Annotated in this window: 37 protein-coding genes and 5 pseudogenes (1 of these 42 cut by a window edge); 17 read left to right on the top strand and 25 right to left on the bottom strand. The window is 55.0% G+C overall.

The genetic code is table 11. The features are described 5' to 3' along the window. Window positions 1-601: 601 nt before the first annotated feature. The 11 genes and pseudogenes from rpmH to AAHB66_RS23625 all read left to right on the top strand — a co-directional run bounded on the left by rpmH (window position 602) and on the right by AAHB66_RS23625 (window position 11,409). Window positions 602-742, top strand: a complete 141-nt coding sequence (rpmH, locus tag AAHB66_RS23675) for a 50S ribosomal protein L34 (RefSeq protein WP_003849659.1) — start codon at window positions 602-604, stop codon at window positions 740-742. A gap of 16 nt (window positions 743-758) precedes the next feature. After that, complete coding sequence (gene rnpA / locus AAHB66_RS23670; protein WP_014072458.1) at window positions 759-1,118, top strand: ribonuclease P protein component; 360 nt, start codon at window positions 759-761, stop codon at window positions 1,116-1,118. Next, the gene (gene yidD / locus AAHB66_RS23665) at window positions 1,082-1,339 is read left to right on the top strand and encodes a membrane protein insertion efficiency factor YidD (RefSeq protein WP_015585463.1); all 258 of its coding nucleotides are present in this window, start codon (window positions 1,082-1,084) and stop codon (window positions 1,337-1,339) included. The genes rnpA and yidD overlap by 37 nt, the downstream gene beginning before the upstream one ends. Before the next feature lie 2 nt (window positions 1,340-1,341). Further along, on the top strand, window positions 1,342-2,982 hold the full coding sequence (gene yidC, locus AAHB66_RS23660) for a membrane protein insertase YidC (RefSeq protein WP_347114774.1): 1,641 nt from the start codon (window positions 1,342-1,344) through the stop codon (window positions 2,980-2,982). Between the two features lie 103 nt (window positions 2,983-3,085). Further along, entirely contained in the window at window positions 3,086-4,450 is a 1,365-nt protein-coding gene (gene mnmE / locus AAHB66_RS23655; RefSeq protein WP_347114773.1) for a tRNA uridine-5-carboxymethylaminomethyl(34) synthesis GTPase MnmE, read from the top strand. Window positions 4,451-4,949: 499 nt separating this feature from the next. Then, on the top strand, window positions 4,950-6,365 hold the full coding sequence (gene tnaA / locus AAHB66_RS23650; protein ID WP_347114772.1) for a tryptophanase: 1,416 nt from the start codon (window positions 4,950-4,952) through the stop codon (window positions 6,363-6,365). Window positions 6,366-6,454: 89 nt separating this feature from the next. Further along, window positions 6,455-7,712: pseudogene (tnaB, locus tag AAHB66_RS23645) on the top strand (low affinity tryptophan permease TnaB). 112 nt (window positions 7,713-7,824) lie between these two features. Further along, the gene (locus tag AAHB66_RS23640) at window positions 7,825-9,000 is read left to right on the top strand and encodes an MFS transporter (RefSeq protein WP_347114771.1); all 1,176 of its coding nucleotides are present in this window, start codon (window positions 7,825-7,827) and stop codon (window positions 8,998-9,000) included. After that, window positions 8,969-9,932: pseudogene (yidZ, locus tag AAHB66_RS23635) on the top strand (HTH-type transcriptional regulator YidZ). Before AAHB66_RS23640 ends, yidZ begins: the two are co-directional and overlap by 32 nt. A 143-nt stretch (window positions 9,933-10,075) precedes the next feature. After that, a complete protein-coding gene (locus AAHB66_RS23630) occupies window positions 10,076-10,822 on the top strand; it encodes a phosphopantetheinyl transferase (RefSeq protein ID WP_347114770.1) in 747 nt (248 codons plus the stop codon). A 20-nt stretch (window positions 10,823-10,842) separates the two neighbouring features. After that, on the top strand, window positions 10,843-11,409 hold the full coding sequence (locus tag AAHB66_RS23625; RefSeq protein ID WP_347114769.1) for an NADPH-dependent FMN reductase: 567 nt from the start codon (window positions 10,843-10,845) through the stop codon (window positions 11,407-11,409). Between the two features lie 107 nt (window positions 11,410-11,516). Here AAHB66_RS23625 and AAHB66_RS23620 read toward each other — a convergent pair whose 3' ends face one another. Further along, the gene (locus AAHB66_RS23620) at window positions 11,517-12,851 is read right to left on the bottom strand and encodes an NCS2 family permease (protein ID WP_141242333.1); all 1,335 of its coding nucleotides are present in this window, start codon (window positions 12,849-12,851) and stop codon (window positions 11,517-11,519) included. 169 nt (window positions 12,852-13,020) lie between these two features. Here AAHB66_RS23620 and yieH point away from each other — a divergent pair, with 169 nt between their 5' ends. Further along, window positions 13,021-13,686: a 6-phosphogluconate phosphatase gene (yieH, locus tag AAHB66_RS23615; protein WP_032615520.1), complete on the top strand. Its 666-nt coding sequence runs from the start codon at window positions 13,021-13,023 to the stop codon at window positions 13,684-13,686. Window positions 13,687-13,726: 40 nt separating this feature from the next. Here the strand turns inward: yieH and AAHB66_RS23610 are convergent, their stop codons facing one another. The 9 genes and pseudogenes from AAHB66_RS23610 to glmU all read right to left on the bottom strand — a co-directional run bounded on the left by AAHB66_RS23610 (window position 13,727) and on the right by glmU (window position 25,011). After that, window positions 13,727-14,887: an esterase family protein gene (locus AAHB66_RS23610; protein WP_347116552.1), complete on the bottom strand. Its 1,161-nt coding sequence runs from the start codon at window positions 14,885-14,887 to the stop codon at window positions 13,727-13,729. A gap of 34 nt (window positions 14,888-14,921) precedes the next feature. Beyond that, a complete protein-coding gene (locus AAHB66_RS23605) occupies window positions 14,922-16,460 on the bottom strand; it encodes a carbohydrate porin (RefSeq protein WP_347114768.1) in 1,539 nt (512 codons plus the stop codon). Between the two features lie 329 nt (window positions 16,461-16,789). After that, window positions 16,790-17,515 (bottom strand): phosphate signaling complex protein PhoU, encoded by a 726-nt coding sequence (gene phoU / locus AAHB66_RS23600; protein WP_103177617.1) that lies wholly within the window; start codon window positions 17,513-17,515, stop codon window positions 16,790-16,792. 14 nt (window positions 17,516-17,529) lie between these two features. Further along, complete coding sequence (gene pstB, locus AAHB66_RS23595; protein WP_337017960.1) at window positions 17,530-18,303, bottom strand: phosphate ABC transporter ATP-binding protein PstB; 774 nt, start codon at window positions 18,301-18,303, stop codon at window positions 17,530-17,532. 47 nt (window positions 18,304-18,350) lie between these two features. Then, the gene (pstA, locus tag AAHB66_RS23590; RefSeq protein WP_142487648.1) at window positions 18,351-19,241 is read right to left on the bottom strand and encodes a phosphate ABC transporter permease PstA; all 891 of its coding nucleotides are present in this window, start codon (window positions 19,239-19,241) and stop codon (window positions 18,351-18,353) included. A gap of 9 nt (window positions 19,242-19,250) precedes the next feature. Beyond that, a pseudogene (gene pstC, locus AAHB66_RS23585) lies at window positions 19,251-20,201 on the bottom strand (phosphate ABC transporter permease PstC); the annotation flags it as partial. Between the two features lie 126 nt (window positions 20,202-20,327). Then, window positions 20,328-21,368 carry a phosphate ABC transporter substrate-binding protein PstS gene (gene pstS, locus AAHB66_RS23580; protein WP_333852465.1) on the bottom strand — a complete coding sequence of 347 codons (1,041 nt, stop codon included), beginning with the start codon at window positions 21,366-21,368 and terminating at the stop codon, window positions 20,328-20,330. A 290-nt stretch (window positions 21,369-21,658) separates the two neighbouring features. Next, the gene (gene glmS / locus AAHB66_RS23575; RefSeq protein WP_347114767.1) at window positions 21,659-23,488 is read right to left on the bottom strand and encodes a glutamine--fructose-6-phosphate transaminase (isomerizing); all 1,830 of its coding nucleotides are present in this window, start codon (window positions 23,486-23,488) and stop codon (window positions 21,659-21,661) included. A 155-nt stretch (window positions 23,489-23,643) separates the two neighbouring features. Further along, window positions 23,644-25,011 (bottom strand): bifunctional UDP-N-acetylglucosamine diphosphorylase/glucosamine-1-phosphate N-acetyltransferase GlmU, encoded by a 1,368-nt coding sequence (glmU, locus tag AAHB66_RS23570; RefSeq protein WP_347114766.1) that lies wholly within the window; start codon window positions 25,009-25,011, stop codon window positions 23,644-23,646. Between the two features lie 344 nt (window positions 25,012-25,355). Between glmU and AAHB66_RS23565 the strand changes: the two are divergent. Beyond that, window positions 25,356-27,450, top strand: a pseudogene (locus tag AAHB66_RS23565) (right-handed parallel beta-helix repeat-containing protein). Between the two features lie 326 nt (window positions 27,451-27,776). Here the strand turns inward: AAHB66_RS23565 and AAHB66_RS23560 are convergent. The 13 genes from AAHB66_RS23560 to asnC form a co-directional block, all read right to left on the bottom strand. Beyond that, entirely contained in the window at window positions 27,777-28,208 is a 432-nt protein-coding gene (locus tag AAHB66_RS23560) for a F0F1 ATP synthase subunit epsilon (protein ID WP_347114765.1), read from the bottom strand. Between the two features lie 20 nt (window positions 28,209-28,228). Further along, window positions 28,229-29,611 carry a F0F1 ATP synthase subunit beta gene (atpD, locus tag AAHB66_RS23555; RefSeq protein ID WP_032615506.1) on the bottom strand — a complete coding sequence of 461 codons (1,383 nt, stop codon included), beginning with the start codon at window positions 29,609-29,611 and terminating at the stop codon, window positions 28,229-28,231. Window positions 29,612-29,637: 26 nt separating this feature from the next. Then, window positions 29,638-30,501 (bottom strand): F0F1 ATP synthase subunit gamma, encoded by an 864-nt coding sequence (gene atpG, locus AAHB66_RS23550; RefSeq protein WP_307763944.1) that lies wholly within the window; start codon window positions 30,499-30,501, stop codon window positions 29,638-29,640. A gap of 50 nt (window positions 30,502-30,551) precedes the next feature. Continuing rightward, window positions 30,552-32,093: a F0F1 ATP synthase subunit alpha gene (gene atpA / locus AAHB66_RS23545; protein WP_032615502.1), complete on the bottom strand. Its 1,542-nt coding sequence runs from the start codon at window positions 32,091-32,093 to the stop codon at window positions 30,552-30,554. Between the two features lie 12 nt (window positions 32,094-32,105). After that, window positions 32,106-32,639: a F0F1 ATP synthase subunit delta gene (gene atpH / locus AAHB66_RS23540; RefSeq protein ID WP_032615500.1), complete on the bottom strand. Its 534-nt coding sequence runs from the start codon at window positions 32,637-32,639 to the stop codon at window positions 32,106-32,108. Window positions 32,640-32,653: 14 nt separating this feature from the next. Beyond that, entirely contained in the window at window positions 32,654-33,124 is a 471-nt protein-coding gene (atpF, locus tag AAHB66_RS23535) for a F0F1 ATP synthase subunit B (RefSeq protein WP_032615498.1), read from the bottom strand. 53 nt (window positions 33,125-33,177) lie between these two features. Beyond that, entirely contained in the window at window positions 33,178-33,417 is a 240-nt protein-coding gene (gene atpE / locus AAHB66_RS23530; RefSeq protein WP_000429386.1) for a F0F1 ATP synthase subunit C, read from the bottom strand. Window positions 33,418-33,466: 49 nt separating this feature from the next. Then, entirely contained in the window at window positions 33,467-34,282 is an 816-nt protein-coding gene (gene atpB, locus AAHB66_RS23525) for a F0F1 ATP synthase subunit A (protein WP_347114764.1), read from the bottom strand. An 8-nt stretch (window positions 34,283-34,290) separates the two neighbouring features. Further along, window positions 34,291-34,671, bottom strand: coding sequence for a F0F1 ATP synthase subunit I (gene atpI, locus AAHB66_RS23520; protein ID WP_333852448.1), 381 nt, complete (start codon window positions 34,669-34,671; stop codon window positions 34,291-34,293). Window positions 34,672-35,286: 615 nt separating this feature from the next. After that, entirely contained in the window at window positions 35,287-35,910 is a 624-nt protein-coding gene (rsmG, locus tag AAHB66_RS23515; RefSeq protein ID WP_142487637.1) for a 16S rRNA (guanine(527)-N(7))-methyltransferase RsmG, read from the bottom strand. Window positions 35,911-36,015: 105 nt separating this feature from the next. Further along, on the bottom strand, window positions 36,016-37,905 hold the full coding sequence (mnmG, locus tag AAHB66_RS23510) for a tRNA uridine-5-carboxymethylaminomethyl(34) synthesis enzyme MnmG (protein WP_347114763.1): 1,890 nt from the start codon (window positions 37,903-37,905) through the stop codon (window positions 36,016-36,018). 373 nt (window positions 37,906-38,278) lie between these two features. Continuing rightward, a complete protein-coding gene (gene mioC / locus AAHB66_RS23505) occupies window positions 38,279-38,728 on the bottom strand; it encodes an FMN-binding protein MioC (RefSeq protein ID WP_347114762.1) in 450 nt (149 codons plus the stop codon). An 89-nt stretch (window positions 38,729-38,817) separates the two neighbouring features. Continuing rightward, window positions 38,818-39,276 (bottom strand): transcriptional regulator AsnC, encoded by a 459-nt coding sequence (gene asnC / locus AAHB66_RS23500; protein ID WP_023331653.1) that lies wholly within the window; start codon window positions 39,274-39,276, stop codon window positions 38,818-38,820. A gap of 151 nt (window positions 39,277-39,427) precedes the next feature. Here asnC and asnA point away from each other — a divergent pair, with 151 nt between their 5' ends. Continuing rightward, window positions 39,428-40,420: an aspartate--ammonia ligase gene (gene asnA / locus AAHB66_RS23495; protein WP_347114761.1), complete on the top strand. Its 993-nt coding sequence runs from the start codon at window positions 39,428-39,430 to the stop codon at window positions 40,418-40,420. Here the strand turns inward: asnA and viaA are convergent, their stop codons facing one another. Together viaA and ravA are read right to left on the bottom strand one after the other, a co-directional pair. Continuing rightward, window positions 40,421-41,872 carry an ATPase RavA stimulator ViaA gene (viaA, locus tag AAHB66_RS23490; protein ID WP_347114760.1) on the bottom strand — a complete coding sequence of 484 codons (1,452 nt, stop codon included), beginning with the start codon at window positions 41,870-41,872 and terminating at the stop codon, window positions 40,421-40,423. Continuing rightward, window positions 41,866-43,362, bottom strand: coding sequence for an ATPase RavA (gene ravA / locus AAHB66_RS23485; RefSeq protein WP_347114759.1), 1,497 nt, complete (start codon window positions 43,360-43,362; stop codon window positions 41,866-41,868). The genes viaA and ravA overlap by 7 nt, the downstream gene beginning before the upstream one ends. A gap of 222 nt (window positions 43,363-43,584) precedes the next feature. Here ravA and kup point away from each other — a divergent pair, with 222 nt between their 5' ends. The 3 genes and pseudogenes from kup to rbsA all read left to right on the top strand — a co-directional run. Continuing rightward, on the top strand, window positions 43,585-45,453 hold the full coding sequence (gene kup / locus AAHB66_RS23480; RefSeq protein ID WP_347114758.1) for a low affinity potassium transporter Kup: 1,869 nt from the start codon (window positions 43,585-43,587) through the stop codon (window positions 45,451-45,453). Window positions 45,454-45,665: 212 nt separating this feature from the next. Continuing rightward, complete coding sequence (gene rbsD / locus AAHB66_RS23475; protein ID WP_347114757.1) at window positions 45,666-46,085, top strand: D-ribose pyranase; 420 nt, start codon at window positions 45,666-45,668, stop codon at window positions 46,083-46,085. Window positions 46,086-46,092: 7 nt separating this feature from the next. Further along, window positions 46,093-46,580 (top strand): annotated as a pseudogene (rbsA, locus tag AAHB66_RS23470) (ribose ABC transporter ATP-binding protein RbsA) (it continues 1,020 nt past the right edge of the window).

The raw sequence follows: 46,580 nt of genomic DNA, 5'->3' as shown, positions 1-46,580 counted from the left end.
GGCGGACTCCACTCGAACATAAAAAGAAAGCTATTGAATAGTCATGATTGTAGACACACGTCGAAAAGACCCGGCGTTTAAGGGGGACGTGCGAACCGCTCTTTGCGGTTTTTGTCCGACCAGGATCCTGGGATCCGATCAGGACCGCGGATCATAGCCTAAACTGAGCCAGAGATCTTCTGTTTCTCACAGTTTCTTCCCGATTTATCCACAGGAGGATCGAAACGGGGTAAGTGTAAACGATCCTGACGGAGCACCCCCACGATTTAGGCCGCATATTGGAAAAATTAATGAGTAAAGACGATTTTTTGCTGAAATGATCTAACGAAGATCCTGGACGATCCTTGCGATTTGCCCTGGAGCCCGTATAATTCCCCACCCGTCGCGTGGGACTCGAACACCTGCGTCTGACGCTGCTCAATTTGCACGCTAAAAACGTGCGGAAAGACGCGGGAAATAAGGAAAGAGAATTGACTCTGGAGTGTACAATTATTACAATCCGGCCTCTTTAATCACCCATGGCTTCGGCGTCCATTGTTCGTTATTCGTTCGGACACCATAAAAAGTCATTGAATTTATTCAAGTTTAGGTAGAAATCGCCATGAAACGCACTTTTCAACCGTCTGTACTGAAGCGCAACCGTTCTCACGGCTTCCGTGCTCGTATGGCTACTAAAAATGGTCGTCAGGTTCTGGCACGTCGTCGTGCTAAAGGCCGTTCACGTCTGACCGTTTCCAAGTAATTAAGCTAACCCCTGCGTGGTTAAGCTAGCATTTCCCAGGGAGTTACGTTTGTTAACTCCCACTCATTTCACTTTCGTCTTCCAGCAGCCACAACGGGCTGGCACGCCGCAAATCACCATCCTCGGCCGCCAAAATTCGCTGGGGCATCCCCGTATCGGTCTCACTGTCGCCAAGAAAAACGTAAAGCGTGCGCACGAACGCAATCGGATTAAACGTCTGACGCGTGAAAGCTTCCGTTTACGTCAACATGAACTGCCTTCAATGGATTTCGTGGTGGTGGCTAAAAAAGGGGTTGCCGACCTCGATAACCGTGCTCTCTCGGAAGCGTTGGAAAAATTATGGCGCCGCCACTGTCGCCTGGCTCACGGGTCCTGATCGGCCTTATCCGGGTCTATCAACGCCTGATTAGTCCGCTACTCGGGCCACACTGCCGTTTCACACCGACATGCTCAAGCTACGGAATTGAGGCATTGCGCAGGTTTGGTGTGATAAAAGGCAGTTGGTTGACGGTGAAACGCGTATTAAAATGCCACCCTTTACACCCAGGTGGAGACGATCCCGTCCCTCCAGGACCTTTTGATACCAGAGAACACTAACGATGGATTCGCAACGCAATCTTCTTATCATCGCTTTGTTGTTCGTGTCTTTCATGATCTTCCAGGCTTGGGAGCAGGATAAAAATCCTCAACCTCAGCAGCAGGTCACGCAGACAACGACCACCGCAGCGGGTAGCGCCGCCGACCAGGGCGTACCGGCCAGTGGCCAGGGTAAACTGATTACGGTTAAGACCGATGTGCTTGAGCTGACTATCAACACCCGTGGTGGTGATGTTGAGCAAGCGCTGCTGGTAACTTACCCGAAAGAGCTCGGTTCTAACGAGCCGTTCCAGTTACTGGAAACCACGCCGCAGTTTATCTATCAGGCACAGAGCGGCCTGACCGGTCGTGATGGCCCGGATAACCCGGCTAATGGCGCACGTCCACTGTATAACGTCGATAAAGATGCGTTTGTGCTGGCTGATGGCCAGAACGAAATCGCGATCCCGATGACTTACACCGATGCAGCGGGCAACACCTTCACCAAAACCTTCACCCTGAAACGCGGTGAATTTGCGGTGAACGTGGGCTATAGCGTGCAGAACACCGGCGAGAAACCGCTGGAGCTCTCCACCTTTGGTCAGCTGAAGCAAACCATCAATCTGCCGACGCACCGTGACACCGGAAGCAACAACTTCGCGTTGCATACCTTCCGTGGCGCAGCGTACTCCACGCCGGATACCAAGTACGAGAAATACAAATTCGACACCATCGCCGATAACGAAAACCTGAACGTCAGCTCGAAAGGCGGTTGGGTGGCGATGCTGCAACAGTATTTCGCGACCGCATGGGTGCCGAATAACGCGGGTTCCAATAATTTCTATACCGCTAACCTGAACGGCGTTGCCGCTATCGGCTATAAGTCTGAGCCGGTTCTGGTTCAGCCGGGTCAAACCGGTACGCTGGGCAGCACCCTGTGGGTCGGTCCGGAAATCCAGGACAAAATGGCTGCCGTCGCACCGCACCTGGATCTGACCGTAGACTACGGTTGGTTGTGGTTCATCTCTCAGCCGCTGTTCAAACTGCTGAAGTTCATCCACAGCTTCCTGGGCAACTGGGGCTTCTCCATCATTGTTATCACCTTCATCGTTCGTGGCATCATGTACCCGCTGACCAAAGCGCAGTACACCTCCATGGCGAAGATGCGTATGCTGCAGCCGAAAATTGCGGCAATGCGTGAGCGTCTGGGCGATGACAAACAGCGTCAGAGCCAGGAGATGATGGCCCTGTATAAAGCCGAGAAAGTGAACCCACTGGGTGGCTGCTTCCCGCTGCTGATCCAGATGCCAATCTTCCTTGCGCTGTACTACATGCTGATGGGCTCCGTTGAGCTGCGCCATGCGCCGTTCGCACTGTGGATCCATGACCTGTCCGCACAGGACCCGTACTACATCCTGCCGATCCTGATGGGCGTGACGATGTTCTTCATCCAGAAGATGTCGCCAACCACCGTGACCGACCCGATGCAGCAGAAGATCATGACCTTTATGCCGGTCATCTTCACCGTGTTCTTCCTGTGGTTCCCGTCAGGTCTGGTGCTGTACTATATCGTCAGCAACCTGGTAACCATCCTTCAGCAGCAGCTGATCTACCGTGGTCTGGAAAAACGTGGCCTGCATAGCCGCGAGAAGAAAAATTCCTGACATTGAGTAGGCCGGGTAAGCGAAGCGCCACCCGGCAAACGGAACATAAATTAAAGGGCGGTCTGTTGACCGCCTTTTTTATTGCATTAAGAAGAGACAAACCATGAGCCATAACGACACTATCGTCGCCCAGGCAACCCCACCGGGACGCGGTGGTGTGGGCATTCTGCGTATCTCTGGCCTGAAGGCGCGCGAGGTGGCAGAAGCGGTGCTGGGTAAACTACCCAAGCCGCGCTACGCCGACTATCTGCCGTTTAAAGATAACGACGGCACGGCGCTGGACCAGGGCATCGCGCTGTGGTTCCCGGGCCCGAACTCCTTTACCGGTGAAGACGTGCTCGAACTGCAGGGCCACGGCGGGCCGGTGATCCTCGACCTGCTGCTGAAACGCATTCTGACCCTGCCCGGCCTGCGCATTGCGAAGCCGGGCGAGTTCTCCGAACGCGCCTTCCTCAACGATAAGCTGGATCTGGCCCAGGCCGAGGCGATTGCCGACCTGATCGACGCCAGCTCCGAGCAGGCCGCCCGCTCGGCCCTCAACTCGCTGCAGGGCGCTTTTTCCAACCGCGTTAACCACCTTGTGGAAGCACTTACTCACCTGCGGATCTACGTGGAAGCGGCCATTGATTTCCCGGATGAGGAGATCGACTTCCTCTCCGATGGCAAAATCGAAGCCCAGCTTAACGACGTGATGGCCGATCTCGACGCGGTGCGCGCCGAAGCGCGTCAGGGCAGCCTGCTGCGCGAAGGGATGAAGGTGGTGATTGCCGGGCGTCCGAACGCCGGGAAATCGAGCCTGCTGAACGCGCTGGCGGGCCGTGAAGCGGCGATTGTCACCGACATTGCCGGCACCACCCGCGACGTGCTGCGCGAGCATATTCATATCGACGGTATGCCGCTGCATATCATCGACACCGCCGGCCTGCGCGATGCCAGCGACGAAGTGGAGCGTATCGGTATCGAGCGCGCCTGGCAGGAGATTGAGCAGGCTGACCGGGTGCTGTTTATGGTCGATGGCACGACCACTGCAGCGATCGACCCGGCGGAGATCTGGCCGGACTTTATCGCCCGTCTGCCGGCGAAACTGCCGATCACCGTGGTGCGTAACAAAGCCGACGTCACCGGCGAAACCCTGGGTCTGAGTGATGTGAATGGTCACTCACTGATCCGCCTGTCGGCGCGCACCGGCGAGGGGGTGGATGCGCTGCGCAACCATCTGAAGCAGAGCATGGGCTTTGATACCAGCATGGAGGGCGGTTTCCTCGCCCGTCGTCGCCATCTGCAGGCGCTGGAACAGGCGGCGATGCATCTGGATCAGGGCAAAGCGCAGCTGCTGGGTGCCTGGGCCGGGGAATTGCTGGCGGAAGAGCTGCGTCTGGCGCAGCAGGCGTTAAGCGAGATCACCGGGGAGTTTACCTCGGATGACCTGCTGGGGCGCATCTTCTCCAGTTTCTGCATCGGGAAATAAACCCGTTTCAGCCCTCCGCTAAAAGCCGCATAACACCCCTGTTATTGCGGCTTTTTCCTTTTCTATATTACCTGAATAAATACCAAATATATCTGTTATGTTCTCTGTGATTACAATCACAATTAATATACCTGCACATAGACAAATATTCTCATTCGAATAGTGTAGTAGCGTGTCTAATGAGGATAAATCAATGACGATTATCTTAAATACATATCTCACTTCTAAGTGGTTCAATATTGACAATAAAATTGTCAATCACCATCCGTAATCTCCCTTCGTCTCTCTTTCTCTATGCAACCTGAATAGATTAACACTCTATTTATTTGGTATGCCTGAAATCATTGCGCCCGTAAGGCTGCAATTATGCTGCTGCACGCCTCTGTCGGTGGAATATACTCTCCCGATTGCGTAGCGGTATCGCTGATCAGGTATGCCTGAATTAATGGTTATTAAAAATAGCCACCCGCACCGCTGCGATAAAAACAGGAATTATATAATGGAAAACTTCAAACATTTACCAGAGCCATTTCGCATCAGAGTTATTGAGCCGGTTAAGCGCACCACAAGGGAGCATCGCGACAACGCGATTATTAAATCGGGTATGAACCCTTTCCTGCTGGATAGCGAAGACGTATTTATTGATTTACTGACCGACAGCGGCACCGGTGCGGTTACACAGAATATGCAGGCCGCCATGCTGCGCGGAGACGAAGCCTATAGCGGAAGCCGCAGTTACTATGCGCTGTCCGACGCCGTGAAAAGTATTTTCGGTTATCAGTACACTATTCCGACCCATCAGGGGCGCGGCGCTGAGCAGATCTATATTCCGGTGCTCATTAAAAAGCGCGAGCAGGAGAAAGGCTTAGATCGCACGAAAATGGTCGCCTTCTCTAACTACTTTTTTGATACCACCCAGGGTCACAGCCAGATAAACGGCTGTACCGTGCGCAACGTGTATATCAAGGAGGCCTTTGATACCGGCATTCGTTACGATTTTAAAGGCAACTTTGACCTGCAGGGTCTGGAAAACGGCATCGAAGAAGTGGGTCCAGCCAACGTCCCGTATATCGTCGCCACCATTACCAGCAACTCCGCCGGTGGACAGCCGGTGTCGCTGGCGAACCTGAAGGCGATGTACGCGATTGCCAGAAAATACGACATCCCGGTGGTGATGGACTCCGCACGCTTCGCCGAGAATGCGTACTTTATTCAAAAACGTGAAGCGGAATATAAAGACTGGACGATCGCGGAAATTACTCGCGAAACGTACAAATACGCAGATATGCTGGCCATGTCGGCTAAAAAAGATGCCATGGTGCCGATGGGCGGCCTGCTGTGCATTAAGAATGACGACTATTTCGACGTCTATACCGAGTGCAGAACCTTGTGCGTCGTCCAGGAAGGCTTCCCGACCTACGGCGGCCTGGAAGGGGGTGCCATGGAGCGTCTGGCTGTCGGCCTGCACGACGGCATGGGCCAGGACTGGCTGGCATACCGTATTAATCAGGTCCAGTACCTGGTCGACGGCCTGGAAGCCATCGGCGTGGTTTGCCAGCAGGCCGGCGGCCATGCTGCCTTTGTGGATGCCGGTAAGCTCTTGCCGCATATTCCTGCCGAACAGTTCCCGGCGCAGGCGCTGGCCTGTGAGCTCTATAAAGTGGCCGGTATTCGGGCTGTGGAAATTGGTTCGTTCTTACTGGGCCGCGATCCGAAGACCGGTAAGCAGTTACCCTGCCCGGCAGAGCTGCTGCGTTTGACTATTCCGCGTGCCACCTATACGCAATCGCATATGGATTTCATCGTCGAAGCCTTTAAACACGTTAAAGAAAATGCGATGAACATTAAAGGATTAACCTTCACCTACGAACCTAAAGTATTACGTCACTTCACCGCCAAACTGAAAGAAGTTTAACCTTCTGTCCCCGGGTGGCTAAATAATTTTAGCCACCCGCAAAATAAATAGTTCAACAACGTCAGGCTTGCCACATTGATGGGGGCACCATGGATAACGCATTAGAATTAGAGACTAAACACTCGTCGGTATGGGGTGTCATGGTTATAGCGGGTACAGTTATTGGCGGGGGGGATGTTTGCTTTACCCGTGGATCTGGCAGGGGCATGGTTTTTTTGGGGCGCGTTTATTTTAATTATCGCCTGGTTTTCAATGCTTCACTCCGGGCTATTATTGTTAGAAGCAAATTTAAATTATCCCGTCGGTTCAAGCTTTAATACGATTACCAAAGATCTGATCGGCAATAAATGGAATATCGTCAGCGGCTTCACGGTCGCCTTTGTGCTTTATATTCTGACGTATGCCTATATCTCCGCAAACGGCGCTATCATCAGTGAAACCATCGCCATGAACCAGGGGACGCATGTGAATCCCCGGATAGTGGGTGTCTGTACGGCAATCTTCGTTGCGGGCGTATTGTGGTTTAGTTCACTGGCGGCCAGCCGCATTACCTCGCTGTTTTTAGGCATTAAGATCATCGCCTTTATCGTGGTGTTTGGCTCCTTCTTCTTCCAGGTCGATTATTCAATTTTAAGAGACATTAAGGTTACATCGGCCAGCAATACCACCTACTTCCCCTACATCTTTATGGCCCTGCCCGTCTGTCTGGCATCGTTTGGGTTTCATGGCAACATTCCCAGCCTGATCATCTGCTACGGCAAACGCAAAGATAAACTGATTAAAAGCATTGTCTATGGCTCGCTGCTGGCCCTGTTTATCTATCTGTTCTGGCTCTACTGCACGATGGGTAACATTACCCGCGACAGCTTCAGCGAGATCATCTCGTCCGGGGGCAATGTCGATTCGCTGGTGAAATCATTCCTCGGCACCCGGCAGCATGGAGTGATCGAATTTTGCTTACTGGTTTTCTCAAACTTAGCAGTGGCCAGCTCGTTCTTCGGCGTCACCTTAGGGCTGTTCGACTATCTTGCCGACCTCTTTAAACTCGACAATTCACCGTCAGGTCGCCTGAAAACGATCATGCTGACCTTCCTGCCGCCGACCCTGCTCTACCTGATTTTCCCGAACGGCTTTATCTACGGCATTGGCGGGGCGGGTTTGTGCGCAACCATCTGGGCGGTGATTGTCCCGGCAGTCCTCGCGCTGAAAGCGAGACAGAAATTCCCGAATAAGACCTTCACCGTCTGGGGCGGTAGGGTGGTTCCCTCGCTGGTGATCCTGTTCGGGGTGGTGGTCATCGTTTGCTGGTTCGGGAATACCTTCCATTTCTTACCGCGCTTTGGCTAAATCCGCTCCCCAAAAGGTGATTTCCTCGCAGGAAATCACCTTTGTCCAAATGGCAACTCGCCACTTCCCCTTTATCCCCCTATGCTTCTTGCCTGACTTTATGGGGGGTGTTATGGCTCGTTTTCTGTTTTGTAGTTTTGCGCTGGTGCTGCTTTATCCATCGGGCATTGATATGTATCTGGTGGGGCTGCCGCACATCGCCCGCGATCTGGGTGCCAGCGAAGCGCAGCTGCATATCGCGTTTTCGGCCTACCTCGCGGGGATGGCGTCGTCGATGGTGTTTGCCGGGAAGATTGCCGACAAAGCCGGGCGACAGCCGGTCGCCATTACCGGGGCGGTGATTTTTGCTCTGGCCTCCGTGCTGTGTTCACTGGCAGAGGAGAGTTCCCTGTTCCTTACCGGACGCTTTATCCAGGGCGTCGGGGCAGGCGGCTGCTACGTGGTGGCCTTTGCCATTCTGCGCGATACCTTAAGCGCCCAGCGTCGCGCCAAAGTGCTCTCCATGATGAACGGCATCACCTGCATTATCCCGGTGCTGGCGCCGGTGGTGGGCTACCTGATCATGCTGCAGTTCCCGTGGCAGAGCCTGTTCTGGACGATGGCGGCAATGGGGATGCTGGTCTTCATCCTGTCGATCGCGGTTCTGAAAGAGACTCACCCCGGGGCGCAAAACCGGAGCCATAGCGCGTCGATCCCGCCGGACGAGAAGCTGCTCAACCGCTTCTTCATCAGCCGCTTGCTGGTCACCACCCTGAGCGTGGCGGTGATCCTTACCTATGTAAACGTTTCCCCGGTGTTGCTGATGGAAGTGATGGGCTTCGATCGCGGAGAATATTCCATGGTGATGGCCTCAACCGCACTGGTCAGTATGGCGGTCTCGTTCTCGACGCCGTTTGCGCTGAACCTCTTCCGCCAGCGCACCTTGATGCTGACCTCGCAGGTGCTGTTTCTGGCGGCAGGGGTGATTCTGGCGACCGCCAGTTCCCATGCCCTGATGCTGGCGGGCATTACGCTGATTTGCGCCGGGTTCTCGGTGGGCTTTGGCGTGGCGATGAGCCAGGCACTCGGCCCGTTCGCGCTGCGCGCAGGCGTAGCCAGCTCGGTGCTGGGTATCGCTCAGGTTTGCGGCTCTTCGCTGTGGATTTGGCTGGCAGCCATAATGGGGCTGAATGCATTGAATATGCTGATCGGGGTGCTGATTGGCTGTAGCATGCTCTGCATTCTCCTCCTTTTGCTTATCCGGCCCGCAGCGCATCATGAAGAAGCCCCTCAGCAGTCTCGATCTTAACCTGTTGCTGTGCCTGCAGCTTTTGCTGCAGGAACGCAGCGTTACCAAAGCCGCGAAACGGATGAACGTCACCCCGTCCGCGGTGAGTAAATCGCTGGCGAAGCTGCGCGACTGGTTTGACGATCCTCTGTTTGTGAAGACCCCGCTGGGGCTGCTGCCGACGCCGCTGACGGTGAGCCTGGAGCAGGATCTGGCCGACTGGATGCAGATTGGCAACCAGATCCTCGATAAATTCCACCATGACTCCCCCCGGTGGCCTGACGTTTGAGCTGGCGGCGGAAACACCGCTGATGCTAATCCACTTCAACGCCCTGCTGGAGCAGGTGAACCAGCGTTACCCGCAGGCCACGGTGAAGATGCGCCACTGGGATTACGATTCGCTGGACGCCATCACCCGTGGGGAGGTTGAGCTTGGCTTTACCGGGCGCGAAACGCATCCCCGTTCCCGGGAGCTGTTAAAGCTGATGCCGTGGTTTATTGACTACGAAATCCTGTTCAGCGACCGCCCGTGCGTCTATCTGCGGGAAGATCATCCCGCGCTGCAGGAGGAGTGGAACCTCGAAACCTTCCTGCGCTATCCGCATATCAGTATCTTCTGGGAGCGCAGCGACACCTGGGCGCTGGATGAAGTGCTCACAGAGATGGGACGTACGCGCAATATCGCCATGAGCCTGCCCGGCTTTGAACAGTCGATGTTTATGGCGGCGCAGCCGGGCCATAACTACATTGCCACCGCCCCGCACTACTGCCATCACTATAATCGGCTCCACCAGCGGAAGCTGATCGCCCTGCCGATCCCCATTGATGAGGCGCAGGCGCAGAAGCTCACCGTGCCCTTCACCCTGATCTGGCATAAGCGTAACAGCCACAACCCTAAAATCCTCTGGCTTAGAGAGACTATCAAGGCGTTGTACGGCCCGCCGCTGCGCTAGCCGCCCTGTTTTCGCCTAAGAAAATGTAAAGTTCCGCCGCAAAACTTCCCTTACCCCCATTTAGCCATTAAAACAGTAAGCGAGTTAAGTGATAATCATGTAACCGTTTAACCTGACGACTAACCATTATCATGGAGTGAAAAATGGCTACGCATTTTGCAAGAGGGACGCTGACCGAGGGGCAGCTGGATTCAACCAGACTCTCTTCATCCTGTTATAACGAAGCGTGGAAGCACCCTGAACATCGCCGTACACGTTTTCTGGCTTCCCGGGCGCTGCTCGCTGAACTGTTGTTTATGCTTTATGGCACCAGCGAACTGCCGGAAGTGATAACCGAACCCGAGGGTCGCCCTGTGTTTGCCGATCCGGAGCTTCCCCGTTTTTCCATTGCCTACGCCGGCAATATCGTGGGCCTGGCGCTGACCACAGAAGGCGATTGCGGTCTGGATATGGAGCTGCAGCGGGCCCCCCGCAGCCTGGACGGTACTCACGCCCACGACGCCTACCCGCTCTCCAGCAACGAGAACCTGTGGGTGCGTAACCAGAACGATCCCCAGGAAGCCAGAGCGCAGCTGATTACCCTGCGCCAGAGCATCCGTAAGCTTTCGGGCGACGCCAGCGACTGCGCCAGCCTTGTGCAACTGTTACCGGGTTCCGGCCGCCTGCGGGCCACGAGAGCCGCACAGGTAGAAGCCTTAAGCGACGCCGAAGATGTCCTGATCTGGTCTATCGCCGTCACCCCGGCCATTGAACGGCTAAAAATTTGGGAGTTCGACAGCCGCCTCGGATGGCACAGCCTGCCGGACGTCCCCGCCCGCGCGAACGAGCCGGCCGCACGCCTGATGCGCCTGACCAGTTTACCGGCAGAAAAAGCGATTATTCTCACCTGACCTTTCAAGAAGGAGTTGTGATGTCTGATACGTTAAAGGTTGTTACGTTACTGGGAAGCCTGCGCAAGGGTTCATTCAACGGGATGGTTGCCCGCACGCTGCCGAAGCTGGCGCCAGAGGGCATGGAGATTAGCGCCCTGCCGTCGATTGGCGATATTCCGCTGTACGACGCGGATATGCAGCAGGAAGAGGGATTCCCGGCGGCCGTAGAAGCGCTGGCAGCGCAGATCCGCGAAGCGGACGGCGTGGTGATTGTCACCCCGGAATATAACTACTCCGTGCCGGGTGGCCTGAAGAACGCCATTGACTGGCTCTCCCGCCTGCCGGAACAGCCGCTGGCGGGTAAACCCGTGCTGATCCAGACCAGCTCCATGGGGGCGATCGGCGGCGCACGCTGCCAGTATCATCTGCGCCAGATCCTGGTGTTCTTGGATGCGATGGTATTGAACAAGCCGGAGTTTATGGGCGGTATCATTCAGAACAAGGTCGACCCGCAGGCGGGTGAAGTGATTGACCAGAGTACGCTGGATCATCTGACCGGTCAGCTGAGCGCGTTTGGCAAGTATATTCAGCGGGTTAAAGCGTAAGACGAGTGCGGGGGGAGTGCGGCCTGATGCCCTCACCCCGGCCCTCTCCCACAGGGAGAGGGAGAAAACATTAAAAACGGCAACCCAGGGTTGCCGTTTTGCTTTTATCAGGCATCAATAAACGCAATCTTCAGCACGAACAGCAGGGCAACAACCATCACGCACGGGCTGATTTCACGCCAGCGTCCGGTGCCTGCCTTCATCACGCAGTAAGAGATAAAGCCCAGCGCAATCCCTTCGGTGATGGAGAAGCTGAACGGCATCATCACGGCGGTAATAAACGCCGGAACTGCTTCAGTCAGGTCGTCCCACTTCACGCGCGACAGGCTGGAGGTCATCAGCACGCCCACGTAGATCAGCGCGCCAGCGGCCGCGTACGGCGGCACCATGCCCGCCAGCGGTGAAAGGAAGATCACCAGCAGGAACAGCAGGCCAACCACGACCGCAGTCAGACCGGTACGGCCACCGACGGAGACCCCGGAAGAGGATTCGATGTAGGCGGTCACGGACGAGGTGCCGATAAAGGAGCCGGTCACGGACGAGATACTGTCCACGAACAGCGCCTGCTTCATGCGCGGGAATTTGCCCTTCTCATCCGCCAGACCGGCTTTATCGGTGACGCCAATCAGCGTTCCGGAGGAGTCAAACAGGTTCACCAGCATGAAGGAGAAGATCACCCCGGCCAGGCCCAGGTTCAGCGAGCCCGCCAGATCGACATGGCCAATCACGGTGGTCACGCTCGGCGGCGCGGAGACGATGCCGTTGTAGTGCACATCGCCCAGCATCCAGCCCAGCAGGGTGGTGACGATAATGGAGACCAGCACCGCCGCGTGGATATTGCGTGAGGCCAGGATCGCGATGATGAAGAAGCCCAGCACGCCCAGCAGCACGCTGTGGGAGGTCAGCTTACCGATGCTGACCAGGGTTTCCGGGTTTGCCACGATCACACCGGCGTTTTTCAGCCCCATCATGCCGATGAACAGACCGATACCGCTGGTGATGCCCACGCGCAGGCTGACCGGGATATTGGCAATCATCCAGTAACGCACGCGGAAAATGGTCAGGATCAGCAGACCAACGGCACCCCAGAAGATAGCGCCCATCCCCACCTGCCACGGCAGGCCCATCGCCTGAACCACGACGAAGGCGAAGAAGGCGTTCAGACCCATCGCGGGTGCCAGAGCAACCGGCAGGTTAGCAAACAGCCCCATCAGGATGCTGCCGAAGGCGGCGATCAGACAGGTCGTCACGAAGACGGCGCTGGTATCCATGCCAGCAACGCCCAGAATTTGTGGGTTCACGAAAACGATATAGACCATCGTCAGGAAGGTGGTGAAACCGGCGATCACTTCGGTGCGTGCCGTCGTGCCGTGCTCGCGCAGTTTAAACACGCGCTCAAGCAAACCCGCGCCAGACGACTGGGTAGTGTGTTGTTGACTCATCATCTATTTCCGAACAAGGAGGGAAAATTCGTCGCTATCCTATACCAAAATGCGACAATAGGGGCGGTTGAGAGGCACTTTTTTTTCATTGAATTTGCTTATACGGCAACGATTGCGTCTCAATGTTATGCGCTACGTAAACGTTAAACTTGTTAAGAAAGGGAAATGCATGTCTCAGATTGATGCAGTATTTTTCGACTGCGACGGTACGCTGGTCGACAGTGAGGTCATCTGTTCCCGGGCGTATGTCACCATGTTCCAGGAATTTGGTATCACGCTCGATCTCGAAGAGACGTTCAAACGCTTTAAGGGCGTGAAGCTCTACGAAATCATCGACATCATTAACGCCGAACACGGCGTCAGCCTCGCGAAAGCGGATCTGGAGCCTGTTTACCGCGCCGAGGTCGCACGCCTCTTCGACTCCGAACTGGAAGCCATCGCGGGTGCCAGCGCCCTGCTGGATGCGATGGCGGTGCCGATGTGCGTGGTCTCTAACGGCCCGGTGAGCAAAATGCAGCACTCTCTTGGCAAGCTGCAGATGCTGCACCATTTCCCGGAAAAACTGTTCAGCGGCTACGATATCCAGCGCTGGAAACCCGATCCGGCCATGATGTTCCACGCGGCGAAAGCGATGAACGTCAACGTGGAGAACTGCATCCTGGTGGATGACTCCAGCGCAGGCGCGCAGGCGGGGATTGCCGCGGGCATGGAGGTGTTCTACTTCTGCGCCGATCCGCACAACCCGCCGCTTGACCATCCGAAGGTAACGACCTTTACCGATCTGGCCCAGCTGCCGGAACTGTGGAAGGCGCGCGGCTGGCACCTTACCCGCTAAAACAGTTAAGCCGTAAAGCGAGTCGCTTTACGGCTTTTTGCTATTTAAACAGTTTCTGGACGAATTCCGCATAGGCCGGTCGCCAGACATCCATCTCATGGTTCAGGCCCGGGTATTCGTGGTAATCGAATTTGATCTGGCGTTTCTCAAGCTCCTGCTTCAACCCGGCGATATCCTTGCCCGTCACCGCATCTTTCTCGCCCACCACGACGGTGAAATTGCGTAGCTGCTTATTGATGGCCTGCGGGTCGTTGAGACGGGCACTGACGCCCTCATCCGGCACCGTCGTGGTGGTCACGCCGCTAAAGGTGGCCAGCCAGCCAAAGCGTTCGAGATGATTCATCCCGGAGACCAGCGCCTGATAGCCGCCCTGGGACAGCCCCGCCAGCGCGCGCCCTTCGGCATCGTCTCGCACGTTAAACCGCTGGCTTATCAGCGGAATGATGTCGTTCATCAGCTCCCGATCGGCAGCCTGGGCATTCAACGGGTAAAAGGCTTTACGGCGCTCGTTCGGCACGAAGATTTCAGGAACTATGCCTGCGGCATCGGTTTCGGTATCCGGCACCACCACCAGCATCGGGGCGATCTTTCCGGCCGCGAGCAGGTTATCCATAATCTGCGCGATACGTCCCTGATCGATAGCCGAACGGCCCGTATCACCGAAGCCGTGATAGAAGTAAAGCACCGGCAGCGGTTTTCCCTGCCCGTTGTAGCCCGGCGGCGTCCAGACGAACAGCTGACGCTCCGACTTCAGCGCCGCCGAATGATAGGTCAGGGTAATCAGATCGCCGTGCGGGACCGGATTAACGTCCAGAATACTGCCCGGCACCAGCACCATGCTGGTATTCACCTGGCGCTGCGGCTTGGTCATCGCCGTGCCGGTATCAATGCTGCGCACACCGTCGACGTTGAAGAAGTATTCATACAGATTGGGCTGCATCACCGGCCCTCGCCAGCTCCAGAGCCCCGAGGCGTCTTTGGTCATCGGATGGATATTTTCCGGGGTCGGAACACCCACCACCACCGATACGCTTTTCGCCGCCGGTGCGAAGTAGCGATATGTCACCGTATTGTCGGCATTCACCTGAGTGACATACTGGCTCAACGGGTGAGCGGGATCCGGGGCGGCGGGGAGATCGGCCGCAAACGCCGATGGCCCGAGAGATAAACAGAGCGTAATAACGGATAAAGCTGTTTTCATTCGTTTCATTAATAAGGTCCTTTATGCGATCCGGTTACCACCAGATTTCAGCCTGCGCACCAATGGCAAACTGATCCTTCTTTTGGTCTTCGAAAGTGAAATTATCTAATTCCGTCTCGTCCGCTTTAATATAGGTTCCATAAAAACGTAATTCCGGGCGGGAGGTCAACATACTGGTATTGACCTTGAAGGTATGGAACAGCGTGGTTTTATAGCCTGACTCATAATATTTGTTGCCGGTCAGATCGGTATTTTGCTGTCTGAAATAACCCAGCTCAACGCCGGTCTGATTATATTGATCCCAGATATAAGCCGGGCGTACAACGGCGCGAATGGACTCGAAATCAGAATGGGCGCCGGTTTCATAGCTGTAAACGTCATTCCCGAAGGAGTAGACCAGCGCATTGGCCATGATCACGTTATCCCGCAGATACACCTCCCCCTGCGAAGTCACACGCACCGCCGTCCCGTTGGTATGATCGCCATAATATCTGCCGTTGAAGGTGGTGTAGGGGCTGGAGCCGGCATAGCGCGAGAAGCTGCTGGCAATGGAGTTATTCGCCAGCAGGACGGAAAACTCGTTGAAACCGCCGGTATCCAGTTTTTGCGTTAAGGTGGTACCGACCATCCAGGTGTCTTTCCACGGGTAATAGCCGTTATTGTCCTGATTATACTTCTCGCTGGAGCTTTGATTGGCCGCGACGTAGCGCCCGCTGACCATCAGAGAGGCTTTATCCCACAGCGGCAGCGCCTTATAACGCAGGTCGATGGTATTGGTGTTCAGCTGCTGCTTGTTTTTGAGCTGACGGTCATAGTCGTCCACGTCTTCACGCACCAGCGCAATATCGACTTTGCCAGGGCCCACTTTCCAGTTCTCCAGCCCGACGCCCGCAGCGGCATCCGTTCGTTGGGTTTTCCAGTCCAGCATCTGGATTTCGATCTTCGGCGCACCGTGCTTCCCGACCCAGAAATCCGCCTCCGGGGCAAACGGCAGGAAGCCCTGGGTGGTCACGTACATATCGGAGAACTGCAGATAGTTTTCCCCGCCCGCGTTATCGCCAAACCAGCCGGTGGAGTACTGCTGGCCCACGTTGCCGTCCAGCATCACAATGGCATCGACGCGTTTATTGCCTTCGTTGTAAACCCGCTGCTTGAGCTGCAAATCGAACCAGCCAGAGTACTCATTGCCGAATCGCCCCAGGGAGCCAATCGCCCAGGATTTTGGCGAACCGTGGGATGCGGTGCCCCAGCCGGAGCGGAAATAGCCGTTATAGCTAAAGCCAATTTCATCCTTCACGAATTTACTGAAATCTTTCATGGTGATGGAAGAATAAGCAGCATCGGTATTCGTCTCTCCGGTTTTGACCAGTACGGCAGCGGGTTTTTGCGCCGGGCTGGTGGTCTGCGTTTTGACGATCTCCTTATCTTTATACTGCTGAAGCTCTGCCTGGGTCTCTTTTAATGCCTTTTCCAGTAATTCGAGGCGCTGCTCCACGGTTAACGACGCCGCCCCGGCCTGAGTGAGGGGAGTCATCATTAAAATGGCCGAGGTAATAAGGGTTCTCCTGAACATAATATTAGTCCCTGTTAATTTATCTTTTAAAATAAAAAAAACCTGAAAGCGACTTACCTCCGCAAGGAGATAATCACTTTCAGGTTTTGCCCGCCTGATAGCGGTAACAATCCAGTTTTGCTTAATAACGTTATTAGCGCATTAACGTATTTCTGTGGCTCGCGTTAATATCGGCATGTTTTAGGTGAGAAGAGAAAAGAAAACAACCGGGAAAAGAGTGAAATGTGACTGAAGGCAATGTTATTGCGCTGGAAATAAAAGAGTTATTCGCAGAAGAAATATATTGATATTTAAATATAACGCCAGCAAAGCTGGCGTTACGGGAGAAATTACTCTTTCGGATCTTTTCCGGCGAGCATTTTGTCCAGCTCATCCCCACCGACGTGACGGAAATCCTGACCCTTCACGAAGTAGAAGATGTATTCGCAGATGTTCTGGCAACGGTCACCGATACGCTCAATGGAGCGGGCGCAGAACAGGGCGGTCAGAACGCTTGGAATGGTGCGCGTGTCTTCCATCATGTAGGTCATCAGCTGACGCACAATGCCTTCGTACTCCTGGTCGACCTTCTTGTCTTCACGGTAGATACGCACCGCTTCATCCAGATCCATACGCGCAAAGGCATCCAGCACGTCGTGCAGCATCTGCACGGTGTGACGACCCAGCGACTCCAGGCTGACCAGCAGCGGCTGGTGCTGCTGGGAGAACTTCTCCAGCGCGGTGCGGCAGATTTTATCCGCCACGTCGCCAATACGTTCCAGCTCAGCGATGGTTTTGATGATCGCCATCACCAGACGCAGGTCGCTCGCCGTCGGCTGACGCTTGGCGATGATGCGCACGCAGGCTTCGTCGATCGCCACTTCCATCATGTTGACGTGTTTGTCGCCTTCCACCACGCGCTTCGCCAGCTCGCTGTCCTGGTTGTGCATGGCGGTGATGGCGTCAGAAAGCTGCTGCTCGACCATTCCGCCCATGGTCATCACCTGGGTGCGGATGCTTTCCAGCTCGGCGTTAAACTGGCCGGAAATGTGTTTGTTAAGATTGAGATTATCCATTGCGCACTCCTGAATCAGCCGTAGCGTCCGGTGATGTAGTCTTCTGTTTGCTTCTTCGCGGGCCTGGTGAACAGCGCATCCGTATCGCTGAACTCAATCAACTCGCCCAGATACATAAACGCCGTGTGATCGGAACAACGCGCAGCCTGCTGCATGTTGTGGGTCACGATCACCACGGTGTAATCCTGTTTTAACTCGGTGATCAGCTCTTCGATACGGCCAGTAGAGATCGGATCCAGCGCTGAGCACGGCTCATCCAGCAATAACACTTCCGGGCGAATGGCGATACCACGCGCAATGCACAGACGCTGCTGCTGACCACCGGAGAGAGAGTATCCGCTCTGGTGAAGTTTATCTTTGGTTTCGTTCCATAATGCGGCCTTGGTCAAGGCCCACTGCACGCGCTCGTCCATATCGGCGCGGGAGAGCTTCTCAAACAGGCGCACGCCAAAAGCGATGTTGTCATAGATGGACATCGGGAACGGCGTTGGTTTCTGGAACACCATGCCCACTTTTGCACGCAGCAGGGCGATGTCCTGGGTATTGGTCAGAATGTTGTCGCCGTCCAGCAGGATCTCGCCTTCGGCGCGCTGCTCCGGATAGAGCGAATACATTTTGTTAAAGGTACGCAGCAGCGTGGATTTCCCGCAGCCAGACGGACCGATGAATGCCGTGACCTGGTTTTTGGCGATATCCAGGTTGATGTTTTTCAGGGCATGGAACTTGCCGTAGTAGAAGTTCAGATCACGAACCGCAAGTTTACCCGGGGCAGTATCGACCATACTCATTGACTCATTTCCTCATCCGGCGCCGCAGTGTGCCACGCCGTCAATAATTAACCGTGTTTCTTCTTCGCGAAAATAACGCGCGCCAGAATGTTCAGTAACAGTACGCACAGGGTAATAATCAGTACCCCGGCCCAGGCCAGTGACTGCCATTCGGCAAACGGGCTCATCGCAAATTTAAAGATGGTGACCGGCAGGTTGGCGATCGGCTGCATCATGTCCGTGCTCCAGAACTGGTTGGAGAGCGCGGTAAAGAGCAGCGGTGCGGTTTCACCGGCAATACGGGCCACGGCCAGCAGGACGCCGGTCAGGATCCCGGAGATGGACGCTTTCAGGGTGATGGCAGAGATCATCTTCCACTTCGGCGTGCCCAGCGCGTAGGCCGCTTCACGCAGGCTGTCCGGCACCAGTTTCAGCATGTTCTCGGTGGTACGGATGACGATAGGCACCTGCAGCAGCGCCAGCGCAATCACCCCAGCCCAGCCGGAGAAGTGCTCCATCTGCGCCACCACGATGGTGTAGACGAACAGACCGACCACAATCGACGGGGCGGAGAGCAGAATATCGTTAATGAAGCGGATCACTTCCGCAATCCAGGATTTACGGCCGTACTCCGCCAGATAGATCCCCGCCATGATGCCGAGCGGCGTACCGAACACGGTCGCCCACAGGATCAGCAGGCCGCTGCCCGCCAGGGCGTTTGCCAGACCGCCGCCTGCGGTATTTGGCGGTGGAGTCATCTCGGTGAACAGCGCCAGCGACATGCCGTCGATACCGCGGGTTACCGTGGAGAACAGGATCCAGACCAGCCAGAACAAACCGAATGCCATCGTCGCCATTGAGAGCGTCAACGCGAGGCGGTTCTTCATGCGGCGCTTCGCCTGCATTTTGCGGCGTGATTCCGCCAGCTCCACGGTGTTTTGCATTTCGAGCGTTGCCATTAGCGTGCCCCCCTCATTTTTCGCCAGGCGCATGATCATCACTTTGGAGATCGCCAGAACGATGAAGGTGATAACAAACAGAATTAAGCCCAGCTCCATCAGCGCGGCAACGTGCAGGCCCGATTCCGCTTCGGCGAATTCGTTAGCCAGCGCCGAGGTGATGCTGTTGCCCGGCATGTAGAGCGAGGCGCTGTCGAGCTGGTAGGTGTTACCGATGATAAAAGTCACGGCCATGGTTTCACCCAGCGCGCGGCCCAGACCCAGCATGACGCCGCCAATCACCCCATTTTTGGTGAACGGCAGGACGATACGCCAGATAACTTCCCAGGTGGTGCAGCCGATGCCGTAGGCCGACTCTTTCATCATCACCGGGGTCTGTTCGAAGACATCGCGCATTACCGCTGCGATGTACGGAATAATCATGATGGCGAGGATAACGCCCGCGGCCAGGATCCCGATACCGAATGCCGGACCGGAGAAGAGAGCGCCCACAAACGGGATAGCGGAGAGGACGTTGCCTACCGGCTCCTGGAAGTACGTCGCGAACAGCGGCGCAAAGATAAACAGGCCCCACATGCCGTAAACGATACTGGGAATTGCCGCCAGCAGCTCAATGGCGATACCCAGCGGACGCTTCAGCCAGTTCGGTGCCAGTTCCGTCAGAAACAGGGCGATACCGAAGCTCACCGGCACGGCAATCAGCAGGGCGATAAACGAGGTCACCAGCGTGCCGTAGATCGGCACCAGCGCACCGTAGATATCGTTCGGGGCATCCCACTCTTTGGTCCACAGGAAGGAGAAACCAAATTTCTGGATGCTCGGCCAGGAGGAGAAAATCAGAGACACGATGATGCCGCCCAGCAGCAATAGCACAATCAGCGCAGCCAGTTTTACCAGCGCGCTGAAAATCATGTCACCTTTTTTACCCGGAGGGTTAAATGCAGGCTTGGTTGCAGCCATAAATTACTCTTCTGTTGAACGCGTTTACGAAATCGCCGGATGGCGCTGGCGCTTATCCGGCCTACAGTCGGAACCGTAGGGCGGGTAAGCGCCAGCGCCACCCGCCATTTTCGTCAGAATGCTAAATTAATACAATGCCTTACCGCTGCTGTCTTTCACGTTGGTTTTCCATGCAGCACGAATCTGCTCAACCACGCTGTCCGGCAGGCTGGCGTAATCCAGGTCGTTAGCCTGTTTGTTGCCGTTTTTGTATGCCCAGTCGAAGAACTTCAGCACTTCAGTACCCTGCTCAGGTTTCTTCTGCTCTTTGTGCACCAGGATGAAGGTGGTGGAGGTAATTGGCCACGCGCCTTCGCCTTTCTGGTTAGTCAGATCCTGAGCGAAAGATTTGCTCCAGTCAGCGCCTTTGGCGGCGTTGGCAAAGTTCTCTTCGGTCGGGCTTACTGGTTTGCCATCAGCAGAAACCAGCTTGGTGTACGCCAGGTTGTTCTGTTTAGCGTAAGCGTATTCTACGTAGCCGATTGAGCCAGGCAGACGCTGTACGAACGCGGCGATACCGTCGTTACCTTTACCGCCCAGACCGGTTGGCCAGTTCACGGTAGAGCCGGAACCCACTTTGGATTTCCACTCTTCGTTCACTTTCGCCAGGTAGCTGGTGAAGACGAAGGAGGTACCGGAACCGTCAGCACGACGAACCACAGCGATGTTCTGCGCAGGCAGCTTAACGCCCGGGTTCAGTTTGGTGATGGCTTCGTCATCCCATTTTTTGATTTTGCCGAGGTAGATATCGCCCAGGGTTTTGCCGTCAAGTACCAGCTCGCCGGACTTCAGGCCAGGGATATTCACCGCCAGCACAACACCACCGATAACGGTCGGGAACTGGAACAGGCCTTCCTGCGTCAGTTTCTCATCCGACAGCGGAGCGTCAGATGCACCGAAATCAACGGTATTCGCGGTAATTTGTTTAACGCCACCGGAGGAGCCGATACCCTGGTAGTTCACCTTGTTACCAGTTTCTTTCTGGTAGGTATCAGCCCATTTGGCATACACCGGCGCAGGGAAGGTTGCACCAGCGCCAGTCAGGCTTGCCTCTGCAAATACAGAGAACGCGCTCATCGATAAGGTCGCGGCGACAACAGTTGCGACAGTGGTACGCATAACTTTCATAATGTCTCCTGCAAGATTTTCGTAAATCGTTGTTTAGTGGCTACGATGAGCAAAATAGGACAAAGAAGTGACAGATAAATGTACGAATTATGACAGTTTTATGACAGCGAGAATTTCGCTTTAGGAAAGTTAAAATAGATATTAAATATCAGCAGGTTAAATATGATTATGACGCTAAGATTTCAGAAAAATTTTCTTTCTGTGACACTGAAAAAGTTAGCTGAAGATGACAGTTTGTCATTAAAAAACGCGGATAAAAAAGCTCCACCCGAAGGTGGAGCCTGAAGGGATTACTCTACGGTAACGGACTTCGCCAGGTTACGCGGCTGGTCAACGTCGGTGCCTTTGATCAGCGCGACGTGATACGCCAGCAGCTGCAGCGGTACGGTATAGAAGATCGGCGCAATCACCTCTTCCACATGCGGCATCTCGATGATGTGCATGTTGTCGCTGCTGACGAAACCGGCATCTTTATCGGCGAAGACAAACAGAACGCCGCCACGGGCGCGGACTTCTTCGATGTTGGATTTCAGTTTTTCCAGCAGTTCGTTGTTAGGTGCCACCACGATAACCGGCATATCCGCGTCAATCAGCGCCAGCGGGCCGTGTTTCAGCTCGCCTGCGGCGTAGGCTTCCGCGTGGATGTAGGAGATCTCTTTCAGCTTCAGGGCACCTTCCAGCGCGATCGGGTACTGATCGCCACGACCGAGGAACAGGGCGTGATGCTTGTCGGAGAAGGATTCCGCCAGCGCTTCAATGCGTTTGTCCTGAGAGAGCATCTGCTCAATACGGCTCGGCAGCGCCTGCAGGCCGTGTACGATGTCACGCTCAACAGAGGCATCCTGGCCTTTCAGACGGGCCAGTTTCGCCACCAGCATCAGCAGAACCGTCAGCTGGGTGGTGAACGCTTTGGTGGAGGCCACACCGATTTCAGTGCCGGCTTTGGTCATCAGCGCCAGATCGGATTCACGTACCAGAGAGGAGCCCGGCACGTTACAGATCGCCAGCGAACCAAGGTAACCCAGCTCTTTGGACAGACGCAGCGCCGCCAGGGTGTCGGCGGTTTCACCGGACTGCGACAGGGTGATCATCAGGCTGTTACGGCGTACGGCCGATTTGCGATAGCGGAATTCAGAGGCGATTTCCACGTCGCACGGCACGCCAGCCAGGGCTTCAAACCAGTAGCGGGAGACCATACCGGAGTTGTAAGAGGTACCGCAGGCCACGATCTGAATATGCTCGACGTTAGCCAGCATCTCGTTGGCGTTAGCACCCAGCTCGCTCAGATCCACCTCACCGTGGCTGATACGCCCGGTCAGGGTGTTTTTGATGGCGTTTGGCTGCTCGTAGATCTCTTTCTGCATGTAGTGACGGTAAGCACCTTTGTCACCCGCGTCGTACTGCAGGTTGGATTCGATATCCTGACGTTTAACCGGCGCACCCGATTTATCAAAGATCTTCACGTCACGACGGGTCACTTCCGCAATGTCGCCCTCTTCCATGAAGATAAAGCGGCGGGTCACCGGCAGCAGCGCCAGCTGATCGGAGGCGATAAAGTTCTCGCCCATCCCCAGACCAATCACCATCGGGCTGCCCGAGCGGGCGGCCAGCAGGGTGGACGGGTCACGGCTGTCCATGATCACGGTGCCGTAGGCGCCGCGCAGCTGGGGGATTGCACGCAGTACGGCTTCACGCAGCGTACCGCCCTGCTCCAGCTCCCAGTGAACCAGGTGAGCGATCACTTCGGTGTCGGTTTCTGACACGAAGGTATAGCCGCGCTCAGTGAGTATTTCGCGCAGCGGCTCGTGGTTTTCGATGATGCCGTTATGCACCACCACAATGTGTTCAGAGACATGCGGGTGGGCGTTGCCTTCAGAAGGTTCACCGTGGGTCGCCCAACGAGTATGGGCAATGCCTGTGCCACCGTGCAGCGGGGTTTCTTCCGCGGCCTGGGACAGCATGTTTACTTTACCGAGGCGACGCAGGCGGGTCATGTGCCCTTCTGCATCGACCACTGCCAGACCGGCAGAGTCGTAACCACGGTATTCCAGACGACGTAACCCTTCGAGAAGGATTTCAGCAATATCACGCTGCGCGACTGCGCCAACAATTCCACACATAGTTTTAGATTCCGAATAGAGGCTTTCGCCTGCGTTGTCGCTGACCTGTATGTGCCCTTTTCGGGCGCCCCGAGCCTTGTAGAGAGTGGGGTTATATTTATGGGTACTGCTTATGGGAGGGGGGATTATGTTATCCCCTCATCCCGAAAATGCTTTTACTTCTTCACCGGGCGTTTCCAGCCCTGCTTGTGAACCTGTGGCACGCGGCTGATGACCAGCTCATTTTCCGCCACATCGCGCGTCACGGTCGTGCCCGCGGCAATGGTCACGCCTTTACCGATAGTCACGGGCGCCACCAGCTGCGAATCGGATCCGACAAACACGTCGTCGCCAATGATGGTTTTAAACTTGTTCGCGCCGTCGTAGTTGCAGGTGATAGTTCCGGCGCCGATGTTAACGTTATCGCCAATCTCCGCATCGCCCAGATAGGTCAGATGACCGGCTTTAGAGCCCTTGCCCAGACGCGCTTTTTTCATTTCAACGAAGTTGCCAACGTGAGCGCCTTCCAGCAGCTCAGCACCCGGACGCAGACGGGCGAACGGCCCGATAGTACAGGCGGCTTCCAGGTGGGCATCTTCCACCACACTGTAAGGGCTGATTTCGCAGTCGTCGCCAATCACGCTGTTTTTTATTACGCAACCGGTGCCAATTTTGACGCGGTTACCCAGCGTTACGTTGCCTTCCAGAATAACGTTAGTATCAATCTCGACGTCGCGCCCGTGATTAAGCACGCCACGCAGATCGAAACGCGACGGATCGCGCAACATTACGCCCGCCAGCAGCAGTTTTTCTGCCTGCTCAGACTGATAAATACGCTCAAGACGGGAGAGCTGCAGGCGGTTATTCACGCCGTCCGTTTCGCTGATACGCGCCGGATGAACGGCGGCAATCTCACGCCCTTCCTGATGCGCCATCGCGATGATATCGGTGATATAGAATTCGCCCTGCGCGTTGTTATTGTTCAACTGCGACAGCCAGCGTTTCATGTCTGCGCCATTGGCGATCAGAATACCGGTGTTAATTTCCTGGATTTCACGCTGCGCGTCGGTGGCATCTTTGTGCTCGACAATGCCCGTCACCTTGCCGTTTTCACGGGTGATACGGCCATAACCGGAGGGATCGTCCAGCTTAACGGTCAGCAGACCAATACCGCCCTGCGGCTTCGCGGCACGCAGGCGAACCAGCGTCTCGACGGAGATCAGCGGCACGTCGCCGTAAAGCATCAGAATATCTTCGTCGTCGGAGAAGAACGGCGCGGCCTGCTGCATGGCGTGACCGGTACCCAACTGTTCTGCCTGTAACACCCAGTTGAGCTTGTCATCACGCAGCGTCTGCTTCAGCAGATCGCCACCGTGACCGTAGACAAGATGAACCTGGTTTGCGCCCATTTCATTAGCGGCATCAATGACATGCTGCACCATCGCTTTCCCTGCCAGGGTGTGCAGCACTTTTGGAAGATCGGAATACATGCGGGTGCCTTTGCCTGCGGCAAGAATGACCACGCTCATTGCATTATTCAACATACACGTCCTGACTGTAATTTGAGTGAAAAGTAAAACCCTTTGGCGTTGAAAATTCTACATATTTTGCGCCATAAAATGGAGAGGTGGTAAAACGCGCAACCTCGCCAGTTTCGGGCTGTTTAAAGGTTCTTTTTACAGCAGAGTAAAGGACTTTGCCTATGGAATATAGCGTCCTTTGGAGAAGTCTCCAGCCCGCACAACAAGTTAGCTATTGTTTCGCTTCATGAATAAAGCATTCCATAAGCAAAACACTGTTTTAATTATTGAAATATGTGACCCACAAAAAAAGAAACGCCGTTTTATTCTGATAATAATAGCGCTCAATTATTACTCAGGAGAATAAGATGAAGTCTACAATACCTCTGGCCCTGATGATGTGTAGCGCTTTTTCCGCGACAGCCACCGAACAGCCCCCTGTCTGGAAAGCCATTGCGTTTGGGCAATCCACGGACGTGAATTTTTCATCCAACGTATTACCCGAAAAAATTGGCGTTAATGATGTCACCATCGACGGGAAAAAGCTTACGCCGCAGGAGAGTGCCGACCTGAAAAAAGCGATCACGCTGGAGAGCCGCGGCGGCAAAATAGGCAACTCCCACGACGGGTTAACCTTTTTTTATACCGAGCTACCGGCGAGCAAGAATTTCGTTCTGCAGGCCAACATCCGGGTGGATCAGTTTGGACCGGAGAATGGCGCGAAACCCGCTGCGCAGGAAGGGGCCGGGCTGCTGGTGCGCGATGTCCTTGGCAATCCGCGTCAGCAGCCGCTAAAAACCGGTTATGAGGAGTTCCCCGCAGCGTCGAACCAGGTGATGAACGCCATCATGACCCAGGATAAAAAAGATCATCAGCGGGTGAAAATGCAGGCCATCACGCGGGAGGGGGGTCACCCGGCCATGGGGCAATGCCGGGGCAGCCATTAAAAAACAGAGTTATAAGGAGGAGGTGGACCTGAGCCAGACCCCGGAATTTCGTCTCAAGCTGCAGCGCACGGACGATGGCTTTATTACCGCGTGGGCCCCGGTGGACAGCGATAGCTGGGTGAGCAAGAGCGTGCCGCGCGCGGATCTGGTTTCGGTGCAAAACAAGGATAGCTACTACGTCGGCTTCTTCGCATCGCGGAATGCCAGAATCACGGTGACCAACGCCTCGCTGACCACCAGCCCCGCCCATACCCTCTCTTCGACGCCGTGGCAGGCTGAGCCGCTGCCGCTGGTAGTACAGCTGGCTTCCGGGAACATCAGCGCTTCAGGGGATTACCTGTTGCAGGCGCGCGCCAATGAAGACGGGGTATTCAGCGTCCGGCAAAACGAAGTGGTGATCGGTAATGAGAAAACGGTAAAAGCGGGAGAGATGTACACCCTGCCCACTCGTCTTGAGCAGACCAGCACCTTTACGGTGGCCTTTACCCCATCTCAGGGCGAGCCGGTGAATCAGCAACTGACCGTGGAACGCGTCGCGGACAGGGACACGACGCTGCTGTATGCCGCCCCGGACGGTAAAGCGGAGGCGAAAGGCACAGCCGATGCGCCGCTGGATCTCGCCACCGCCATCGCGCTGCTGGCCCCCGGCGGTAAGCTGGTGCTGAAAAGCGGCGATTATCCACGCAGCGAGATCCCACTCACGGCCAGCGGTAGCAGCGACAAGGTCAAAACGTTGCAGGCTGAAGGTAAAGTAGCGATCCGTGGCCTGCTGCTGGACGCCAGCTACTGGCATATCCAGGGTGTCGACGTGACGGAGAAAAGCCTGCGTGTGCAGGGCAGCCATAATCTGATCGAGCGCGTCACCGCGTACCGCAATGACGACACCGGGATCCAGATCTCCTCCCCGGAGAAAATTGGCCGGCCGTTATGGGCGAGCTATAACCGGGTGGTGGATTCCGAATCTTATGCCAATGAGGATCCCGGCAAGATTAACGCCGATGGCTTCGCGGTGAAGATGCGGGTAGGTGAAGGCAACCGGCTGGAGAAGTGCTATGCCCACGACAATATCGACGACGGTTTTGATCTGTTCAACAAGATTGAAGATGGTGCAAACGGCGTGGTGGTGATCGAGAACTCGGTTGCCAGCAACAATACCAGTAACGGCTTTAAGCTCGGCGGGGAAGGGCAGCCAGTGGCGCACCAGATCCGCAACAGCAAAGCGACCGGAAATCATCTGGACGGCTTCACCGATAACTTTAACCCGGGCAAGCTGGTGGTGGAGAACAACATCGCGGTCGATAACCAGCGCTTTAACTATATCTTCCGCCCAAGCCCGTACGGCGACGTAACAACCCAGGGGATCTTTACCGGCAATCTGTCGATCCGTAATCAGCCCGGTGAGTATGACGATGCAGTGGTGGGGACCATTGATAACACGAACTATTTTATTGTGAAGGGTAAAAGCGTAAATGCGGACGGGAAGGAGTTAGACAAAACGCAGGTGCAGACCCAATAACCAGAGCGGCGCTTCGCTTATCACACTACGGTAAGCGTGGCGCCACCCGGCACATCAGCACTTAGTGGTTGAACGTACCGAAAGAAACGCTCATGTTGCTGAAGAGGGCGATGATTTTGTTAATGAGTTTCATGATGGCATCCTGATATTGTTTGAGTTCAGTTTTGTGACATTCATCACAAAACGAAGTCTACTCCTGACCATTTCGCCGATCAATCTTTTTGTGATCTAAATCAAAAAATAATAAAACTCCGTTTTAGTTTCAATTTTACTGAAACGGAACCATAAAAAAAGCCAGTCTGGAGACCAGACTGGCTTTCGTACTTTCAAGCCGGTGTTACATCGCTTTTTTTGGTCAACTCGATAACGCGCAGTTTCGCGATCGCTTTGGCCAGCTCTGCAGACGCCTGAGCGTAATCCACGTCGCCATGAGAGCTCTTAATGTGCTCTTCTGCTTTACGCTTCGCTTCCAGAGCTCGCGCTTCGTCGAGATCCTGGCCACGAATTGCGGTATCAGCCAGTACGGTCACGCTGCCAGGTTGCACTTCAATCATGCCCCCGGACAGATAGATAAACTCTTCATGACCGAACTGTTTAACGATGCGGATCATACCAGGCTTAATGGCGGTGAGCAGCGGGGCGTGTCCCGGGAAGATACCCAGTTCACCTTCACTACCCGTTACCTGGATTTTCTCGACCAGACCAGAGAACATTTGTTGCTCTGCGCTGACGACGTCCAGGTGGTAAGTCATTGCCATATCACCCTCCGATTAAGGCGTTAAAGTTTTTTGGCTTTTTCCACGGCTTCGTCGATGGAACCGACCATGTAGAACGCCTGCTCCGGCAGGTGATCGTATTCGCCTTCCATGATGCCTTTAAAGCCACGGATGGTGTCTTTCAGCGCAACGTATTTGCCCGGGGAACCGGTAAATACTTCTGCAACGAAGAACGGCTGGGACAGGAAGCGCTGGATCTTACGTGCGCGTGCTACCACCAGTTTGTCTTCTTCAGACAGTTCATCCATACCCAGGATGGCGATGATGTCTTTCAGTTCCTGATAACGCTGCAGCAGGGACTGTACGCCACGCGCGGTGTCGTAGTGTTCCTGACCAACGACCAGTGGATCCAGCTGACGGCTGGTGGAGTCCAGCGGGTCAACGGCCGGGTAGATACCCAGAGACGCGATCTGACGGCTCAGTACCACGGTTGCATCTAAGTGAGCAAAGGTGGTGGCTGGTGATGGGTCAGTCAAGTCATCCGCAGGTACGTATACCGCCTGAACGGAGGTAATAGAACCGGTTTTGGTAGAGGTGATACGTTCCTGCAGAACACCCATCTCTTCCGCCAGGGTCGGCTGGTAGCCTACTGCTGATGGCATACGACCCAGCAGTGCGGATACTTCCGTACCGGCCAGGGTGTAACGGTAGATGTTGTCAACGAACAGCAGGACGTCACGACCTTCGTCACGGAACTTCTCAGCCATGGTCAGGCCGGTCAGCGCAACGCGCAGACGGTTTCCTGGTGGCTCGTTCATCTGGCCGTAAACCAGGGATACTTTATCCAGAACGTTGGAGTCGGTCATCTCGTGGTAGAAGTCGTTACCCTCACGAGTACGCTCACCCACGCCTGCAAACACGGAGTAACCGGAGTGCTCGATCGCGATGTTACGGATCAGCTCCATCATGTTTACGGTTTTACCTACACCCGCACCGCCGAACAGACCAACTTTACCGCCCTTCGCGAACGGACACATCAGGTCGATTACTTTGATGCCGGTTTCCAGCAGTTCCTGAGAGCTGGACAGCTCTTCATAGGAAGGTGCTGAACGGTGGATAGCCCAACGCTCTTCTTCGCCGATGTCGCCTTTCATATCGATCGGCTGACCCAGGACGTTCATGATACGGCCCAGGGTTGCTTTACCTACTGGTACTTCGATTGGGTGTTCGAGGTCTTTAACTTCCAGACCACGACGCAGACCGTCGGAAGAACCCATGGCGATGGTACGCACGATACCGCCGCCGAGCTGCTGCTGAACTTCCAGCACCAGGCTCTCATTACCATTCTGAACCTCAAGAGCATCGTACACGCGCGGTACGGCATCCTGAGGGAACTCGACGTCAACCACGGCGCCGATTACCTGGACAATTTTTCCAGTAGCCATCTTGAATCCTCTACGAATTAACCTGGTTATACCGCGGATGCACCACCGACGATCTCGGTGAGTTCCTGAGTAATGCTGGCCTGACGAGCTTTGTTGTATACCAACTGCAGCTCTTTAATCAGGCTGCCGCCATTGTCGGTCGCGGCTTTCATCGCCACCATACGTGCGGCCTGCTCGCTGGCCAGGTTTTCTACCACGCCCTGATAAACCTGAGATTCAACATAACGACGCAGCAGGGTATCCAGCAGCGGTTTTGGATCCGGTTCATACAGGTAATCCCAGGATTTATGCTTCAACTCTGGCTCGTCTGATGCCGGTAATGGCAGCAGCTGAGTGAGGGTCGGAACCTGAGACATGGTGTTAATAAATTTGTTGCTGACAACGTACAGCCTGTCCAGACGGCCTTCATCATAGGCCTGCAACATCACTTTTACCGGGCCGATCAGTTCGGACAGGGACGGGTTATCACCCATACCGGTCACCTGGGCGACAATATTGCCACCGACGGAATTGAAGAAAGAGACGCCCTTGGAGCCGATCATCGCGATATCGCTCTGAACGCCTTTATCGGACCATGCTTTCATATCCGCCAGCAGTTTTTTGAACAGGTTAATGTTCAAGCCACCGCACAGACCACGGTCGGTCGACACCACCAGGTAGCCCACGCGCTTAACGTCGCGTTCTTCCAGGTAAGGGTGCTTATATTCCAGATTACCGCTCGCAAGGTGACCAATCACTTTGCGCATGGTATCTGCATAAGGACGGCTGGCCGCCATACGCTCCTGCGATTTACGCATTTTGGAAGCGGCGACCATCTCCATCGCTTTAGTGATCTTTTGCGTGTTCTGGACGCTTGCGATCTTACTACGTATCTCTTTTGCGCCGGCCATGAGCTTCTCCTCAATGCCTTGCGGTCTGTCCTAAGACAGACCGCCAGACTTTACCAGGACTGGGTTGCTTTGAAGGAATCGAGCAGGCTCTTCAGCTTGCCTTCGATTTCGTCGTTATAGCCACCGGACTGGTTGATCTCTTGCATCAGCGGAGCATGGTCACGGTCAGCGTAAGCCAACAGAGCGGCTTCGAAGCTACCGATTTTCGCCAGTTCTACATCCCCCAGATAACCACGTTCTGCTGCGAACAGTACCAGGCCCTGCTGTGCAACTGACATAGGGGCATACTGTTTCTGTTTCAGCAGCTCGGTCACTTTCTGACCGTGGTCCAGCTGTTTACGGGTTGCATCGTCAAGGTCGGATGCAAACTGGGAGAACGCTGCCAGTTCACGATACTGTGCCAGCGCGGTACGGATACCACCGGACAGTTTCTTGATGATCTTGGTCTGCGCTGCGCCACCAACACGGGATACGGAGATACCCGGGTTAACTGCCGGACGAATACCGGAGTTAAACAGGTTGGTTTCCAGGAAGATCTGACCATCGGTAATGGAGATTACGTTGGTCGGAACGAACGCAGAAACGTCACCCGCCTGGGTTTCGATGATCGGCAGTGCGGTCAGAGAACCGGTCTGGCCTTTCACTTCACCTTTAGTGAAGTTCTCAACGTATTCCGCGTTAACGCGGGATGCACGCTCCAGCAGACGGGAGTGCAGATAGAATACGTCGCCCGGGAATGCTTCACGTCCTGGTGGACGACGGAGCAGCAGGGAAACCTGACGGTATGCAACGGCCTGTTTGGACAGGTCATCATAAACGATCAGTGCATCTTCACCGCGGTCACGGAAGTATTCGCCCATTGCGCAACCGGCATACGGTGCCAGATATTGCAGTGCAGCAGATTCAGAAGCGGTAGCCACAACAACGATGGTGTTAGCCAGCGCGCCGTGCTCTTCCAGTTTACGAACCACGTTGGAAATGGTGGACGCTTTCTGGCCGATAGCCACGTACACACATTTGATGCCGGAGTCACGCTGGTTGATGATCGCATCGATTGCCATCGCGGTTTTACCGGTCTGACGGTCACCGATGATCAGCTCACGCTGGCCACGGCCGATTGGGATCATGGCGTCAACGGATTTATAACCGGTCTGCACCGGCTGGTCGACGGACTGACGGTCGATTACGCCCGGTGCGATAACTTCGATTGGCGAGAAGCCATCGTTATCAACCGGACCTTTACCGTCGATTGGTGCACCCAGGGTGTTCACCACGCGACCCAGCAGGCCGCGGCCAACTGGAACTTCAAGAATACGGCCAGTACACTTGACCTTCATGCCTTCGGCGAGGTCAGCGTAAGGACCCATCACAACTGCACCTACGGAGTCGCGCTCCAGGTTCAGTGCGATAGCGTAACGGTTACCCGGCAGGGAAATCATCTCACCCTGCATACAATCGGCCAGGCCGTGGATGCGGATAACACCGTCGCTTACAGAAACAATAGTACCTTCGTTGTGAGCTTCACTCACAACACTGAACTGAGCAATGCGCTGCTTGATCAGTTCGCTGATTTCGGTGGAATTCAGTTGCATGCTCCAGTCCCCTTAAGACTGCAAGACGTCTGCAAGGCGCTCAAGACGGCCGCGTACGCTGCCATCAATGACCATATCACCCGCACGGATGATTACGCCCGCCATTACAGACTTATCGATATTGCAATTCAGCTTCACTTTGCGTGACAGACGTTTTTCCATCGCGGCGGTGATTTTCGCAAGCTGTTCGTTACTCAGCTCAGTCGCAGAAGTTACGTGAACTTCAACGGTGGCTTCACTGAGGGCACGCAGGTGCTCGAACTGCTCAAGAACATCCGGGAGCGCTTTCAGACGACCATTTTCTGCCATTACCCGAATCAGGTTCTGACCGTTGGTGTCCAGCTGCTCACCGCAAATGGCGATGAACGAACTGGCGAGGGTTTCCGGTGCCAGTGCACCCGAAAGCATCTCAGCCATGTGTTCGTTTTTCGTTACCTCAGCGGCAAACGCCAGCATGTTCTGCCAGCGATCGACATTTTGGTGTTCGATAGCAAAGTCAAAAGCTGCTTTGGCGTAGGGGCGAGCTACCGTAACAAATTCAGACATCAGCCCCTCCCTCCTTACAGTTCAGCGACAAGTTTGTCCACGATGTCGCTGTTAGCAGCTTCATCCACGGAACGTTCGATGATCTTCTCGGCGCCAGCAACAGCCAGAATCGCGACCTGCTTACGCAGCTCTTCGCGAGCACGTTTACGCTCGGCATCAATTTCTGCCTGCGCTTGCGTCACGATTTTAGTACGTTCCTGTTCTGCTTCAGCTTTCGCTTCGTCCAGGATCTGAGAACGACGTTTGTTCGCCTGCTCGATGATTACCTGGGCTTCCGCTTTCGCTTTTTTCAGCTGGTCGGTCGCGTTGGCCTGTGCAAGGTCCAAATCTTTCTTAGCGCGTTCTGCAGAAGCCAGACCGTCAGAGATTTCTTTCTGACGTTTTTCGATGGCTGCCATTAATGGCGGCCATACATACTTCATGCAGAACCAGACAAAGATAACAAACGCGATGGCCTGGCCGAGGATTGTTGCGTTCATGTTCACAGCACAATACCTCTTTAAATTTACAACTGTGGCTTAGGGTTTAAATCTACTTACTACGCGACAGCAAACATCACGTACAGACCCAGACCTACAGCGATCATCGGGATAGCATCCACCAGACCCATAACGATAAAGAACTGAGTACGCAGCAGAGGAATCAGATCCGGTTGACGCGCTGCGCCTTCCAGGAATTTGCCCCCGAGGATGCCGATACCGATCGCAGCACCGATAGCCGCCAGACCCATCATCACAGCGGCAGCCATGTACAGCAGATCCATATTCAGGTTTTCCATGACAGTCTCCAGTTTGTTTCAGTTAAAACGTAGTAGTGTTGGTAAAGAATCAGTGCTCTTCAGACGCCATCGACAGATAGACGATCGTCAGAACCATGAAGATAAAGGCTTGCAGCGTAATGATCAGGATGTGGAAAATGGCCCATGGCACATTCAGAACCCACTGTGACCACCACGGCAGAAGACCCGCGATCAGAATGAAAATCAGCTCACCCGCATACATGTTGCCGAACAGTCGCAGACCGAGAGAAATCGGTTTGGACAGCAGGCTAACGCCTTCCAGGATCAGGTTGACCGGAATAAACGCCCAGTGGTTGAACGGCTGCAAGGTAAGCTCTTTCACGAAGCCGCCTACACCTTTCATTTTGATGCTGTAGAAAAGAATCAGGATGAATACGCCCAGCGCCATAGACAGGGTGATGTTCACGTCAGCAGACGGCACCACACGCAGGGCAGGCAGACCGAGGACGTTTTCACCAATCCACGGCAACAGGTCAATCGGCAGCAGGTCCATCAGGTTCATCAGGAAGACCCACACAAAGACGGTCAGCGCCAGCGGTGCAATCACCTTGCTCTTACCGTGGTACATGTCTTTGACGCTGCCATGGACGAAGCCAATGATCATTTCGATGAAGGTCTGGAATTTCCCTGGAACGCCGCTGGTTGCACGTTTCGCAACGCCGCGGAAAATGGCCAGGAACAACAGACCCAGTGCCACCGAGAAGAACATGGAGTCGATATTGATCGTCCAGAAGGTGGCTGGGGGGTTATGCGGATCCACCAGCGAGAATGTACGCAGGTCCAACTGAAGGTTGTTCAGATGGTGACCTATGTAATCCTGCGGCGTCATATTTTCTGAAGCCATGATGCCTTTTACCCTTTGTTATTGATTACAGCTGGCGCCAGAACTTGTACCACCAGCACCAAAACCCACGTCACTATCAGCGGCAAAAATACCACTTTAAAAACCGCCAGCGCCATCACCAGAAGGGCAAAGGTCAGCAACACCTTACACACTTCGCCCAGAGCGAAGGACCAGGCCATGCGGCCTTTGGCAGGTGTATGCGCCTGATGACGCCAGGCAAAAATCATAAACAACATATTCGGCACAACGACTGCCAAACCTCCGCTTACCGCAGAGATGCCCCAGAAGGGGTCTTTGAGGCAGAACAGCAATCCGCTTGCTATCACCGCCAGAAACTGAATGAACAGAAGCTTACGAGCAACGTTTCGACTCAAGAGCGACACAGACATCACGTTTTTACTCCTGCTCCCTTCGAGGTATGCCGCGTGTCGTATAAAACGTCCTTTAGGGCTCAGAGTCAAGCAGCAAAAAGCGGTCAAATTATACGGTGCGTCCCCGTGATTTCAAACAATAAGTAGCGAAAAGGTGAATAAATGTTTAAATATTTTTCCCCGGCGCTATTTCTTAACTTTTCATCAAACTGTGAATGAGGCGTCAAAACTGCAAACCACGCGGAAACGTTGGCTACAAAGCGTGCACGAGATCACAAAATACACATTTACGATAAGGTCGAATAAATTAAAGCAGTAAATCGTTATATTTCATGTCGATGATATTAAAGCGTAATTTCAGCAACTATTTTCAAAACAGCCCTGTATACAACAAAAACCTTTTATTGACATTTATAATAAATATTTAACATTACGATCTGGTTACTCTTCCCTACTTTTAGCACGCTGATATTTTCAATGTTTATTATTTTTTGGGTTAACTACACACTTACGTTAACCCAAAGAAAATCCATAGTAAAAAAGCGGTTAAATAAGCACTGTATAATTCTTAACCTGACGCCTGGTTTTTAACATACTAAGAACAGCACAAATTCCACATTTTTTATTATTTTTTTAAAAATTGTTTGGCTTAACGATCACCAGATGGCGTTCACCTTCCAGCTGAGGAACGCGCAATTTAATGGCTGACTCCAGCTCAAACCCGGCAGGCAACTGAGCGATTTCGTCTTCCGGCAGGATCCCTTTCAGGGCATAAAAGCGCCCGTTCTGTGCCGGCAGATGCTTACACCAGTCAATCATGTCGTTGAGCGAGGCAAATGCCCGGCTGATCACGCCATCAAACGGCGGCTCGGCGGGAAACTCCTCTACCCTACTCTGCACCGGATGAATATTTTCCAGCTTCAACTCATGTTGAACCTGGCGCAGGAAGCGCACGCGCTTACCCAGGCTGTCCAGCAGCGTGAACTGGCACTCAGGACGCACGATTGAGAGCGGGATACCCGGCAGACCCGGGCCGGTGCCCACATCGATAAAACGCTCGCCCTGGAGGTGAGGCGCCACGACGATGCTGTCGAGGATGTGACGCACCAGCATCTCATTCGGGTCGCGAACCGAGGTGAGGTTATAGGCCTTGTTCCATTTGTGCAGCATATCGACATACCCCACCAGCTGATTTTTCTGGTGATCGGTGAGCGAAATACCGGCTTGATCCAGCAGACGAGTGAGTTTGTTGAGCACGGTGAATACCTGTTGAGATGCGTTTTGGCGGGTGGCGCTGAGCTTACCCGCCCTACGGAGTTCTGTAGGCCCGGATCGCTACGCATCACCGGGCAGTTCTTACGATTACGCGCTGCGGCGCAGCATACCCTGTTTTTTCAGCCACACCAGCAGAATGGAGATGGCCGCAGGGGTGACGCCAGAAATACGCGATGCCTGGCCGATGGATGACGGTTTATGGTCATTCAGCTTGGCGATCACCTCGTTGGAGAGGCCGTTAACCTGGCGGTAATCCAGCGTGGCCGGGAGGATGGTACTCTCGTTGCGCTGCTGTTTCTCGATCTCATCCTGCTGACGGGCGATATAGCCTTCGTATTTCACCTGGATTTCGACCTGCTCGGCGGCCTGCACGTCTTCCAGACCCGGCGCGAACGGCGTCATCTGAATCAGCTGGTCGTAGGTCATCTCCGGACGACGGAGCAGATCTTCCCCGCTGGCTTCACGCGACAGCGGCGCAGACAGGTGAGCATTCACTTCGTCTACAGATTCGGTTGTTGGGTTGACCCAGGTGGACTTCAGGCGCTGACGTTCGCGCTCGATGTTCTCCAGCTTCTCGTTGAAACGCGCCCAGCGAGCATCATCCACCAGACCCAGCTCGCGACCGATTTCGGTCAGGCGCAGATCGGCGTTGTCTTCACGCAGCATCAGACGATATTCCGCGCGGGAGGTAAACATGCGGTACGGCTCTTTGGTCCCCAGGGTGCAGAGGTCGTCCACCAGCACGCCAAGGTAAGCCTGAGAACGGCCCGGCGCCCAGCCCTCTTTTTCGGCCGAGAAGCGCGCGGCGTTCAGACCGGCCAGCAGACCCTGCGCAGCCGCTTCTTCGTAACCGGTGGTGCCGTTGATCTGGCCCGCAAAGAACAGCCCCTGGATATATTTGCTCTCCAGCGTCGGCTTCAGGTCACGCGGATCGAAGAAGTCATACTCGATGGCGTAGCCCGGACGGACAATCTTCGCATTCTCCATCCCCTGCATCGAACGGACGATCTGCATCTGTACGTCGAAAGGCAGGCTGGTGGAGATACCGTTCGGGTAGATCTCGTTGGAGGTCAGCCCTTCCGGCTCGAGGAAGATCTGGTGCTGGTTACGATCGGCAAAGCGCATTACCTTGTCTTCGATCGACGGGCAGTAGCGTGGGCCGATCCCTTCGATCACCCCGGCATACATCGGGCTGCGATCGAGGTTACTGCGGATCACGTCATGGGTTTTCTCGTTGGTGTGCGTGACATAGCACGGCACCTGGCGCGGATGTTGATCCACGTTGCCCATGAACGAGAAGACCGGCATCGGGTTATCGCCGTGCTGCTGTGCCAACACGCTGAAATCGATAGTGCGGGCGTCAATTCGCGGCGGCGTGCCGGTTTTCAGGCGGCTGACGCGCAGCGGCAGCTCGCGCAGACGGCGCGACAGCGGAATGGACGGCGGATCGCCAGCACGGCCACCGCTGTAGTTATCCAGTCCGATATGAATTTTGCCATCGAGGAAGGTCCCGACGGTCAGCACAACGGCTTTGGCACGGAATTTCAGACCCATCTGGGTCACGGCGCCAACGACACGATCGTTTTCGACGATCAGATCTTCAACCGCCTGCTGGAAGATCATCAGGTTCGGCTGATTCTCCAGCGCGGTACGCACCGCCTGGCGATAGAGCACGCGGTCTGCCTGTGCACGGGTGGCGCGAACGGCAGGGCCTTTACTCGCGTTTAGTATCCTAAACTGGATACCTGCATGATCGATCGCGGTGGCCATCAGGCCGCCAAGTGCATCCACTTCTTTTACCAGGTGTCCTTTCCCAATGCCGCCAATCGCCGGATTACAGGACATCTGTCCTAGCGTGTCGATATTGTGTGTCAAAAGCAGGGTCTGTTGACCCATACGCGCCGCGGCCATTGCGGCCTCGGTGCCTGCATGACCCCCGCCAATGATGATGACGTCAAAAGGATCCTGATAAAACATGGTGGTCTGCCTCGCGTAAAGCGGTAAGAAAATGGATTGAAGCCCGGGCCGTGGATTCTACTCAACTTTAGTCGATCGAGAAAGCACTGGGATCCTGGCTATTAAAAAGAAGATCTTTTTATTTAGAGATCTGTTTTATTGTGATCTCTTATTAGGATCGCGGTTTTCTGTGGATAAGCCGGATCTCCCGAAGAAGATCATGCGTTTAGAGAGGATCGTTTGCTGTGAATGATCGGTGATCCTGCAACGTATAAGCTGGGATCAGATCGCGTAGTTATACACAGCACAAAAAGTCATCAAGGGTTATTCTTGGGATAACTACCGGTTGATCCAAGCTTTTAACCAGAGTTATCCACATCTGTTCGCACGATCTTTAATCGGTTTTGAGTAAATTTTTCCATTCAGCCAGCCAAAGTTCCGCTGGATCTTCGGGAATATCGTGATCGAGGATGTTGATCTTCAGCGTTTCGCCGATCTGTTGTGCCCCGCAGGACTTCAGTTCGGTCTCGACTTTCTCAACGGCGCCGCAGAAGGTGTCATATTCCCGGCTGCCGATGCCGATCGCCCCAAAACGGACGTTCGCCAGGTCGGGCTGCTGCTCTTTTAACTCTTCATATAAAGGAAGAAGGTTATCCGGAAGATCGCCCGCACCGTGGGTGGAGGTGATCAACAGCCAGATCCCGTCGATCGGCAGATCTTCTAATAACGGTCCGTGCAGCGTTTCAGTGGAAAAACCCGCGTCTTCCAGCTTTTCAGCCAGGTGTTCCGCTACATATTCAGCCCCGCCAAGGGTACTGCCGCTGATAAGAGTAATATCTGCCATGGATCGCTCGCTCATATAAAGAGGGATCATTGTACGCTGTGAGCGAGCTGGGATCTACCTGTGGAAAATGTGGGTATGAATTTGCCCGATCATGGGCGGATGGTGCGCATGATCGGGTTCTGAAGGGAGATCAGGGTCTCGGTGGACTGAATTTCATCGATTGTTTGGATCTTGTTGATAAGTACCTGCTGCAGGGCGTCGATCGAGCGGCACATCACCTTAATAAAGATGCTGTAGTGGCCGGTGGTGTAGTAGGCCTCGGTCACCTCATCCAGCGCATTCAGCCTGGCCAGCGCCGAAGGGTAATCTTTCGCACTCTTAAGGATAATGCCGATAAAGCAGCAGACGTCGTACCCCAGCTGCTTCGGGCTGACGTCGATATGCGCCCCGGTGATGATCCCCGCCTGCTTCATCTTCTCTACGCGTACATGAATGGTGCCCGGGCTGACGCCAAACTGTTTGGCCAGTTCGGCATAGGCGGTACGAGCGTTAGCCATCAGGGCCTCAAGGATGCCGCGGTCCAGATTGTCGATCTGATAATTTTCCATAGCTTTTTCTTATGAAGATTAATGAATCATTCTATTTTAGCGGGTAATTTTATCGAATCAAAAGTGATAGCGGAGTTTTATTGTTGGATTATTGAAAGAGCTTCTTTTTTTGTTGCTTAATCAATGCCAACAGGACGCAGGAGTATAAATAATGAAAACCGCTTACATCGCACAACAACGCCAGATCAGTTTCGTTAAATCCCATTTTTCCCGCCAGCTGGAAGAGAAGCTCGGTCTTATTGAAGTCCAGGCGCCGATCTTAAGCCGCGTGGGTGACGGGACGCAGGACAACCTGTCTGGTTGCGAAAAAGCGGTACAGGTGAAAGTGAAAACACTGCCAGACGCCCAGTTCGAAGTGGTTCATTCCCTCGCGAAGTGGAAGCGTCAAACCCTGGGACAACACGACTTCAGCGCGGGCGAAGGGCTTTACACGCACATGAAAGCCCTTCGCCCCGATGAAGACCGGCTTACCGCCATTCACTCTGTTTACGTTGACCAGTGGGACTGGGAACGCGTGATGGGTGATGGCGAACGTCATACCCGTACGCTGAAAGCGACGGTAGAAGCCATTTATGCCGGGATCAAAGAAACCGAAGCGGCGGTCAGCAAAGAGTTTGGTCTGACCCCGTTCCTGCCGGAGACGATCCAGTTTGTTCACAGCCAGGAGCTGCTGACCCGCTTCCCGGATCTGGATGCCAAAGGCCGTGAGCGTGCTATCGCTAAAGAGCTGGGTGCCGTGTTCCTGATTGGTATCGGCGGCAAACTGTCTCATGGTCAGCGCCACGACGTTCGTGCGCCGGATTATGATGACTGGAGCAGTGAAGGCGAGAGCGGCCTGGCGGGCCTGAACGGCGATATTCTGGTGTGGAACCCGGTTCTGGAAGATGCGTTTGAACTCTCTTCCATGGGGATCCGCGTCGATGCCGAAGCCCTGCAGCGTCAGCTGGCGATCACCGGTGACGAAGATCGTCTCAAGCTGGAGTGGCACCAGGCGCTGCTGCGCGGTGAGATGCCGCAGACCATCGGCGGCGGCATTGGCCAGTCTCGTCTGACCATGTTACTGCTGCAGCTCTCCCACATCGGCCAGGTTCAGTGTGGCGTATGGCCACAGCAGGTTCGTGATAGCGTGGATGCGCTGCTGTAATTAGCGTTTCCAGCGCCGCAGCAGGCGGCTACGCAACCCGGTATCAAAGCGCCAGATATGATCGAAGATGCGCATGATGCCGGGTTTTCCATGTGTGGACATCGCCACCGCGTGAAAACGGTGCTGATGTTCCCGCTGCAACACCTTCACCTTACTCACCACCTCATCCGGCAGCCGCTGGGCAATAAAATCCGAGATCACCACTGCGTCGGCGTCATACCACTCTCCGCCCTGCATGCGCTCGATAATGGCGCGAAAACAGCTGGCGAGATCGGTGCCGCCGCGAAAGCGCTGGCTTAAGAAGCGGATCGCCTGCTCGAGGCCGTGCTGGCCCGACAGCTCGTAGCCCACCACCTCGCTGGAAAAGAGCATAATAAAGCAGCGCCGTCTGTCGGCGAGCGCCACGCGCATCAGCGCCAGGCAAAAGGCTTTAGCGCACTGCTCATTGAAGCCACCCATCGAACCGGAGGTATCCACGCAGACGATAAACGGCCCGCGGGGCTGTTCGTCGAAATCCTGATGCACGGCCGGGCGCTGGCTGACCTTCTCCCGCCAGGCATCGCCGTGCAGCCGGTAGGTCAGAAGCTGCTTCTCCACCAGCCGACGGTAAAATTCATACTCCAGCTCGGTGATACCCAGGGTGGCCAGCTCGGGCGGCAGCAGACGCAGAATATCGTCGCTCTGCTGCAGTCCATCTACCTGCTCCGGCACCGTCGCCGGCTCGCGCACCAGGGTGCGGAAGGTTTCCAGCGGGGCATCCTTTTTTGGCACCGACTTCGCCTCCCGGGAACGGCCCAGCTGTTCTGCCAGCTGCATCAGCTCCGGCTGCTGCGCCAGAAAGTCGCCATAGCGAACAATAAGCTGATAGTCCCCGCGTTTGAGCTGACCGGCGCTCATATCCCACAGGCGACCGGCGGCGTTTTCATTCTCCACCAGTACCGGCTCCAGGGCCCCGGCTAAGGTCATGCGCTCCTGCACTTCGCTGAGCAGCTGTTCGCGCTCCTCTTCCAGCAGCTGCTGATTCAGGGAGGTGGCCTGCACCACCAGGCTCAACCGCCAGCGCTGTAAAAACAGGGTATGCAGGGCGGGCGTAAAGGTGGCGTTATCCACCACCAGCTGCCGGGCCTGGCTGGCGTACGGGGAGTGAACCCTGTCCAGCAGGGTTAAAATCTGCGGCAACTGGACGATCAGCTGGGGCGTGGAGAGCAGCTGGCTCTGCTGATAGCACATCACCTCTTCGGTCAGCTCTGGCGGGACGCGGGTATCTTTCAGTCTTTTGCGTAAATTTTCCCGCCAGCGCGGAAGATCGTCAGTAATGGCAGTTTTAAGCCGCGGGAATTTTTCGAAAAAAACTGCCAGCTGCGGTGAGGCCAGCAGGGTGAGGATGATCTCTTCGATCATGCCCTCCTCACCGACGGCAAGCATGATGTTGAGCGTGTCCAGCGTCAGCATTGACGCGCCTGTTTGATCTGCGCGCTTACATCCTGCAGGCTCGATTCAATCCGGCCCAGCCAGTCACTGTGGATAAACAGGCATTTCTGCTGCTCGCTGAAGCGGGTATGCTGCAGGTGCCACTGGTTATCCAGCGCTTCCAGCTGCTGTTTGATCTCTTCCGGGACGCTATCAGAGGCAGTGCCGGGCAGCGCAAGGCGCGATCCCTGCAGGCTGACGTCGCGGATCACCAGATGCAGACTGCCGTCCACTTCCATATTGAGCTGCTGGGCAAAACCGATGCCGTTGAGCTTGCCGCGGATCTCGCCGCCTTTGGTCAGCCACAGCGACAGGGCTTCGCGCTCAATGGTGATGTGAATCACCTGCATATCATGGAGCTTAAGCGGCTGCTGGAGGAGCAGCGTCAGGGTGGTCTCGCTCAGTTCGGCCGGTAGTTCGTAGTGCGGACGCCGGGCAAACATGCCGCTCTGACGGTTGACGCGCAGGGCGGTTTTGTCGCTTTGCTGCTGCTGAAGCTGAAGACGGCGCTGGGTGATGGCCCCGAGCTGGTTCAGCATCTCCTGCTGCCCCCAGGCGTGCCCGGTCATCAATATTTCAAGTTGCTGCTGCATCAGGTTCATACCGTTGGCGTCATGCCACAGGCAATCTTTCAGCAGGATCAGATCGATAGGGGCAACCGCATCGCGACCGCTGAACAGGGCGCTGGCCTGCAGCAGGCGAATGGCTTTCTTCCAGCGACGATCGGAGACGTAAGGCGCACCCGGCAGGGCATCCAGCTGCTGGCGCAGCATAAAGACCAGGTCAAACACCGCATCCGGCAGTTTGATTTTACCGATGTCCTGCTGCCACTGCTGGTACTCCTCGTCCGTCACCTGCAATGCGGCAGGTACCGGGTTATCGTTCTCATCCTGCTGGCTAATCAGCAGCGAGCGGAAGTTCGCTTTGTCCTGTACTTTGTCGAGCCACAGGCGGATCAGCATGCGGTCATATAAGGCTTCGAGACTGCTGTCGGCTTCCGGCAGTTCGTTGGAGGCCGCTACCAGCAGGCGCATCGGGATTTTCCCCTCATGTGCGCCATTGCGGAACCGGCGTTCGTTGATGGCGGTGAGCAGGGTATTGAGGATCGCCGGGCCGGCTTTCCAGATTTCATCGAGAAAAACGATCTCCGCTTCCGGCAGATAGCCCGCCGTTAAACGTTCATAGCGTCCTTCATCTTTAAGCGCTTGGATGGAGAGCGGGCCGAACACCTCTTCCGGCGTGGAAAAGCGGGTCATCAGATACTCAAAGGCTCTGGCATGCTGAAACGCGAATTTCAGCCGGCGGGCAATGAGGCTTTTTGCAATGCCGGGTGGCCCCAGCAGAAAGACGCTTTCGCCGCTCAGTGCCGCCAGTAAACAGAGGCGGATGGCGTGGCTACGTTCAAATAGCCCTTTTTCCAGCGCGCCGCTGAGACGGGAAATTCTTTCTGCTAATAAATGAGTGTGAGCCATAATTGTTTTGCATCCTTTCGCCGTATACCCGGCTAATTGAAGCGAGTATAGACGTTTCGTTCGGGGCTGGTAATAGACTGAACTACGGTGCTATTTTCTTTGCGCTATGTTAATGACGGTGCATTTAGGGGTACGATTCTACGATTAATCGTGCATACTGTGCGCTTTTTGTGGGCCAAGGGACTAAGCACACATTTGTTATATAAACGAAAAGACTAGTCTATGAGCACTGATAATAAGCAATCATTACCCGCTATAACGCTCGCGGCGATCGGGGTTGTCTACGGTGATATCGGCACCAGCCCGCTTTATACGCTTCGTGAATGTTTGTCCGGGCAGTTTGGTTTTGGCGTGGAACGCGACGCTGTTTTTGGTTTTTTGTCTCTCATTTTTTGGCTCCTGATCTTAGTAGTCTCCGTTAAATATCTCTCCTTCGTCATGCGGGCGGATAACGCCGGTGAAGGTGGGATCCTGACCTTAATGTCGCTGGCCGGGCGCAACACCTCGCCCAAAATGACCTCCTTCCTGGTGATTATCGGGCTGATTGGCGGCAGCTTCTTCTATGGCGAAGTGGTGATCACGCCGGCGATCTCCGTGCTCTCGGCAATCGAAGGGCTGGAGATTATCGCGCCGCAGCTCGATGAGTGGGTGGTTCCGCTGGCCATCATTGTGCTGACCCTGCTGTTTGTGATTCAGAAACACGGCACCGGGCTGGTGGGGAAACTCTTTGCGCCGATTATGCTGGCCTGGTTCCTGATCCTGGCGGTGCTGGGATTACGCAGCATTATTGCTAACCCGGACGTGCTGCATGCCCTGAACCCGATGTGGGCGGTGCACTTCTTCCTTGAATACAAAACCGTGTCGTTTATCGCCCTGGGCGCCGTGGTGCTGTCCATCACCGGGGTAGAGGCGCTGTATGCCGATATGGGGCACTTCGGCAAACTGCCTATTCGCGTGGCCTGGTTTATCGTGGTGCTGCCGTCGCTGGTGCTGAACTACTTCGGCCAGGGCGCGCTGCTGCTCAAACATCCTGAAGCGATTAAAAACCCGTTCTTCCTGCTGGCACCGGACTGGGCGCTGGTGCCGATGCTGATCCTCGCGACCCTGGCGACCGTGATTGCCTCCCAGGCGGTGATTTCAGGCGTCTTCTCCCTGACCCGTCAGGCGGTGCGTCTGGGTTACCTCTCCCCGATGCGCATCATCCATACGTCGGAAATGGAGTCGGGCCAGATCTACATCCCGTTCATTAACTGGCTGCTCTATTTCGCGGTGGTGATTGTTATCGTCAGCTTTGAGCACTCCAGCAACCTGGCGGCCGCCTACGGTATTGCCGTGACCGGAACGATGGTGCTGACTTCGATCCTCTCCACCACGGTGGCGTACCGGAACTGGCACTGGAATAAATTCCTCGTGGGGATGATTCTGGTCGGCTTCCTCTGTATTGACGTGCCGCTGTTCTCGGCCAACCTCGACAAGATTGTCTCCGGCGGCTGGCTGCCGTTGACGCTGGGGCTGGTGATGTTCATTGTGATGACCACCTGGAAGAGCGAGCGTTTCCGCCTGTTGCGCCGGATGCATGAACACGGTAATTCTCTGGAGGCGATGATTGCCTCGCTGGAGAAATCCCCGCCGGTACGCGTACCGGGCACCGCGGTCTATATGTCGCGGGCGCTGAACGTGATCCCGTTTGCTCTGATGCACAACCTCAAGCACAACAAGGTGCTGCACGAGCGGGTGATCCTGCTGACGCTGCGTACCGAAGATGCGCCCTATGTGCATAACGTCCGCCGGGTACAGATAGAGCAGCTGTCGCCTACCTTCTGGCGGGTGGTGGCCAGCTACGGCTGGCGCGAAACCCCGAACGTGGAGGAAGTGTTCCACCGATGCGGCCTGGAAGGCCTGAGCTGCCGGATGATGGAGACGTCATTCTTTATGTCGCACGAGTCGCTGATCATCGGCAAACGCCCGTGGTATCTGCGCCTGCGCGGCAAGCTCTACCTTATTCTCCAGCGTAACGCCCTGCGTGCGCCCGACCAGTTCGAGATCCCGCCTAACCGCGTGATTGAGTTAGGAACCCAGGTCGAGATTTAATTCTGCAACATGCCGGGTGGCGCTTCGCTTACCCGGCCTACCCCACCCGTAGGCCCGCGCAAGCGAAGCGCCGCCGGGCAATTCTTCGGTCTACATTTCACTTAGCGAAACGTTTCGACAACGATCACAAATCTGCAACGCCATGGTGGTTTTCTGCGCATCGGTAAGATTAAACTGACGCCAGCGAAACGTTTCGCTAGTGGAGCAAGAAAATGAAGAAAGGCACGGTACTCAACTCTGAAGTCTCATCGGTCATCTCCCGTCTTGGGCATACCGATACGCTGGTGGTATGTGATGCGGGTTTACCCATTCCCCACAGCACAACGCGTATTGATCTGGCGTTAACGCAGGGCGTGCCCTCGTTTATGCAGGTGCTGGACGTGGTGACAACCGAGATGCAGGTTGAGGAAGCCATTCTCGCAACGGAAATCCAACAACATAATCCGCAGCTCCACGAAACGTTGCTTGGCCATATCAAGCAACTGCAACACCACCAGGGAAACACCATAAAAATAAGTTACATAACGCACGAGCAGTTCAAGAAAAATACCGCTGACAGCCAGGCGGTTATCCGCAGCGGGGAGTGTTCCCCGTATGCGAATATCATTCTCTGTGCTGGCGTCACCTTCTGAGGCCATCATGGACGCACTCCTGCAACTGAAAGGGATCGATAAGTCGTTCCCGGGCGTTAAAGCCCTCTCCGGTGCCGCACTGAATGTCTACGCCGGGCGCGTGATGGCGCTGGTGGGTGAAAACGGCGCCGGCAAATCCACAATGATGAAAGTGCTGACCGGCATCTATCAACGCGACGCCGGTTCGCTGCAGTGGCTGGGGAAAGAGACCACCTTCAACGGCCCGAAATCCTCCCAGGAGGCCGGGATCGGCATCATTCACCAGGAGCTGAACCTGATCCCGCAGCTCTCCATCGCGGAGAACATCTTCCTCGGTCGTGAGTTCGTTAACCGCTTTGGCAAAATCGACTGGAAACAGATGTATGCCGAAGCCGATAAGCTGCTGGCGAAGCTGAACCTGCGCTTCAAAAGCGATCGGCTGGTGGGCGAACTCTCCATCGGCGATCAGCAGATGGTGGAGATCGCGAAGGTCCTGAGCTTTGAATCGCGGGTTAT

Origin of the sequence: Leclercia sp. S52, from assembly GCF_039727615.1 — a bacterium.
Taxonomy (GTDB): Bacteria; Pseudomonadota; Gammaproteobacteria; order Enterobacterales; family Enterobacteriaceae; genus Enterobacter; species Enterobacter adecarboxylatus_B.
The sequence above is the reverse complement of the archived record's forward strand: the minus strand, read 5'-3'. Positions and strand labels throughout refer to the sequence as shown.

Coding starts and splice junctions, on each gene's coding strand:
- rpmH (WP_003849659.1), top strand. CDS start 602: ATGAAACGCACTTTTCAACCGTCTGTACTGAAGCGCAACCGTTCTCAC.
- yidD (WP_015585463.1), top strand. CDS start 1,082: ATGGCGCCGCCACTGTCGCCTGGCTCACGGGTCCTGATCGGCCTTATC.
- yidC (WP_347114774.1), top strand. CDS start 1,342: ATGGATTCGCAACGCAATCTTCTTATCATCGCTTTGTTGTTCGTGTCT.
- mnmE (WP_347114773.1), top strand. CDS start 3,086: ATGAGCCATAACGACACTATCGTCGCCCAGGCAACCCCACCGGGACGC.
- tnaA (WP_347114772.1), top strand. CDS start 4,950: ATGGAAAACTTCAAACATTTACCAGAGCCATTTCGCATCAGAGTTATT.
- AAHB66_RS23640 (WP_347114771.1), top strand. CDS start 7,825: ATGGCTCGTTTTCTGTTTTGTAGTTTTGCGCTGGTGCTGCTTTATCCA.
- AAHB66_RS23630 (WP_347114770.1), top strand. CDS start 10,076: ATGGCTACGCATTTTGCAAGAGGGACGCTGACCGAGGGGCAGCTGGAT.
- AAHB66_RS23625 (WP_347114769.1), top strand. CDS start 10,843: ATGTCTGATACGTTAAAGGTTGTTACGTTACTGGGAAGCCTGCGCAAG.
- AAHB66_RS23620 (WP_141242333.1), bottom strand. CDS start 12,851: ATGAGTCAACAACACACTACCCAGTCGTCTGGCGCGGGTTTGCTTGAG.
- yieH (WP_032615520.1), top strand. CDS start 13,021: ATGTCTCAGATTGATGCAGTATTTTTCGACTGCGACGGTACGCTGGTC.
- AAHB66_RS23610 (WP_347116552.1), bottom strand. CDS start 14,887: ATGAAAACAGCTTTATCCGTTATTACGCTCTGTTTATCTCTCGGGCCA.
- AAHB66_RS23605 (WP_347114768.1), bottom strand. CDS start 16,460: ATGTTCAGGAGAACCCTTATTACCTCGGCCATTTTAATGATGACTCCC.
- phoU (WP_103177617.1), bottom strand. CDS start 17,515: ATGGATAATCTCAATCTTAACAAACACATTTCCGGCCAGTTTAACGCC.
- pstB (WP_337017960.1), bottom strand. CDS start 18,303: ATGAGTATGGTCGATACTGCCCCGGGTAAACTTGCGGTTCGTGATCTG.
- pstA (WP_142487648.1), bottom strand. CDS start 19,241: ATGGCAACGCTCGAAATGCAAAACACCGTGGAGCTGGCGGAATCACGC.
- pstS (WP_333852465.1), bottom strand. CDS start 21,368: ATGAAAGTTATGCGTACCACTGTCGCAACTGTTGTCGCCGCGACCTTA.
- glmS (WP_347114767.1), bottom strand. CDS start 23,488: ATGTGTGGAATTGTTGGCGCAGTCGCGCAGCGTGATATTGCTGAAATC.
- glmU (WP_347114766.1), bottom strand. CDS start 25,011: ATGTTGAATAATGCAATGAGCGTGGTCATTCTTGCCGCAGGCAAAGGC.
- AAHB66_RS23560 (WP_347114765.1), bottom strand. CDS start 28,208: ATGGCAATGACTTACCACCTGGACGTCGTCAGCGCAGAGCAACAAATG.
- atpD (WP_032615506.1), bottom strand. CDS start 29,611: ATGGCTACTGGAAAAATTGTCCAGGTAATCGGCGCCGTGGTTGACGTC.
- atpG (WP_307763944.1), bottom strand. CDS start 30,501: ATGGCCGGCGCAAAAGAGATACGTAGTAAGATCGCAAGCGTCCAGAAC.
- atpA (WP_032615502.1), bottom strand. CDS start 32,093: ATGCAACTGAATTCCACCGAAATCAGCGAACTGATCAAGCAGCGCATT.
- atpH (WP_032615500.1), bottom strand. CDS start 32,639: ATGTCTGAATTTGTTACGGTAGCTCGCCCCTACGCCAAAGCAGCTTTT.
- atpE (WP_000429386.1), bottom strand. CDS start 33,417: ATGGAAAACCTGAATATGGATCTGCTGTACATGGCTGCCGCTGTGATG.
- atpB (WP_347114764.1), bottom strand. CDS start 34,282: ATGGCTTCAGAAAATATGACGCCGCAGGATTACATAGGTCACCATCTG.
- atpI (WP_333852448.1), bottom strand. CDS start 34,671: ATGTCTGTGTCGCTCTTGAGTCGAAACGTTGCTCGTAAGCTTCTGTTC.
- mnmG (WP_347114763.1), bottom strand. CDS start 37,905: ATGTTTTATCAGGATCCTTTTGACGTCATCATCATTGGCGGGGGTCAT.
- mioC (WP_347114762.1), bottom strand. CDS start 38,728: ATGGCAGATATTACTCTTATCAGCGGCAGTACCCTTGGCGGGGCTGAA.
- asnC (WP_023331653.1), bottom strand. CDS start 39,276: ATGGAAAATTATCAGATCGACAATCTGGACCGCGGCATCCTTGAGGCC.
- asnA (WP_347114761.1), top strand. CDS start 39,428: ATGAAAACCGCTTACATCGCACAACAACGCCAGATCAGTTTCGTTAAA.
- viaA (WP_347114760.1), bottom strand. CDS start 41,872: ATGCTGACGCTGGACACGCTCAACATCATGCTTGCCGTCGGTGAGGAG.
- ravA (WP_347114759.1), bottom strand. CDS start 43,362: ATGGCTCACACTCATTTATTAGCAGAAAGAATTTCCCGTCTCAGCGGC.
- kup (WP_347114758.1), top strand. CDS start 43,585: ATGAGCACTGATAATAAGCAATCATTACCCGCTATAACGCTCGCGGCG.
- rbsD (WP_347114757.1), top strand. CDS start 45,666: ATGAAGAAAGGCACGGTACTCAACTCTGAAGTCTCATCGGTCATCTCC.